The sequence below is a fragment of the Sphingomonas sp. 7/4-4 genome, assembly GCF_027941955.1.
GTDB lineage: Bacteria > Pseudomonadota > Alphaproteobacteria > Sphingomonadales > Sphingomonadaceae > Sphingomonas.
Window position 1 is genome coordinate 1545542 of sequence record NZ_CP115960.1, and the last position, 57047, is coordinate 1602588.

Here is a 57047-nt window from a genome sequence, read left to right on the forward strand (position 1 = left end):
ACCGGCACGAGCAATGGCGCCACCGGCACGCCTTCCTCGGCCAGTTCCTGCGCCTGTTCAGGCGTGGCCTGGCCATGGATCTGCGCCGCCGGCTCATCGCCGAGATGCATCGCACGCGCCTTGTCGGTGAAGGCAGTGCCCACCCATTGCGAGGTTTCGAGCATCTTCGCCTGTGCGGAGGCGATCATCTCCATCGCCGCCTTCACCACCTCGGGAGGTGGAGCCTCGCCCGACGGGGCTGTGGTGGGAACAGTCGTCCGGCTATTGCCCTTGACGCCGACATTGGGCGCCATCACGGCCTTGGCGACTTCGCCGTTGCCGCAGATCGGGCACGCGACCAGCCCGGCCGCGCGCTGCTCTTCCCACGCCACGCTCGATCCGAACCACGCCTCGAAGACGTGCCCGCCACTGCATTTGAGATCGAAGACGATCACAGCGATTCGACGGGGGATTGCGCGGCGGTGCTTGAGCACCGGCACGCGGGCGCGCGCCGCCTCGGTGCGCGCCGGATCGACCTCGGCAAAGCCCAGGCCCGCCGGCTCGCCCATGTCGAGCAGCAATTCGCCCCACGGATCGGCGACCAGCGAATGGCCATAAGTCGCGCGTCCGTCGGCGTGGATGCCGGTCTGCGCCGCCGCGATCACGAACGCCGCCGCCTCGATCGCGCGGGCGCGCATCAGGACGTGCCAATGCGCCGCACCGGTCGGGCGAGTGAACGCCGCCGGCACCGCGAGCAAGGTCGCGCCCGCGTCGCTCAATGCGCGGAACAGGTCCGGGAAGCGCAGATCGTAGCAGATCGCCAGCCCCAGCACGCCCAGCGGCGTGGCCACCGTCACCGCGCGCTCGCCCGGCGCGTAGCTGTTCGATTCGCGCCAGCTCTCGCCGCTCGGCAGATCGACGTCGAACAGATGCATCTTGTCGTAGCGCGCGCGAATCGCGCCCGTATCGTCGATCACGAAGCCGCGATTGGCGAGCTTGCCGTCCTCGCGCAGCACCGCGAGGCTACCCAGATGCACCCACAGCCTATGCTTCGCCGCCGCATCGCGCACCGCCGCGAGCACCCGATCCTCCTCCTCGCGCACCAGTGATCCCGAAGCACGGTCCCGATCGCGATCGAGCAGCCCCGACATCTCGGGCGTGAACAGCATCGCCGCCCCGCCGGCTTTCGCCTGCTCGACACCCTCGACGAGGGTGCGCGCATTGTCGGCGGGATCGATCCCGCTGGTCATCTGGAGCAGGGCTGCTTTCATGCGGCCAAAAGCGGGTCCAGTCCGCCCTGACGGTCGAGCGCGGCGAGATCGTCCGATCCGCCGATATGCTTGCCCTGGATAAATATCTGCGGAACGCTGGTGCGACCATCGGCGCGCTGGATCATCTCAGCGCGCCGCGGCCCGCCCATGCTGATGTCGATCTCTTCATACTCGACTCCTTGGAATCGAGCAGCGCCTTGGCGCGATAGCAATATCCGCAGAACGCGGTGGTGTAGATTTCGATCTTGGCCATGTCTCTCTCGAGTTGTGATCGGCGACCGCGCTTGTCAATCCAGCGCTTCCCCCAGAACGCGCGCCCAGCAAAGAAGGATCACTTTGTCGGCGCCGCTGCGCTTGAGCGCGCGTGCGCAGGCCGCCGCGGTCGCGCCGCTGGTATGCACGTCGTCGATCAGCACCACCGTCCTGCCCGCCAGCCGCGCCTTGGCATCCCCGGATAACGCGAACGCCCCCGCCACCGCCCTGGCGCGTCCCCGCGCTCCCAGCCCGCGGAGCACCGGCGTTGCCTTCACCCGCCGCAGTGTCGCGGCATCCATGGGCACTCCGCTCGTCCTGGAAAGCGCTGCGGCGATCAGCGCCGCCTGGTTGAATCCGCGCGACCAGATCCGCCAGCGGTGGAGCGGCACCGGCACCAGCAGATCGGCACCCTCGGGCATCAGCCGCGCCATCGCCCGCGCCATCGTCTGCGCACAGGCCAGCCGCCCCGAATATTTGAGCTTGAGCGCCACCTCGCGCGCGATATCGCCATAGGCTACCGCCGCGCGCACCCCGTCATGCGACGGCGGCTCGGTCATGCATTCGGCACATTGCGCGCCCTCGCCGCGATCGAACGCGAACGGCAATTGGCATGTCGCGCACCACGGTGGCCCGAGGAAGCGCAGGCTCCCCCAACACGGGGCGCAGAAGCGGTGGTCGGCGGCAGTCACTTCGCCGCAGCCCGGGCAGCGCGGCGGCAGCGCGAGGTCGGCGAGCCGTGCAAGGAAGCGAGCGCAGCCATGCCGCTCCTTGTCGCGGGCGCCGCGCCGCTGCACAAGCCGCACGTGTCCGATTCTCAAGCCTCCGAAATCTTCTCGCGCGCCACGCGCCGCCGTCGCCGCGATCGCGCCGCTCCGGGCTATGCCGGCTTCGCCTTTCTGCGCGAGCACATGCTCGAAGGGCTGCTCGAGCGGCTCGACGCGGTGCGGCGCGAGTTCCGCGACGTGCTCGATCTCGGCAGCTTTGCCGGCGATCTCGCCATTCCCGGCGCGCGGATCGCGCACGTTGATGCCGGCTTCGGCTTTGCCAAGGCGTCCGGCGGGGTACAGGCAGACGAGGACCGCCTGCCCTTCGCCGATGCCTCGTTCGACCTGGTGGTGTCGGTCGGCGTGCTCGATCAGGTCAACGACGTGCCCGGCGCGCTCACGCTCGCCCGCCGCGTGCTGCGCCCCGACGGGCTGTTTCTCGGCGCCTTCGCCGGTGCCGGCACGCTGTCGACGCTGCGCGGCTGCATCAAGGAGGCCGAAGCCGATCGTCCCGCGGCGCGCTTCCATCCGCAGATCGACGTCCGTTCGGCCGGTGATCTACTCGCCCGCGCAGGTTTCGCGCTGCCCGTCGCCGATGTCGAGACCTTGGTGGTGCGCTATGCCGGCCTGCCCAATTTGCTGCGCGACCTGCGCGGCATGGCAGCGACCAACCTGCTGCCCAATCCGGCACCGCTCACCCGCGACACCCTGGTCCGCGCCTCAGCCGCCTTCGCCGACCGCGCCGAGCCCGACGGCCGCACCCCGGAGCGCTTCGAGATCGTCTACCTGACCGGCTGGGCCCTGATCCTTCGCAGCCCAAGCCCGCCCGCCGCGGCAGCGCCACGGCATCGCTGGCCGACGCGCTCAAGCCGAAACGTCCGGACTAGAGCAACCGCTCCAGCGCATCGACCAAAGGCACGTCCGCCGGCGGCATCGCGAGCGCGCGCATCTCGGCCGGACGCACCCATTGCAACGCGCTGGCATGCCGCGGCTCGGGCGTACCCTGCCAAGCGTGCGCCACGTACAACAGCAATAGCAGATGCCGCTCGCCCAGCGCTTCGCTGGCGAAGGTGATCGGGGCCAGCGCCTCGATCGCGACTTCGATCCCCAATTCCTCGGCCAGTTCGCGCACCAGCGCCGCTTCCGGCACTTCGCCGGACTCGACCTTGCCGCCCGGAAACTCCCACAAACCCGCCATCGGCTTGCCCGGCGGGCGCTGCTGCACCAGTACGTAGCCGTCGCCGTCTACCAGCGCCACCGCCACGACCAGCAACAGTCCGGCAACTTCTCTCGACACTTCGTTAATTCTCTTTCGCTAGTTTTCGCCGATCCTCTGGGGGAGAAGTGGGCAATATGCGAGCCCTTACGAAGTCGATCCATCGCCTGGTCCGCGATTCCAAGGCGGCCACGGCAATCGAATACGGCCTGATCTGTGCGCTGATCGTGCTCGCCATCATGGCGGCCCTGGTCGCGCTCGGGACAGTCACCGGCGAAATGTGGAACGATGTCAGCACCAAGGTCCAGACCGCGCACTGAACGTGGTTAACAGCCGGGAAACGGCCCGATTTAGCCGTTTCTTTACTTCCTCCCCTAGATCGGATGTTGCCGTACCGGATTTCCGGGCCGGCCGGGTGAATGAAGTAGTTCTAGAACGTTGGAGACCGGTTATGCAGAAGATTCGCAACTTCGTTAAGAATTCCAAGGGCGCCACCGCGATCGAGTACGGCCTGATCGCCGCTCTCATCGCCGTCGCCGCCATCGCCGCGATGTCGGGCCTGGGCAATCAGCTCAAGACGACCTTCGGCAACGTCACGTCGAACATGAAGACTGGCTAAGTCTCGTTCGATTAGTAAACGAGAAGGGCGGCGGAACGCAGGTTCCGCCGCCCTTTCTTGTTGCAGTTCCCGCAGCGCGTAGCTCAGACGCGGCCCATCGCGAGGAACTTGGCGCGTCGCGCTTGGCGCAGGCTCTCGGGCGACATGCCGTCCAGCCCGTCCAGCGCCGCTTCTACGGCATCGCCGAGCGCCCGCACCGCCACGCCCGGATCGCGATGCGCGCCGCCCAGCGGCTCGCCGATGATCCCGTCGATCACCTTGAGTTCCTTTAAATGTTGCGCGGTCACCTTCATCGCCTCGGCGGCGTCGGGGGCCTTGTCCGCGGTGCGCCACAGGATCGAGGCGCAGCCCTCGGGCGAGATCACCGAATAGACTGCGTGCTCCATCATCAGCACAATATTGCCCGCCGCCAGCGCCACCGCGCCGCCCGAGCCGCCCTCGCCAAGAATCGTCGCGACGAGCGGCACCCCGAGATTGAGGCACTGCTCGGTCGAGCGCGCGATCGCTTCAGCCTGGCCGCGCTCCTCGGCCTGCACCCCGGGAACGCGCCCGAAGTGTCAACCAGGGTGAGGACCGGGAGCCGGAACTTGTCGGCCAGCTGCATCAGCCGGATCGCCTTGCGGTAGCCCTCGGGCTTGCCCATCCCGAAATTGTGCTTGAGCCGGCTCGCGGTGTCGTCGCCCTTCTCGTGGCCGATCACCATCACCCGACGACCGCGGAAGCGGCCCAGCCCGCCGATGATCGCATTGTCGTCGGCAAAGGCGCGGTCGCCGCCCAACGGCATGAAGTCCTCGATCAGCCCTGCGACGTAGTGCTTGAAGTGCGGCCGCTCGGGGTGCCGCGCGACCTGCGTCTTCTGCCATGGCGTCAGCCTGGCATAAGTATCGTGGAGCAGCCGCTCGGCCTTGGCCTGGAGCGGCGTGATTTCCGCCTGGATATCCACCGATCCGCCTTCGGCGGTACGGCGCAGCTCGTCGATCCGGCTCTGCAGCTCGGCGATCGGTTTCTCGAAGTCGAGGAAGGTTGCCATCGCTGCGCGGTTAGGACGGGCCGGGCTTTGCGTCAACGCGCGCCGCACCCGCGGCCTTGCCCAGCGCCTCGCCCAGCGGGTGCCGCTGATTGACCAATTCGACCAGCCTTTTGCTGTCGACATGCGTATAGATCTCGGTCGTCGCGATATCCGCGTGCCCCAGCATCGCCTGCAACGCGCGCAGGTCCGCCCCGCCCTCGAGCAAATGCGTCGCGAAGGCGTGGCGCAGCACGTGCGGGCTCACGCGATCGGGCGGGATCCCCGCTTCCGCCGCCAGCGCGCGGACGAGCTGATAGAGCCGCACACGCGAGAGATGCGCCTTGCCCGAGGGAACAGCCACGGCCGACCGACGGCGACGTGCTCGCGCCACGCAGCCACTGCCGCCCGCGCCCGATCGGAGATCGGCACCAGCCGCTCGCGCCCACCCTTGCCCTTGAGGATCAGATACGGCCGGTCCGGCGCCACTGCGTTGCGCGGCAGCGACACCAATTCGGTCGCGCGCAGCCCGATCCGTAGAGCAACTCGATCAGGGCCGAGAGCCGCAGATCGAGCGGATCCGGCGGCACCCGCGCCTGCCGTGCCGCGATCACTGCGAACATCGCATCGACATCCTCGATACTCAGCACCTTCGGGAGCGCCCGCGCCGTCCCCGGCCGCGGCAGCGCCGCGCTCGGGTCATCCCCGCGCAGTCCCTCGTCCGCCAGAAAAGCGTAAAAGCGCCGGAGCGCCGCCGCCTTGCGCGCCACCGTCGATCGCGCAAGCGCCTGCCATTCGCCTGCCAATCGTTCGATTTCGGCCGCGCCGGCTTCGCCCAACCTCCTTCCAGCACTTCGGAGGCCAACCGCAGATCGGTGCCATAGGCCGCGATCGTATTCCCTGCCGCGCCCGCCTCCGCCCGCATCATCTCGAGGAAGCGCTCGATCAGCGCGTGATCGGCATGCCCGGTCAAGCCGACCGCGTTACCGCCTCGACGGCGATCATCCGCGCATAATTGACCATCCCCGCGGCGCGCATCGCCGCGACGATGTGGAACAGGGCCTCGGGCGCGACATGGTCCCAGTTCACCGATTGCATGCCCACGCCGGCGAGCAGCGCCACCGTCGCCGCGTCGCCGCGTTGCCCGGCGGCATCGATCGCCTGGGTCCAGGCATTGACCCCGCCGATCGGCACGTCGAGCGTCGCCGCCACGTTCTGTGCATCGCCCGCGTTCAATCGGCCGAGGCCGGCAAGCCCCGCCGCAAGCATCTGCGCCTTGCGCCGCGATCCGCTGTCGGCAAAGCCCGTGACATCGCCCGCAACCACGCGCGACAAGCCCGGATCGGCCAGCGCGAGCAATGCCCAGCCTTCGCTGCGAGGCTTGACCGCTGCCCGCCATTCGAGCGCCGCGGCCTCGTATCCCGAGGACAGCATCGCCGCGATCAGCCGGTCGGAATCCTCCAGTTTGTCGCTCGCCGGGATCCACGAAGCCGCGCGTGCGGTCAGGATCAGCCGGGCATAGCGCGTGCGCGGGCTGTTCGCGCCGTCCCACAGGGTGCGCAATGCCTTGACGCGATTGTTCACGTCGCCGTCGGTATAAGCGGTGCGCAGATCACGGGCGATCGTCTGGCCGGGACCCGAATCGCCGCTTTGCTCGATCTCCGAATAGAGATCGACCAGCCCCGCGTTGGAGAACACGCCTGCCGTTGCCGCCAGTTCGGCCGCGGCCGCGCGTGCGGCCGGATCGATATTGGGTGCCAGTGCCTGCCAGTAACGGACCTGCGGCCCGGCGGTCTGATAAAGCTCCGCCGGCACCTCCACTCCGGTCGCGGTCGCCAGCCCCCAGCGCCACGCGGTGAGCTGGGGCACAGAATTCCACTCGATCGTCACTGCCCGGCGGCCCTGCGCGCCGGTGCCGAGCACCTTCTCGGCGAGCAGATTGTCGATGTCCGACGGGCTCGTCCCCGAACGCGCCTGGGTGAGCCGCTGCCCCGCTTCATTGGGCTTGCCGGCGAGCCCGAGGCACATCGCCTGCGCCAGCGCCCAGCCGCGTTGCTGGATGGCCGCCGCGCCCTTCTCGGCGAGCGGGCACAAAGCCGCCGGATCCCCGGTCGCCAGTGCGGTCTGCATCGCCACCTGATAGAGCCAAATCGTGTAGTTATCGGCGTCTACATCGTCGATCACCGCGCGTGCGGCATTGGCCTCGCCCATCCGCAGCAATGCCCAGGCGCGGTCTGCGGCGAAGTCGGCGCCGTTGACGTTGGCCGGGGTGTCGAGCGGCGACATCAGCGCACGGCGGAGCACGATCGACGCCCAGCGCGACGCGATCGGCGCGTTCATCCGCCGCATCAGCACCTGCAGGAAGCGCCCGTCGCTCCGTCCGAACGAATTGGCGGGGAATGCCGTATTGCCCGCGGCGAGCACGCCCACCCGATCGAGCGAATGCCGCGCGAATTCGGGAAGCTCGTATCGCGACAGATCGACCGTGGCCGCTTGCGGCACCTCGACCTCGGCCACGTTCCCCAACACATTGTCGAGCGGCAGCGCCACGCCGTCCGTTGGTGCGATCGGCTCGGCGGCGCGCGTCGGCGCGGGGGCCGGCCTGGGCGCGGGCACAGGCGTCGGCGCGGGATCGTCGAACCCCGGCGGCAGCAGCGATTCGGGCGTGTCCTGCCCCAGCGCGGGCACCCCCACGCCGGCGAGCAGCAGCGCCGCAAACCCGATCCGCGAAAACTTATTTCGTGAGGTTTTCAAGCGGGACCACCTTCTCCATGCGAACCGGCTCCTTCTCGGTGCTCCGCGTCGAGAGAAAGACGATTCCTCCCACCAGCACGAGGACGATTACAATGAGCACGACTAGGAAACGGGACATGGAAAGGTCCGTGATTTGAGAAACGCGAGGGCCTTTTGCCCGAGACCGTCCCCCGCTGTATAGCCCCCGACGATGTTGCAAGCGCATGCCCCTGACTGGCCCTGGAAGGGCAAGCCGATCGTGCTGGTCGGATTGATGGGCGCCGGCAAGACCACGGTCGGCCGGCGCCTCGCGCAGCGCATGCGCCTACCCTTTGTCGACGCCGATCACGAGATCGAGGCGGCGGCCGACATGACGATCTCGGATATTTTCGAGCGCTTCGGCGAACCCTATTTCCGCGACGGGGAACGTCGCGTCATCGCCCGGCTGATCGACGGCACCCCCAAGGTGATCGCCACCGGCGGCGGCGCGTTCCTCAACGAAGCGACGCGGGCGCTGATCCTCGACCAGGCGATCGCAATATGGCTCGATGCCGAGCCCGCGGTGCTCGCCGATCGCGTCCGCCGCCGCGACACCCGCCCCTTGCTGCGCGGCCGCGATCCCGAGGAAATCCTCACCGAGTTGGCGACGCTAAGAAATCCTTTCTATGCGCTCGCCCCGATCCGGGTTCAGAGCGTGGCGGCTCCGCACGACACCACCGTCGATGAAATCCTGAAGGCGATCCGCACTTGAATACCGTTCCCGTCGCACTGGGCGACCGCAGCTACACCGTCCGCATCGAAGCCGGCCTGCTCAGCCGCGCCGGCGAGGCGCTCGCGCCCTTCGCCAGGGGCCGCCGCTTCGTCATCGTCACCGACGCCAATGTGAGCGCACACTTGGCCACGCTCCAGGCCAGCCTCGGCACGCCCAGCGAGGCGATCGTCCTCCCGCCGGGCGAATCGACCAAGAGCTGGGACCAGCTCGAGGCACTCACCGACAAGCTGCTCGATCTCGGCGTCGAGCGCAGCGATCATGTCATTGCGTTGGGCGGCGGCGTGATCGGCGACCTTGTCGGCTTCGCGACCTCGATCCTCAAGCGCGGCTGCAACTTCGTCCAGATTCCCACCACCTTGCTCGCGCAGGTCGACAGTTCGGTCGGCGGCAAGACCGCGATCAACAGCCGCGCCGGCAAGAATCTGATCGGCGCTTTCCACCAGCCGAGCATCGTCCTGATCGATCCGCAGGTACTCGACACGCTTCCGCCGCGCGAGCTTCGCGCCGGCTATGCCGAAGTCGTCAAATACGGCTTGATCGACGATTTCGCCTTCTTCGAATATTGCGAGGCCAATGCCGCGGCCTTGCTCTCCGGCGATTCCGCCGCGCGCGAATATGCGATCTCCCACTCGGTCGCCGCCAAGGCGCGCATCGTCGGCGAGGACGAGCGCGAGACCACCGGCAAGCGCGCATTGCTCAACCTTGGCCACACCTTCGGCCATGCGCTCGAGGCCGAGGCCGGCTTTTCCGACAAGCTGCTCCACGGCGAGGGCGTCGCAGCGGGCATGGCGCTTGCCTTCGCTTATTCGGCGCGACTTGGACTCTGCTCCGGACAGGAAGCCGAACGCGTCGCCGCCCACCTCCGCACGATCGGCCTGCCGGACGGTCTCGCCGCCGCCGGTGTCTCGGCCTCGGGCGCCCGCCTCGTCGAGCACATGCTCCACGACAAGAAGATGGCCGCCGGCACCCTGCCCTTCCTCCTCGCCCGCGGGATCGGCCAGACCTTCCTCGACAAGACGGTGGATTTGAGCGACGTCGCGGCGTTTCTGGACGAAGCGCGCTAATAAGATCCTCCCCGGCACGGGGAGGGGACCAGCCGCAGGCTGGTGGAGGGGCTCTCCACCGGCGACACTGTTTGGGGCACGCCCCTCCACCACCGCCTTCGGCGGCGGTCCCCCTCCCCGTGCCGGGGAGGATCACTCAGTTGCCGTTCAGCCGCGATCGGCATAGCAGCGCTGCATGCGCATCCTCACCACTGCTCTCGCCGCCGTCTCGCTGACCGCTCTCACTGCACCCGCCATGGCCCAGCAAGCCAGGCCCGCGCCGATCCTCACCACGCCCGAGGCGAAGGACGTGTGGACCCATGCCGAGCCGCAGGTCGCCCGCGTCACGCATGTCGATCTCGATCTCGAAGTGAGTTTCGAGAGCAAGACGCTCTCCGGCCGCGCCTTGCTCGACATCCTGCCGTCGCCGGGCGCGAAGCAGATCGTGCTGGACGTCGATGATCTCGACATCACCGAAGTCACTACCGCCGACCGCAAGCCGCTGCACTACACCGTCGGGCCGCGCGACAAGGAGCTCGGCTCGGCGCTGACCATCGATCTCCCCGCAGCCGGCAACCAGATCGCGATCCGCTACCGGACCAAAGCCGGCGCCAGCGCGCTGCAATGGCTCCCGCCCGAGCTCACCGCGGGCAAGAAGCTGCCCTACCTCTTCAGCCAGGGCCAGCCGATCAACAATCGCAGCTGGATCCCGACGCAGGACAGCCCGGGCATCCGCCAGACCTGGTCGGCGACGCTCACCGTGCCCGACGGCTTCGTCGCGGTGATGAGCGGCGAGCGGCTCGACGGCGCGAAGGGCGAGCTGGTCCCCCACCAGAAGCGCCGCTTCCGCTTCAAGATGGACAAGCCGGTCCCACCCTATCTTATCGCGATGGCGGTCGGCGATCTCGCCTTCAAGGCCACCGGCCCGCGTTCCGGCGTGTGGAGCGAGCCCTCGATGGTCGACGGCGCCGCGTATGAAGTCGGCGACGTCGAGAAGATGATCGATGCCGCCGAGGCGCTCTACGGCCCCTATCGCTGGGGCCGCTACGACATGCTCGTATTGCCGCCGAGCTTCCCGTTCGGCGGGATGGAGAACCCCACGCTCACCTTCCTCACCCCGACCATCGTCACCGGCGACCGCTCGAACACCGACGTCGTCGCGCACGAGCTCGCGCATAGCTGGTCGGGCAATCTCGTCACCAACGCGACCTGGTCGGATTCGTGGCTCAACGAGGGTTTCACCACCTATTTCGAGAACCGCATCATGGAGGCGGTCTATGGCAAGGAGCGCGCCGCGATGTACGCCGATCTCGACTGGGACGGCCTGCAGAGCGACATCACCGATGCCGGCGGCCAGGCTGCGCCGACCACGCGCCTCCACGGCGATCCCGGCGCCACGGCCGGCCAGCTCGATTATTTCAAGGGCTCGACTTTCCTGCGCACGATCGAGCGCGCGGTCGGCCGCGAGCGCTTCGATGCGTACCTTCGCTCCTATTTCGACCGCCATGCCTTCCAGCCGCAGACCACCGCGGGCTTCCTCGCCGATATCCGCAAGAACCTGATCAGGGGCGATGGGGCGCTCGAGGACAAGCTCCAGCTCGATCGCTGGGCCTATCAGCCCGGCCTCCCCGAGAATGCGGTCCATATCCAGTCGGCGACGCTTGCGAAGGTCGATGCCCAGCTCGCCGCGGTCAAGGCGGGCGGCCCGGTCTCGGCGGTCGATCCCAAGGGCTGGGCGACTCAGCAATGGCTGCGCTTCCTGAACGGCCTGCCGCGCCAGCAGAGCCCGGCACGCCTCAAGGAACTCGACGAGACGCTCCTCCTGTCGGGCTCGACCAACGCCTATGTCCGCTCGGCCTGGGCCGAACTGGCGATCGCCAACCGCTATGATCCCGCGCTTCCTTCGATCCAGGCGTTCGTGAAAAGCGTCGGCCGCGGGCTGCTGATCCGCCCGATCTACGAAGGGCTGATGAAGCAAGGCGAATGGGGCCAGCCGATCGCAAAGCGCTTCTTCGAAGGGGCTCGATCGACCTATCACCCGGTCACCGCCGCGCAGATCGAGAAGATCGTCAGCAACTAAGCGTCGGGCTTGCCCCGCCCGCAAAGCGGCTTAGGCTGGCCTCCTCACAGATCGGGGGATCCCAGCATGAGCGGCCTGCAACTCAACCGACGCCAGGCGCTCGCGCTGTCGCTGACGAGCCTCGGCGCCGCGGCGCTGCCGAGCTTGGCCTTCGCCAAGGAGGCGGCCGACCCCGCGATCGACGGCGTCGTCGCGCGCTTCATGGCGGCGTTCGAGACCCCGGGCATCGCCGTCGCGGTGATCCGCCCCGGTTTGCCCGTCTATCTCAAGGGCTATGGCGTCCGCACGCTCGGCAAACCCGCGCCCGTCGGCGTCCACACCCGCTTCGGCATCGCCTCCAACTCGAAGTCGTTCACCGCCGCGTCGCTCGCGATGCTGGTCGACGAAGGCAAGGTCGCATGGGACAAGCCGGTCAAGGACTACCTTCCCGATTTCCGCATGCACGATCCGCGCGTGACCGAATTGATGACCGTCCGCGACCTGCTCGTCCATAATAGCGGGCTCGCGCTCGGCGCCGGCGACCTGATGCAGTTCCCCGCCACCGAGCGTCCCGCGAGCGATGCGATTCGGGCCTTGCCCTTTCTCGCTGCCGAGCGCGGTTTCCGCACCGGCTATGCCTATGACAACATCCTCTACGTCATCGCCGGCCTGCTGATCGAGAAGCTTTCGGGCAAGCCGTGGCACGCCTTCGTCTCCGAACGGCTGCTCGGGCCCATCGGCATGACCGACTCAGTGCCCGCGCTTCGCTTCCTCAACACGCCCGACGTCGCCGGCCGCCACGCCCGGCTCGGCCCGCCGGTGCGCGGCATGGGGCCGATCGAAGTCATCGCGCCCGACGAGGGGATCATGACCGACGCTGCCGGTGGCATCAACGCCAGCGTCAGCGACGTCGCCAAATGGCTCCAGCTTCAGCTCGCCGGCGGCAAGCTCCCCGACGGCCGCGCATTGTGGAGCCCGACGCAGCAGGCCGAATTGTGGAAGCCCCAGACGATCGTCGCCTCTTCGGATGGCCCGAGCGACATCTGGCCCGCACGCGGCGTCACCCAGACCTACGCGCTCGGCTGGTTCATCCAGGATTATCGCGGCGAACGGCTGATCCACCATTCGGGCGGCCTCTCGGGACAGGTCACCCAGACCGCGATGCTTCCGGGCCGCAAGGCCGCGGTGGTCGTGCTGTCGAACACCGAGGACGCGGTCTCGGGCGCCATCCGCAATGCGCTGCTCGACCAGATCGTGGGCGCCCCCGCCTTCGATTGGGTCGCGGCAACACAGGCGCGGGTGAAGAAGCAGGAAGCCGAGGGTCTCGCCGAGCTCGGCAGCGGCGGCGTCGACAAGGCGCCCGCTGGCGGTCCCAGCCTGCCGCTCTCGGCTTATGCCGGGCGCTATCGCGATCCCTGGTACGGCGACATCCTCGTCGCCACGCGCGGCAAGGGGCTCCACATCGACTTCCTGCCCACCCCGGTGTTCAAGAGCGCGCTCGAGCCCTGGGGTCCGGATACCTTCCGCACGCGCTTCCCCAAGGGCGCGGGCGAAGACGCGACAGTCACTTTCGTCGTTGTGAACGGCAAGGTCACGGGCGTCACGATGAAGCCGCTCTCACCGCTCGCCGATTTCAGCTACGACTTCCAGCACCTCGCCTTCGTGCCGATAGGCTGAGGCACATCGGAGCGGCTGCACAGTGGCGATCCTTCGAACAACGAGCAGGTCGCGCACGATCGCGGTGGTCCTCCTCGTCGGCGGGCTTTCCGCCCTGCTGGGCTGGACTTTCGCAACATGGCAAGCGCATCGAGCTGCTGCGGAACAGGCCAGCCTCGTACATCAATTGCAAGCCAGGTTGCGCTGCGCCGATTACTGGAACGCCCGGTACGGCGCTGCCGATGCCCGGTTCGAGTTTGAACGGGGACGCGCCGCCTTGCTCGAAGTCGTGACGGCGGATCATTTCTCGATCGACTATGGAACACCAGGGCTGCGCAAGGGCGTGTCGATCGCCGTCCGCCGTGACCATCCCTTCCGCGGCCCGAACCTGGCCGATCTAGATATTGCCCGACGCAACCTGCCGGCCGCCCTCCGATGCTACGGGCTGATATCCTACGCCTATGATTACAATGTTGCGATGCTGGCGCTGCTCAATCGCTCGGGCGATGCCTATAATCAACCGGTGAGCCCCGAGTTCAGAGCAGCGGAGAGATCGGTCGGCGGCCGCTAATCATGCGGAGCCATATCGATCGGGGATCGCGTTGGGCTAGCGCCGTGCCGCCCCGACGGCCAGGCAGATCCACCCCGCGATCAGCGCCGCGCCGCCGATCGGAGTTATCGCACCGAGCCAGCGCGGCATTCCCAGCGCCATCAGGTATAGCGTTCCCGCGAACACGCCTGACCCGCCGACGAACAGCCACGGCGAAATGCGCGCGCCCATCCGCACCGCCACCAACGCCGCCACGGCGTGGATCAGCTGATATTGTCCGCCGGTCCGCAGCCATTCCGCAGGCTGGCCCGTGACGCCGTGCGCCCCGAACGCCCCGGCCGCCACGGCGAGCGCGCCCGAAAGCGCCGCGAGCACCGTAACCAGCCTCACCAGCCGAGCTCCGCGAGGAACTTCGGAGCCGTCGCCCCCACCATCGCCACGCCGACCACCAAGGCCGCGATGCTTGTCGCCAGCACCGCCCCAGCCAGCATGTCCTTTGCCACCTTGATCGACGGGTGGACGCCCGGGTGGAGCAAGTCGATCACTGCCTCCATCGCCGAGTTGAGCAGTTCGAGTGCGAGCACAAGCGCGCAGGTCACCGCCACCAGCCCCCACCAGATCGGCGCCGGCCGCAGCACGATCAACGCGAGCGATGCGACGCCCGCCAGCGCGGTCTGCGTGCGAAAGCTCGCCTCGCGTGCCCAGCCCGTGCGAATGCCCTCCAGCGCGAAGCCCATGCGTTCGCGGAAGGGCCGGTTCTTCACTTTTGCTCGAGGTCCGCTTCGGCGGCCGCCGCCTGACCGGCCTGGCTGAACATCGAATCGCGCGCGGCATAGATGTCGCCGGTCTCGCGCTGGAGCTTGAGTCGCTCGTAATCGCGGCGGCGATATTCGGCCTCGGTCTTTTCGATCTCGGCGGCGTCGACCCCCACTGCGTCCATCGCGCGCCGGGCCATCACGATCGCGCTCTCCAGCATCTCGCGCACCGCGCCCGCGATCGGCGCGCCCTTCATCTTCATCACCGACCGCCGATCATAAGCGCGCACGAAGATCGTCGCCTTGGGGAAGGCATGATGGATCCCCTCCAGCGCCTCGGTATCGAGCCCGTCGCCGTCCTGGCAGAAGAGCAGCAACTCGGCGTCGGCGGCACCGGCCTGCCGGAGAATATCGGTCCGCGTGCCGTCGCCATAATAGACCTTCATCCCGAAGGTGCCCGCAGTCTCGATCATCTCGACGTCGGTATCGACCAGAGTCACCGGAATGCCCTGACCGATCAGCATCTGCGCAACGGTCTGGCCGAAGCGGCCATAGCCCACCACCACGGCGTTCGACCCGTCATGCTGCGGCGTTTCCATGCCGTCGGCGCTCCGTTCGGGCTCGGTGCGCAGCTTCTTCGTCGCCATCATCAGGAACGGCGTGGTGGCCATCGACAGCGTCACGATCGCCCCGAAGATGCTCGCCGCCTCGCCGGTGATCAGCATCGCGGACTGCGCCTGCGCGAACAGCACGAATCCGAACTCGCCGCCCTGGCTCAGCAATATGCCCAGCGCGAAAGCCGGCCGTCGCTTCATCCCGAACAGCAGGCCCAGCCCCATGATCAGCACCGCCTTGGTCGCGATCAGCGCCAGCGCCATGCCCGCGACGAAGAGCGGCCGCTCTGCGATCGCGTGCAGGTTGAGCGTCATACCCACGGCGAGGAAGAACAGGCCGAGCAGGATCGCGCGGAACGGCTCGACATCGGCTTCCAGCTCGTGGCGATAGGGCGAATCCGCCAGCATCACGCCCGCGATGAACGCCCCCAATGCCGCCGAAAGCCCCAGCATCTCCATGATCGCCGCGCTCGCGATCACGGTGAACAGCCCCGCGAACACGAACATCTCGCGCTCGCCGAGATTGCCGATGAGCCGGAAGGCGGGGCGCAGCACATAGCGCCCGGCGAGGATCAGCCCCACGATGGCGAGCACGGTATAGATCCCGAGCAGCCAGCCCGGGGGCCGTGCAGGTCCGCGGGATTGCGCGACATCGCCGCGACGATCGTGATCAGCGGCACGATCGACAGGTCCTGGAACAGCAGGATCGCGAAGGCACGCTCGCCCAAGGGCGTCCGCAGCCGGCCCGCCGATTGCAGCAGCGGCAGCACCTGCGCGGTCGACGAGAGCGCAAGCGGCAGGCCCAACGCGAGTGCCGCGGCCAAGGTCGATTCGGCGGCAAGCCAGACGATCCCGGCCACCGCGAGCCCGCACAGGGTCACCTGCATCAGGCCGAGCCCGAAGATATCGCGCCGCATCCGCCATAGCCGCGACGGGCTCAGCTCGAGCCCGACGAGGAACAGCAGCAATGCGATGCCCAGTTCGGCGATGCCCAATTTGCTCTCGGCGTCGCCCACCAGCCCCAGCACTTGCGGCCCGACCACCGCGCCGGCGACGAGGAAACCCAGGGTCGCGCCCAGCCCCAGCCGGCGGAAGATCAGGACGAAGACGAGCGCGAAGCCGAGCAGCGGCACGCCGTCATGCAGCAGCGAAAGGCCGGAATGATCCTCCATCAGCCGCGCGCCTGAAGCGCAGCCTCGGCCGCGGCTTCGAACGCTAGCCGGATCGAGGCGTGGCGTCCGCGATGCGCGATCGCCGGGGCGAGGATGTCTAGCCCGGGCCATCCCGGGGATCGCTCCGCTCACCTGCCAGCCACGCAGTCAGTTCGTCGCGTGCCCCGGCGATTTCCTCAGGCGTCCGTCCGACGACATGCGCGCCCATCAACGCCGCGGATGCCTGTCCCAGCGCACAGGCCCGCACCAGCATTCCCACCGCGCCGACCCGCCCCTCGGCGTCGAGATCCACATCGACCGTCACTCGGCTCCCGCACACCGGCGAGCGCTTCTCGACGCTGCCGGCGGGGTCCACCAGCCGCTCGTGAAAGGGATCTCGGCGGCGAGCCGAAGGATCTGCGTGTTGTAGAGTGGGGCGTTCACATCTTGCCATGTAAGCGGCAAAGCGCCGCACGCCCAGCCCCTTCGACCGCCCCTGAAACGAGATTGACGGCCCGGCACGCCTTGTAGATCGTGCGGTCGCGATGCCCGTCAGGCGCCTCGCCGTACGAACGATCGAGCCGAGGAACTCAATGATCATCAAACCGGAACTGGCGCTTGCCGCACTGCTGCTGTGCGAGCCACTTTCCGCCCGCGCCCAACTCGTCGGCGTCGGCCTCGACGGTGAGGCGAGGATGGTTGACGGAGAAGTGACGCCCCCGCCGGCGCTGGTGCCGGATCGCCTCGTCTTCCTCGAATTCCGCGACGGCAAGGTGACGGGCCGGCGCGAGGTCGAGGCCCCGGTGAGTTTCCAGGGCCCGCCTTCGGCGATCGCTTTCTCCCCGACCGGCGGACCGCCTTCGCCACCGCCGCCACCGGCCGGGCACCGGGCGAGCCGGGCAAGATGGCTCCCATCGATACCTTGACCCTCGTCGATCTCGCGGGCGAAAGGCCGCGCGTCGTCCAGAGTCTCGCGCTCGGTGCCGCGCCCGTCTCGCTTGCGCTCAGCCCGGACGGCACGATGCTGATCGTACCGCATGCCGATGACGACAGCGCCACGATCCTGCACGTCGCGAACGGTCACGCGGCGATCGTCGAGCGCGTTCGCTTCGCCAAGGGTTCTCGGCCACTGGCGGCGGTGTTTCTTCCCTCCGGGAAGGGGGCGTTGCTGACCTTCGCGGGGCAGAACGCGGTGCGGTTGTTCGCGATCGAGGCTGGTCGCCTCAAGTCGGAACCGCGCGCCGAGTTGAGCGCCGGCGTCTACCCCGCCGCGCTCGCGATATGTGGCGCCAGCGGTCTCGCGGTCGTCGCCAATTATGGCGTGGTGAGCGGCGACGCCGACACGATCAGCCTCATCGATCTTGCCGGCGATCGGCCGCGCGTGATCGACACGGCAAGCGTCGGCCCGGCGCCCGAGGGCGTTGCCTGCTCTGGCGACGGCCGCTGGGCGGCGGCCGCGATTCAGAACAGGAGTACCGTCCCCGCGGCCGATCCCCGCCACGCGCCGGGCAGCAAGGTGGTGCTGCTCGCGATCGAGAACCGGCGCCTGAAACGTCGCGCCGAGGCCGATATCGGCGCATGGTCGCAGGGCGTGGCCTTTATCGACGGCACCGCGACGCTCGTCGCCGAAAGCATCGTCGACAAGGCACTGCACGTTCTCCGCCTCACCGGCGATCGGCTCGAGCCGGTTGGCGCTCCGATCCGGTTCGAGACCGCCGGCCCCGCGTCGCTCGGCATTGCGCGGGATTGATCGCCGGCCCGGCTCAATTGTCGTTGGCGATCGCGGCCGTATTATCTTCTTCGTCCCCGCCGAACACCGGCTCGCCCTTGCGCCGCCGATCGACGAAATCCGCCACCGTCGCGCTCGATTTGTCGAGCAAGGGATAGGTGGTCGAGTGCGTGATCCAGTCCGGCCGTCCCGTCGGTCCGCCGCCGACGGTATCGAAGACGAGAACCAGCAGCAGGAAGCCGATGCTCACCAGCACCAGTCCCTTGAGCGCTCCGAAGCCGAACCCCAGCGCCCGGTCGATCGGTCCGAGGATGCTCTGGCGCATCCGCGAGCCGATGGTGTTGGCGATCAGCCGTCCGCCGAGATAGGTCACGCCGGCGAGGATCGCGAAGGCGAGCACCGCCCCGCCCTGCGCGGTGCCCACCGCACCCGACATCAATTCGGCGAACGGCGCGTGGAACAGCTTGAGCACCAGCACCACCGCCAGCCACGCGCCCAGCGCCAGCACCTCGGTCACGAATCCGCGGAGGAAGCCCAGCACCGCCGCCCCGCCGATCGCGAGCAGCACGACTATATCTAGTCCGGTCAAAGCCATGAAACGCGTCCCTCCCGCCGCCCTGATAATCGGCTGCCGGGCACCGCGATAGGCGTCATATTCGCTTTCGATCGCTCTACTTCTTCGTCACCCCGGCCTTGTGCCGGGGTCCACTGTGCGGCACGCGAGCGCCTCGAGGATCTTGCTGCTCTCCCGCGGCCTGGTGGACCCCGGCACAAGGCCGGGGTGACGAATGAAGACGTGTTGATTGCCTCCACTACTGGATCGACACCGCACGTCCCCCGCTCAGCCCTGTCGCGTCACGCGCAGTGCCCAGCGGTCATAGCCGAGCGCCTCGACGCGCTTGAGCAAAGCTTCGGCCACGGCCGGAGCGGGTTTCGCCTCGCGGCTCAACAGCCAGAGATAGCGCCCGCTCGGCTCACCGACGATCGACCATTCATACGCGTCGCCATGATCGAGCACCCAATAATCGCCGGTGTAAAGCGGGCCGAAGAACGACACCTTGAGCTTGGCATTGGTCGTATCGTCGGCGACGATCGCGTGGCCTTCGACATAGCTGCGCTCGCCCCGCGGCCCGCCCTGGACGCCGCTGTTGACGATGCCGATCCGGCCGTCCTCGTCCAGCGTATATTCGGCCGTCACGGCATCGAGCCCCTTCTGGAAGCGGTTCTCGTGCCGGGCGAGTTCGAACCATTTGCCGAGATAGCGCGCCAGCTCGACCGGCTTTGCCGGCTCGGGCACCTGCGGGTTGATCACCGGCGGCCGCGTCGCGCGCGAATAGAGGAAGAGGCCGCCAATGGCGGCGGCGGCGACGCCGGTGGCGATCTTGATCGCAGTCGATTGCTTCATGGCGCCATAGTGCGATGCGGCACGGCGGATTGATAGTCCCTCCGGACCGCCGCGCCGTGAAATCGCCTCTCCGCGCCGCCTTCACGTGCCGGCGCAAAACCGACGCCGCTTTGTCCCCGGTCAGGCGGCGATCGGCGTCGTCACCGGGAGGAACGGCGCCACGGCGGCCATCGCCTGTGCGACATAGGCCCGTTTCTCGCCCACCGGCGCGACGTAATCGATCGCTTCCTCGGCATCACGGACGCTTGCGAGACGGGCGATGATCCACGCGGCGAGATATTGCGACGACAGGCATCCGCCCGCGGTCGCGACATTGCCGTGCGCGACGAACGGCGTGTCGAGCACGGTCACGCCGGCCTCGATCACCCAGGGCTTGGTCGTCAGATCGGTGCAGGCGGGAAGATCCCCACCAGCCCGAGCTTGGCGAGCAGCAACGTGCCCGAGCATTGCGCGCCGATCAGCTGGCGCGCGGGATCGAGTGTCAATTGCGCCAGCAGCGCCTGATCGGCGGCGATCTCGCGCGTCCTGATGCCGCTGCCGATGATCACCGCATCGGCCTCCGCCGCGAATTCCAGCGGTTTCTGCCGCTGGACGGTGACGCCGTTCATCGAAGTGACTTCAGGCGTCGGCGACGTGATATGCGCCCGCCAGCCTTTCGGCTTCATCCGATTGAGGATCGCGGCGGCGATGAATGAGTCCAGCTCGTTGAACCCGTCGAACGTCAGAACGGCAATCTGCACGGCAACCTCCCGTCCGGGCCTCCCTGGCAGCGCGCCCGTCCGGCACAAATGGTCGCGCGGGCCCCGGATTGCCAGCTTCTTCACGCGCCTCGCACTGGTGATTATGGTGGGCCGTCCCTTCTCCGGAGTTCGTGTATGCGCCCTGCCCTCTTCGCCTGCCTCGCTCTGGTCACGACCGCGAGTCCGGCACTTGCCCAACAAGCGGCGCTCGATCCGCAGACCGCCGTCTATGAATTGCGCATCTATTATCCCGCGCCCGGCAAGCTCGCCGCGCTCAACGCCCGGTTCCGCGAGCATACGCTCAAGCTTTTCGAGAAGCACGGCATGCGCAACGTCGCCTATTGGAACGAGCAGCCGACCAAGGATGCCCCCGAGGGACGCGTGGTCTATGTGCTCGCTTATCCCAGCCGCGAGGCACGCGAGGCGGACTGGAAGGCGTTCGGCGCGGATCCCGAGTGGCGCGCCGTGGTCGCTGCGTCCGAGGCGGACGGCAAGCTGGTGACGAAAGTCGACAGCATATTCATGACGATGGCCGATTATTCGCCGCCGATCACGTTACCGCGCTGAGGGGCTGGAGGGTCTCGTGATCCTCACCGCCCCAGCAAATGATCCACGAACGCCCCGAGCGACTTGAACCCCGCCATTTCCAGCCCGCCGGTATCGGCTTGCGCCGCCGGGGCCATCGCGCGGCCGAAGCCGAGCTTGGCCGCCTCGCGACAGCGGAGTGCACCATGCGCCACCGGCCGCACTTCGCCCGATAGGGCGACTTCGCCGAACGCGATCGCGTCGGCCGGCACCGGCCGCTCGGCCAGCGCCGACACCAGGGCCGCCGCCACCGCGAGGTCCGCGGCGGGATCCTGCACCCGATAGCCGCCCGAGATGTTGAGATAGACCTCGCAGGACGAGAAGCTCAGCCCGCAGCGCGCCTCGAGCACTGCGAGGATCATCGCCAGCCGGCCGCTGTCCCAGCCGACCACCGCACGCCGCGGCGTGGCGCCGCTCGCCAGCCGCACGGTCAGCGCCTGCACTTCGACCAAAACCGGGCGCGTGCCCTCCAGCGCGGGAAAGACGATCGTTCCCGTCACGCTCTCGTCGCGATGCGTGAGGAAGAGCGACGAAGGATTGCCGACCTCGGCCAGCCCTTCGCTCTGCATCGCGAACACGCCGATCTCGTCGGTGCCGCCGAAGCGGTTCTTGACCGCGCGCAGGATGCGATATTGGTGGCTGCGCTCGCCCTCGAAGGCGAGCACGGTATCGACCATGTGCTCGAGCACGCGCGGCCCGGCGATGCTGCCGTCCTTGGTGACGTGGCCGACCAGCACCAAAGCCGTGCCGCGTTCCTTGGCGAAGCGGATCAGCTCGCCCGCACTCGCGCGCACCTGGCTCACCGTCCCCGGCGCGCCTTCGATCAGGTCCGAATGCATCGTCTGGATCGAGATCGATCACCACCAGCGCCGGTGCCGGGCCCTGCCCTAGCGTGGTCAGGATATCGCGCACCGATGTCGCCGCGGCGAGCTGCACCGGCGCGTTGCCCAGCCCCAGCCGCCGCGCACGCAGCCGCACCTGGTCCGCCGCCTCCTCGCCCGAGACATAAGCGACACTCAGCCCGCGGCTGGCGATCTTGGCCGCCGCCTGGAGCAGCAGAGTCGATTTGCCGATCCCCGGATCGCCGCCGATCAGCGTCGCGCTGCCCTCGACGAAACCGCCGCCCAGCGCGCGGTCGAGCTCGGCGATTCCCGTGCTCGTCCGCTCGGGCAGCGCGATCTCGGAGTTGAGACCGACAAGCTGGATCGCCCGCCCGCCCGACTGGAGATTATGCTTCGCCTGGAACGGCGTGACGACGCCGCCGCCATCCTCCACCAGCGTATTCCAGTCGCCGCAATCGGCGCATTGCCCCGCCCATTGCGAGGATACCGACCCGCAGGCCTGGCACACATATCGCTTCTTCGGCTTTGCCATGCCGTCACGCTAGCGCAGGAACAGGAAGGGAACAACTGGATTTCGCTGGGCGATGGGCTTGCGCCCTTCGGGTTATCGACTACAGATGTAATCGTTCAAGGGAGGGCCGAAGTGATCAGGTTGTTCATTGTCGTGGCGTTCGCACTTGCCGCCCCGATCGCCGCGCGGGCGCAGACCGGCCAATGGGTCGTTGTCACAGATCGCTGGGGCAACAAGGAATATTCGACGCTCAACCTCGCCGCGGACGGCAAGATTGTCACCGGCGACTGGGACGGCGATGCACTCACGGGCACGGTTCGCGGAACACGCTTCCAGCTTACCGTGAAGGACGCGCGCGGCACCTCCTACGGGTTCGAGGGCGAGGCGGGTCGCGACGGCCTCAGCGGCACCGCCGACTTCCCCGACGGCAACAATCCCGTGGCGCGGGTCCGGCACGCGTTCACTGCCCGGCGCGTTCCCGACCGCCCGCCCGGCGGGCCGCGCGTCCATGATTTCCGCCCGACCGACTATGCGAACAGCTTCACGCCCGATCGCCCGCCCGTCCTGACGATCTGGCCCGGCGATACGGTGCGCACCACGACGATCGACTCCGGCGGCATGGACGCGCAGGGCGTCACCCGCGCATTGTTCGGCAATCCCCAGACCGGCCCCTTCTTCATCGCCGGCGCGGCGCAGGGCGACACGGTGATCGTGCATATCAAGCGGCTGCGGCTGAACCGCGACTGGGCCGACAGCCTCGACACGATCGTCGGCCGCGCGCTGGGTTCGTCGCTCGTCCCCGAGGCCGGGAAGCTCGGCAAGCCGGTCCGCTGGCGGCTGGACCGTAGCGCCGGTTACGCCACGCCCGAAGGCGCCACCGGCGCATTGCGAAACTTCCGGGTGCCCGTCCGCCCGATGCTCGGAGGGCTGGCGCTGGCGAACGGCTTCGGCGCACCGCCTTTGTCGACCGGCGATACCGGCCGCGCCGGAGGCAATATGGACTTTCCGGAGGTCGTCGAGGGCAACAGCGTCTGGCTGCCCGTGCAGCAGCCCGGCGGGCTGCTCTATCTGGGCGACGCGCATGCCCGCCAGGGCGACGGCGAGACTTCGCAATATGCGCTGGAGACGTCGATGGACGTCGAGTTCACCGTCGAGCTGATCAAGCGCAAGACAGTGCCGATGCCGCGGGTCGAGATCCCCCACCGAGCTGATGGTGCTCGGCCAGGCCGGCTCGCTCGACGAGGCGCTCAAACAGGCGAGCACCGGGCTGATCCAGTGGCTCCGCCAGGATTATGGGCTGAGCCTCTCCGAAGCGGCGCAAGTGATGGGAGCCGCGGTGCGCTTCACCGTCCCCAATCTCGCTGGGCGGAGCGTCGGCGTGGCGGCGCGGATCGACAAGGTATTGCTGCCGGCTCGGGCCGCGCAATAGGGAGCGACTTCTTCTCTCTTCCGTCACCCCGGACTTGTTCCGGGGTCCACTAAGCCTCACCGGCTGATCTCCAACCTATTTCTTCGGACTTGCCTCCCGGTGGACCCCGGAACAAGTCCGGGGTGACGGTGGTAAGGTGGAGCGGCCCAAACTTGCCCCTCACCCCTGCCCCGGCTATCGCCCGCGCGATGCAAGCGTCCGACCTCCGCGTCGCCCTGTTCAGCGGCAATTACAATTATGTCCGCGACGGTGCGAACCAGGCGCTCAACAAGCTCGCCGATCATCTGCTGCGCCAGGGTGTGACGCTGCGGGTCTATTCGCCGACCACGGACACGCCGGCATTCCCGCCCACGGGCGACCTCGTCAGCGTTCCGGCGCTCCCCGTTCCGGGTGGCCGCGCCGAATACAAGTTCGCCTGGCATCTGCCGCGTACGACGCGCGAGGACCTCGCCGCGTTCAAGCCCAATCTCGTCCATGTCTCGGCGCCCGAGATCCTCGGCCACCGCGCGGTGAGCTGGGCGCGTGATCGCGGCATCGCCACCGTCGCCTCGCTCCATACCCGCTTCGAGACCTACCCGGCTTATTACGGCATCGGCTTCCTTGCCCCGTTGATGATCAAGGGCCTGACGCGCTTCTACAACCGCGTCGATCAGGTCGTGACGCCCGGCGAATCCACGGCCGAGATGATCCGCTCCTGGGGCGTCGCTACACCGGTCCGCATCTGGTCGCGCGGCGTCGATCACGCCCGCTTCACGCCCACCCGCCGCGACATGGAATGGCGCCGCGGCCTCGGCATCGCCGACGACGAATTCGCGATCGGCTTTCTCGGCCGGCTGGTGCTGGAGAAGGGCCTCGACATCTTCGCTGACGTCTGCCGCGTCCTGCGCGAGCGCGACGTGCCGCACCGCGTGCTCGTCATCGGCGACGGCCCCGCGCGCGACTGGTTCGCCGAACGCGTCCCCGAGGCTGCGTTCGCCGGCTTCCAGCGCGGCGACGATCTCGGCCGCGCGGTCGCCTCGATGGACGTACTGTTCAATCCTTCGGTCACCGAGACCTTCGGCAACGTCACACTCGAGGCGATGGCCTGCGGCGTCCCCGTCGTCGCCGCGCGCGCGACCGGTGCGGTCGATCTGATCGACGACGGCATCGACGGCTATCTCGTCCCCCGCGCGACGTGAATGCCTATGCCGATGCGATCGCGAGGCTTGTGGCCGATCCCGCGCTCCACAAGGCGCAAGGTGCTGCCGGCCATGCGAAGGCGCAGACCTATCAATGGGATGCGATCAACCAGAAGGTGATCGACACCTATCTCGAAGTGATGGATCGCCGCGCGAAAGCCTGAGCCTTAGAGCGTGGCGAGATGGCTCACGACCGAGGGATGGAGCCGCGTCCCGAACTTGACGCCCGCCGCGCCGTCGCGCACCCAGCAGATCCGCCCCGCGATCGGCGCGAGATGTGCCAGCGCGATGAGCACTTCGTCGCCGGTGGAATAGTCGGTGGCCATGATCCGGCATCCGTCGGTGGAGATGTCGACGACCTCGGCGCGGACCCGGAGCTTGCTTCCCCGCGCACGCACGCTCGCCTGGATATCGGCCGATGTGCGGTCGCTCGCGCGGCGCTCGCCCCGCGTTGGCAATGAGCCGCCCCCTGCTCCCGGTACCAACTCGACGACTGCCTGGAACATGCTGCCCACCTCTGCCGGCCAAGGGCTACGCATCACAGGTTAAAAAACTGCGATTATCCTCGTACAAATAGACTGCGTAGCCAGAGCGGCCCGTTGCGCGCCGCCGCCCGCCAATCGCCATCCTCATCGACGCTATCGGGCTGATAGCCATTGGGATCGAACAGCTTGAGCCGCGCGCCCTTGAACGCGGCGGACTTGCGCGTGACGAGGGTCAGGCCATGCTGCAGCGCAGTGGCGGCGAACAATGCGTCGCGCGTATCGGCGAGCGGGATTTGTCCGCGCCGCCGCGCCACCGCCGCATCGAGCGGCAGGAAATGGCCCTCGAACGCCGGCAGCACCTGCCGGTCGATCCAGCCGCGCAGTGCGGCGCCCGCCGCTTTGTCTCCCCGCGCAACGCGCGCGGCTTCCGCCTCCAGCTCGACGAGACTGATCGCAGAGAGGAACAGCCGTTCGCGCGCCACGTCCGCGGCCCAAGCGGCGAGGCCCGCCTCCGCCTGCCCCGCCCGGGCGTTGCGCAGCTCGAAGACGATCCCAGTATCGAGCAGGTACATTTACCGGTCCCAGCGTTCGGCGGGGCCAAGCTCGACATCGTCCGCGCCGGGCATCGCCAGCAGGTCGACGATGCTCTCGCGCTGGCCGCTCAACTGGCGGAAGGTCTGGATGCTCATCAGCACGTGGGTCGGCCGTCCGCGATCGGTGACGAATACGGGTTCGAGCCGCGCGAGTCGCTTCGCGGCGCTCACGTCCTGATTGAAATCGCGGCTGCTGATCACCTTCACTTCGTGCCTATGTGCCTATATTGTCTGCGTTGTCATGTAGGTACGTTACTACTGTGTGCACGACACGCAACAGAAACATCCGCCCGGCCGGAAAAATGCATGGTCCTGCATAGATTGCAGTTGCGCCGGTCTCCCACGCTGCGCTCCTTGGGCCCACGCGACAGGCACAGAAGCTGCCGTCCGAGGGGAGGCCATATGCTCGATATACTGCACAACGCCTGGTTCACGCTGACCGACGTGCTCAGTCCGCACGGTCCGGCCGTCAATGCCGCGAAGACCTATTCGCCGGCGGACTTCAGCGTCCATTTCTTCCTGCAGCTCGCAGTGATCATCCTCGCCTGCCGCGTCGTCGGCTGGCTGGGCCAGAAATTCCTGCACCAGCCGCAGGTCGTCGGCGAGATGATCGCGGGCGTCGTCCTCGGGCCGTCGCTGCTCGGGCTGCTCTTCCCCGATCTCCAGCTCGCGATCTTCCCCAAGGAGACGCGCAACGTCCTCTATGTCGGCGCGCAATTGGGCGTCGGCCTCTACATGTTCATGGTCGGCCTCACGCTGCGCCTCGACCATTTCCAGTCCAAGGCGAAGAGCGCCGCGAGCGTCTCGGCCGCCGGCATCGCCGCGCCGTTCCTGCTCGCCGGGCTGATCACGCCGTTCCTGCTCACCGTGCCGGGTCTCTTCACGCCGGGGATCAGCCAGTTCAACGCGACCCTGTTCATGGGTGCCTGCATTGCGCTGACCGCCTTCCCGATGCTCGCACGGATCATCAACGAACGCGGCCTCGCCAATTCGTCGCTCGGTACGCTGTCGCTCACTGCAGGCGCATTCGACGACGCAGCATCGTGGTGCGTGCTCGCCGTTGTGCTCGCCACCTTCGGCGCGGGCCCGGGCGTCGCGGTGATCGCGATCGGCGGCGCCGTCCTCTACGCCGGCTTCATGATCCTCTACGGTCGCAAACTGCTCGCGCCGCTGGGCCGCGCAGTCGAGAAGCGTGGCGAGATGAGCAGCCAGGTGCTCGCGATCACCATGCTGCTCTTCTGCCTCTCCGCCTTCCTGATGGACGCGATCGGCATCCACGCGATCTTCGGCGGCTTCCTGATCGGCGCATGCATGCCGCGCGGCCTGTTCGTCGAGGAACTGAAGCGCAAGGTCGAGCCGCTCGCGGTGGTCCTGCTGCTGCCGATGTTCTTCACGTATTCAGGGCTCAACACCCGCATGGACATGGTCAATTCGATATCGCTGCTGCTGATCGCCCTGGGCATCCTCGCAGTCTCGGTGCTCGCCAAGTTCGGCGCCTGCTATGCCGCGGCGCGCCTCTCGGGCGAAGACAACCGCACTGCGCTCGGCATCGGCGCGCTGATGAACTCGCGCGGGCTGATGGAGCTGATCATCATCAATATCGGCCTGCAAAAGGGCATCATCGGCCCGACCCTGTTCTCGATGCTGGTGCTGATGGCGATCGTCACCACCGTGATGGCCACCCCGGTGTTCGAGGCGGTCTATGGCAAGAAGGCCCGCGAGACCGGCGAGCTCGACCAGATCGACGGCCGCCTCGCCACCGCCTGAAGTTCCTCCCTGTGCCCGCCCCGCGCGCATCGCGGGGCGGGTATTTTTCGGGAAGAACCTCACGATCAGAGTTTGCCCTCCGCGAGCAGCTCGCGGGTGCGCTTCAGTGTCGAAAGCAGGGCAGCCTTATACCCGTTGGCGCCGTCGAGTTGGGCCTGATCCGCTTGCTCCTCGGGGCTGTTCGGCGCCTTGTCGCGCAACCCGAGATAGCAATAGAAACGCAGCTGAAGCGCGCCGTCCTCGTCCTCGTAGAGCGCGTTGACGATCACGCCTTCGCGCGGGCCGGCGGCCTGGAAGAAGGTGACCTTGCGCTCCTGCTCCAGCACGACGATCTCGCGCAGATCGGCTCCGCCGATCGTGGCCTCGCGGACGAAATGCGTCGCGCTTTCCTCCACGACGTCGCACCGGGTGCAGAGGCCGGGAGGAAGGAACAAGCGCGCGTCGCGGGCCTTGAGCTCGAGGCCCGCCCAAGCCTGCGCACGGGTCAGCCTGGTTTCGCCCTCGGGGTTCACCGGAACGGTGGCGGTCGAATAGATCATGACGGATCTCCTTATGCGTTGGTTCAAGCTGCGATTTCGGCGGCGAATTCGCGATAGGTGCGCAAGGGGCGGCCCAGCAGCTGAGTGAGGCGGTCGACATCGCCGGCGGCGGGGATCATTCCCTCGGTCTGGAAGCGCTCGGCCATCAGGCGCATGTCGTACGCCGTCCAGCTCGGCATGAACTGCCGCAGATTCTGCTCGAACCCGGCGGTATCGTCGCCCGGATAAGCGATGGGGCGGCCAAGAACGTCAGTCCAGATCGCCGCGACGTCCGCACCCGTCAGGGTTTCGGGACCGACGATCGTGATCCGCTCGAGCGGAAGCGGCGTGCTCGCCTGCTCGCGGCGGACCAGTTCGATCGCCGCGATCTCGCCCAGGTCGCGTGCGTCGATCATCGCGAGCCCCTTGCCGCCGATCGGCATCGGATACACGCCGTACCCGGTCACCACGTCCTTGATGGTGGCGTCGTTCTGGATGAAATAGGCAGGGCGCAGGATCGTGGCGTTGAAGCCCATCTGCTCGATCATCCGCTCGACGCCGAACTTGCCCGCGAAGTGGGGCACGTTGACGTACAGATCGCTGTGGATCACCGAGAGATAGACGATCCGCTCGATGCCGGCTTCGCGCGCGAGATTGAGCGCGATCAGCGCCTGCGTGAATTCGTCGGCCGCCACTGCGTTGAGCAGGAACAGCGTCGAGACACCCGAGAAAGCACTGCGCAGGGAATCGATGTCGAGCAGGTCGCCCTGAACCACGGCGACACCCGCCGGGAGGTTCGCTTTGGCGGGATCGCGGACGAGTGCGCGCACATCGGTGCCGCGATGGATGAGCTGATCGACGACGTGGCGTCCGACCTGGCCGGTAGCGCCGGTAACGAGGATGGTCATGGGGGTCACTCCTGGTTGATGCCAAATGGCATTCCCGGAAATTAGTGATCCACAGGCGCGCCAATAGACGCTATATCTGGACATACCGTCTCACTGGTGGAACACATGGACCTACTCGCCCTCGCCGATTTCAATCTCGTCGCCCGGCACGGCGGATTTGGACGCGCCGCGCGCGCCGCCGGGCGGCCCAAGGCCACCTTGTCCCGCCGGGTTGCGGAGCTGGAGGCAAGCATGGACGTGCGGCTGTTCGAGCGCGGCGCGCGCATGCTCAAGCTGACCGAGGAGGGACGCGCGCTCCATCAGCGGACGGGCGCATTGCTCACCGAGCTCAACGAGACGGCGGCCGCCATCGCTTCCGGCGGGCACACGCCGCGCGGGCGATTGCGGATCAGCGCGCCCCTGCTGTTCTCGCAGATTGCGATGGGAAAGCTCGCCGCCGGCTTCGCCGCCCGCTTCCCCGAGATCCGGCTCGAAGTGACCACCGAGGATCGGCCGGTCGACATGATCGAGGAAGGCTATGACCTCGTGATCCGAGTCAATCCGGCCCCGGACGAGAGCCTTGTCGGGCGCGCCTTTCTGCGCGATCGGCTGGTGGTGGTGGCGAGCCCGTCCGTCGCCCGGCCGGCAGACGGCATTGCAGCACCCGCGGTCGTACGCGGATCGTTCGATCAGGTGGGGGACTGGAACGTGAAGACCCCGGACGGGGAATTGCGCATCGCAGTCGAGCCGGTCCTCAGCGTGTCATCGATGGTCATGAACCGCGACGCGGTCCGCGCCGGGGCCGGCGTCGGGCGCCTTCCCGTCTCGCTCGTCAGCCACGACCTCGCTGCCGGGACGCTGGTGCATTGGGGCGACATCGACGGACCGGAAATCGCCTTATGGGCGCTCTATCCCTCGCGCCGCCTGCTCAGCGCCCGCGTATCGGCGTTCCTCGACTATCTCAAATCGGCCTTCCCGACCGGAGAGCCCGACGAACTGGCCGCCTTCCTCGCCGGGTGAGCCAGGTCAAGCCCCCGGCGACGCCCCTGCGTTGATCTCGCGGATCAGCGCGCGGTGCCCCGGCAGATCCTCGGTCGCGCGTTCGCTGAACGTCCGGATCCGCGCGAACAGTTTCTCCGCCGCCTCGACATTCGGGAAATCCCCCGCCCCGAGGACAGGTCCGTCCGGAATTCCATCCCGTAGAGGACATATTGGTAATTGAAGAAGGCGAAGCTCTCGAGATCGAGGAGGAAGTCGAAGCGGCTCGGCGGGCGCCAGCGCCACTGATCGAGCAACTCCCGCAATGCCTCCGGGATCGATGCCGGATCGGCATTGTCGCGCCAGAACGGCTCCTGACGCCGGCTCAGGCAATAATGGAGCTTGAGGAAGTTGACGATGTTCGCATAGCGCCCGGCGATCAGCCGGTTGAACCGTGCCGCCGGCGCATCGGCGGGACCGTTGTGCGGATAGAGCTCCGCGATCATCGCCACCGCCGCCTCGATCAGCACCACCCCGGTCGATTCCAGCGGCTCGAGGAACCCGCCCGACAGGCCGACCGCGACGCAGTTCTTCACCCATTGCGCCTCGCGATAGCCGGGCTCGAACGGAATGATCCGCGCCTTGTAATCATCATGGCCGATATAACCGCGCAGCACGGCGGCCGCCTCCTCGTCCGACATATGCGCCGACGAATAGACGCAGCCGATGCCGCGCGCGCCTTCGAGCCCGATGTCCCAGGTCCAGCCCGCTTCGTGCGCGGTGGCGATCGTGAAGCTCTCCAGCGGCGCGTCGGGCCGGTCGTACGGGATCTTGCAGGCCAGCGCGCGATCGGTGAACAACTGGTGCTTCACCGATTTGAACGGCGATCCCAGCGCCTTGCCGATCAATTCGGCGCGGAAGCCCGAGCAATCCACATAGAGATCCGCTTCCAGCGCTCCGTGCGCATCGGTGCGGATGCAGGCGATGCTGCCGTCCTCCGCCAGCTCGACGCCGGTCAGCAGCCCGCGGAGATGGCGCACGCCCAGTTCGACCGCGCGCGCCTCGAGCACTTCGGCGAGCCGCCGCGCGTCGAAATGATAGGCATAGTTCAGCGGCCCGGCATAATCGCCCTCGCCCGCTTTCTTGGGCGCGCGGCGTGCCTCGGCGACGCGGTTCTGGATCGTCATCGCCTCGGCGAAAGGCGGTCGCGTCGCTTCGTCCTGGAGCAGCCAATACGGCACCAGGCTCCCGCCCTCGGTATAGAAGGGCGCCTCGAACGGATGGAGATAATGGTGCCGCGCACCGTCCGGCCCGGGCGCGTGCAGCCAGTCGTCGAAGCGGATGCCCTGCTTGAACGTCGCCGATGCCGCGCGGATGAAATGCGTCTCGTCGATGCCGAGGAACTGGAGCGTCGAGCGGATCGTCGGAAACGCGCCCTCGCCCACGCCGATGATCCCGATCTCGGGCGATTCGAGCAATGTGATCGCGATCCGCCCCTCGAAGAAGCGCGCGAGATAGGCCGCGGTCAGCCAGCCCGCAGTGCCTCCCCCGACAACGATGATTCCCCGCTTATCCGGCATTCCCGCCTTGCTAGCAGCGGGTGGCGGGCGTGAACAGGCGGGCCTTACATTCGTCCCTCGTGAAGCGGGGGAGATGGCGTGCGCAGCATAGCCGGCATTATGTAGCAAATGCATCAAGGCGGTTACGGGTGTCATCACCCGCGAGGCAACCGTCTGCCTTTGTGACGTGCCGCCGCAAATAGGGAGCTGGAGCGTGTCTAAAAATTCTCTACGCGGGTGGCTGAAGTCCGGCAGCTAGTCCGGCTTGTTTAATATCCTCAGGCATGGCGGCCCATCGCGCCAAATCTTCTCGGCGGCAGTCCTCGTCGGCGCAGTTGTAGCTCTTCCAATGTCGATAGTTGACGCTAGGTGGTCCGACGGGGTCAGCGGGGTCGCCACTAAAGTTGGTCAGCTCAATACAAAATCTGGTTTCGTGTGATCGCCCGAAAACATCTTTATACCGGGCGCGTCCGAAGAAGAATAGGAGCGACCTCCCGGAGAATACCTGTTCCAAGTGGTCAATTGGCACAATGGCTGGGCCAGCGCGTCGAGTGGAGCCCGGCCCCAAATAAAATTCACCGCGGATAATTTCCTTATCTTCAAAGGGAAACCAATCTGGGATGTTTTGATGAGGTCCGGCAGGTTCATCAGAGACATTCTGAAGCAGGAGGGTGTTGGTTGTAACGACGCAGCTAGTCGCCGGACTCTGGCCGGTATTTTTCCAAGGTATGTAGAACTGCCAAACATTCACGCTACCATCCTGAGCTTTCATCGCATAATGCTCGACGGTATCAGTAGAAACAAAGGCTCGTTGAACATCTTTCAAGCCTTGTTCGGCGATTCGATTACCTTTCCGAGTTTGCCCCAACGCGACGAGTACCAGAACAATTCCGATGAAGGAGAGAGCGGCGCCGGAAGCACTGACGTAGTTGGCAAAAATCGCGGCGTTTGCGGCCTTTTCCGTAGCGATAGTGGCGCGCCATTGAACACAAAGACCGGCTTTATCGTGATCAGATGCCTGATAGCAGTCTGTGGCTTCTTCTATGGGATGCGCTACGTAGTTTCCTAGCGCCGTCTCCGCCTTGTATCTCTCTTGGGAGGTGATAGGGTAATCACGGTGTTGGCCTGGTTGACTAGCCCATGTTCCTGCTAGTACTCCGTATCCGAACGCTAGGCATCCGATAACCGCAGCGATTGTTCCCCAATTGCTTCGAGACATTGAATCAAGAACACCGCTGTGAATTTGCCCCGGCTAATCTTGTTCCTGATATTCGGCTCGGAGTCTATAACGCTAATGTCAGCAAGCTTCCCGACCAGCTATGCGTAGGTAATGTTTCCGCGCTAGCTCCGCTTCCAGGAGGCGCGTCACAGTATCCACCCGGTCCCTTTCTGCACAAGCATTGTCGGTCGCTGCGCGAGCGGTCCCCGCTTCGCGAGGGAGGAATTGGTTCGTCGCTATTGCCAGTCGAACGCCAGCGGCGCTTCGCGGAACGCGAAGCGGTCGAGGTGGCGGGCCACTGCGCCTTTCAGCCCTTCGAGCTGCTCCTCGGACGACGCATCGATGCGCACCTCCAGCCCCGTCTCGGCGACGTTGAACGTCGCGACGGCGTCGCCCGGATGGTTCGCCCCGCGCGCGTCCCGGGGAAGATCACCGTCCCGTTCTCGGGGTGAACTCCACCTGGAGGTTGTGCGCCCAATGCTTGCACAATTGCTGGAGATATTTGCTCGGGCTCTCGGTCGGCACCAGTGCGGTTGCGCTCGAAGTCGTGATCGTCATGTCCCGTTCCTTCCTGGCGGCGCCAGCCCCAGCCGGCGCCGCAGCATCTCCAGTCACGGCATTTTCAGAGCCGCTCGATCTTCCGGGCCGCCTCGTCGAGAATGTCGGCGACCTGGTGCAAGGTCTCGGGATCAACTTCCGAACCGCCAAGTCGCTCCTGCAACACGGCGCGCAAATTGCCCATCGCACGGCGAATCGGGCCGCCGCTGGTGCGGGCATGGTGTTCGCCGAGCTCGGCGAGCCGCTGGAACAGCGCCTCGACCTCTTCGGCCTTCTCCTTGAGCTCGGCGCTGCCGGCCTCGGTGATCGCGAACGCCTTGCGGGTGCCGTCGGCCTTGGCCTCGACCTGGCCCATGTCGTCGAGCAAAGTCAGCGTCGGGTAGATCACGCCCGGGCTCGGGGCATAGGCGCCGCCCGAACGCTCCTCGATCTCGCGGATCAGGTCATAGCCGTGGCGCGGCTGCTCCTCGATCAGCTTGAGCAGGATCAGCCGCAGCTCGCTCCCGTCGAACATCCGCCGCCCGCGGCCGCCTTCGCGGCCTGGGTGCATGCCCCAGACGCCGAACGCCCAGGGGCCGCCGCGTCCCCAGCCGCCGCCGCGCGGTCCGCCATGCCGGCCGCCGCAATCCTGGCCGCGCTCGCGGCGGCCGTGGTGAAATCCAAATCGCATCTCAAATCCTTTTAGTAGCGAGTCGTGATGCGTCTAAGATATATCTTGAATGCATTTACGCAAGCCTCTTGCGGGTAATGTTCGTCACTTTTGTATCCGGGGGCCCGCGCGCCTATCTTGGCGGCGATGCCCGACCTCTTCGCCACCGACGAACAAACCGCTCCCGCCGAAGCTCCCACCACGGGCCCGCTCGCCGATCGCCTGCGCCCCCAGCAGCTCGATCAGGTCGTCGGCCAGGAACATCTCACCGGCCCGGAAGGCGCGATCGGCCGCATGGTCGCCGCGGGCAAGCTCAGCTCGATCATCCTCTGGGGGCCGCCCGGCACCGGCAAGACCACGATCGCCCGCCTCCTCGCCGACGCGGTGGGCCTGCGCTTCGTCGCGATCTCGGCGGTGTTCTCGGGGGTAGCCGACCTCAAGAAGGTCTTCGCCGAAGCCCGCGAATATGCCCGCATGAGCCGCAAGACCTTGCTCTTCGTGGACGAGATCCACCGCTTCAATCGCGCCCAGCAGGACGGCTTCCTGCCTTATGTCGAGGACGGCACCGTCACGCTCGTCGGCGCCACCACCGAGAACCCGTCGTTCGAACTCAACGCCGCGTTGCTCAGCCGCGCGCAGGTCCTGATCCTCCACCGGCTCGACCACAAGGCGCTCTGCAAGCTGCTCGATCGCGCCGAGGAGATCGAGGAACGCCCCTCCCCTCACGCCCGAGGCCCGCGACGCGCTGGTCGCCAGCGCCGATGGCGACGGCCGCTTCCTGCTCAACCAGGCCGAGACGCTCTTTTCGGTCAGCTTCGAGGCGCCGCTCGATCCCGGCGCACTGGGCGATTTCCTCCAGCGCCGCGTCGCGGTCTACGACAAGGACCGCGAGGGGCATTACAACCTCATCTCGGCGCTCCACAAATCGATCCGCGGCAGCGATCCGCAGGCCGCGCTTTACTATCTCGCGCGCATGCTCACCGCCGGCGAGGAACCGCTCTACGTGCTGCGCCGCCTCACCCGCGCCGCGGTCGAGGATATCGGCCTGGCCGACCCCAATGCGCTGGTCCAGTGCATCGCCGCGAAGGATACCTACGACTTTCTCGGCTCGCCGGAGGGCGAGCTGGCGATCGCGCAAGCGTGCCTCTATCTCGCCACCGCGCCCAAATCGAACGCAGCCTATGCCGCGCAAAAGGCGGCGTGGCGCTCGGCGAAGGAGACGGGCTCGCTGATGCCGCCGCAGAACATCCTCAACGCGCCCACCAAGCTGATGAAACAGATCGGCTACGGCAAGGGTTACACCTACGATCACGATGCCGAGGGCGGCTTTTCGGGCGACAATTACTGGCCCGACGAAATGGCGCCCCAGACCTTCTATAGCCCCACTGATCGCGGCATGGAAAAGCGCATCGCCGAGCGCATGGCGTGGTGGAGCGAGATGCGCGAGAAGCGGCGTGATTCCGGCGAATGAAGACGGTCTTTCTGCTTTGGCATTCGCGGGAGCTCGGCGATGGCGAGACGGACGATAAACTGGTTGGCGTCTATGGCAGCCAAGCCGAGGCTGAGGCGGCAGCCACGCGCAAGCTCGCGTTTCCCGGCTTTCGAGAGCATCCTGATGGGTTCGTCATAGACCGATACGAGCTGAACAAGGATGCCTGGAGCGAAGGATTCGGCGTCGAGCAGGAGCAGCGCGATGGATGATTGGGAAGGCGCCTGCGCCTTCGCCCGCACGCTGCCCGATGTCGAAATGGCGTCGTGGTGGGGCACGCTTTGCCCCAAGATCAACGGCAAGGGCTTCCTGTCGCCCGGCCGTGAGAAAGGCAGCTTCGCGCTGATGGTCGCGACGCCGGAAAAGGAGATCCTGTTCGAAACCGATCCGGACACCTTCTGGCAGACCGATCACTATGCCAATTACCCCATGCTCCTCGTCCGCTACGGCACCGACAGCCGCGAACGCGTCGAGCTCTACATCCAGCGCGCCTGGTGGGATCGCGCGAAGAAACCGCAGCGGATCGCCGCGGGAATGGCGGAGCGACCGTGAGCTTCGGCTGGGAAGAAGCGGTCGCCTATGCGCTCGGCTTTCCGGGCGTGACGATGGGCGCCGGCGCCAAAGGTTCAGTCTCGCCGCAAATCCGCGGCCGTCAGATCGTCTCGCAGGGGCGTGCAACCGGCACCTACGTCCTTCGCGCACCCGTGAGGAGATCGAGATACTCAAGGAGACCGATCCGGGAACCTTCTGGCAGACGCCGCAATATCAGGGCTGGCCGACCGTGCTGGTCAACGCCGCAAGCGCGGAGCCCGATCGAATGAAGCTGCTGATCGCGCGGGCATGGTGGGATCGGGCGAGCGGAGCGCAGCGCACCGCGGCGGGAATGGAAGCGCGCCCCTGAACTTCACCGATTTCATCGCGATCGACTGGTCAGGGCAAGCGGTCGAGCACCCCAAGGGGCTGGCCGTCGCACATGCCCGCGCGGGCACCGCAGCGCCCCAGCTGATCGACCGGCGCTGGTCGCGGCAGGACATCCTCGAATGGCTCGAACAGCTCGCCGCCGCCGGCACCCGGGCGTTGATCGGCCTCGATCTCTCCCCGCTTTCCCCTTCCAGGACGAAGGCGCCTATTTCCCCGGCTGGGATGCGTCGCCGCCGGACGGTCCCGCGCTCTGGAAGCTGGTCGACGATCTGAGCGCCGGCGATCCGCATCTCGCTGCGACCAGCTTCGTCGGCCACGCGCCCGCGCGCCGCCATTTCCGCCAGCGCGGCGACTGCGGGGACCTGTTTCCGCCCGGCCGCGGGCGCTTCCGGGTGTGCGAGCATGGGCAGGAAGCGATGCGGCTCTCGCCTTATAGCTGCTTCAACCTCGTCGGGGCGAGCCAGGTCGGCAAATCGAGCCTGACGGGCATGCGCGTGCTCCACCGTCTGCGCGGCAAGCTCGGTCTATGGCCGTTCGTGCCCCTGCCCGAAAGCGGCCCGGTGCTCGTCGAAATCTACACCTCCCTAGCCGCCCGTCTCGCCGGAATGCGCAAGGGCATTTCCAAGATCCGCGACGCCGAAACGCTCGACGCGATGCTCGCCGCGTTCGGATCCCAGCCGCACGCCCCGCTTGCCCGTTATGACGACCACGCCACCGACGCGATCCTCTCCGCCGCATGGCTTCGCGTCGCCGCGTCGCAGCCCGAACTTTGGGCCCCGACAGGCCTGACGCCCGATCTGGCACGAACGGAGGGCTGGACCTTCGGCGTTCCCTGACGCATGGAAACGCACGCGCCGGGTTAGCTCAGCTGGTAGAGCAGCGGTTTTGTAAACCGAAGGTCGCGGGTTCGATTCCTGCACTCGGCACCATCTTTCCGCGCAGGCCTGACCGCCTCGGTCGCCCGGCCTAGAACCGGGCGCGCACTCCCGCATAGAAACGGCGCCCATAGGTTTCGATGATCGTGCGGCGGTAGATGCTGTTCGCATTCTCCGCGCGCACTGCGTTGGTCAGGTTCACGCCCTCGAAGAACAGCGAGAAATTCTGGTTGAGGTTCACCCCTGCCGATGCGTCCACCTGGCCGAAAGCCTCGCCGAATTCGGGATTGTTGCCCCGCCCGCGCGAGGTGATCAGATATTTCGAGCGCCAGTTGTACGAGACGCGGGCGCTGAACACGCTGTCCTCGTAAAAGCCCGACAGATTGTAGCTGTGCCGCGAAAGCCCCGGGAAGGTCAGCGCCGAGCCGGTAAAGACGTCGCGATCGGCGTAGCCCGAGTCCTTCGAATAGGTGTAGTTCGCGATCACGCCGAGATTGCCGAGCGCGCCGGGCAGGAAATCTAGGACATATTGCCCGCCGACCTCGGCGCCGTTGATCGTCACCTTGCTCGTGCCGTTGACCGGGACCGTCACCGTATAGGTCACGCCGGTGGTCGGCTCGACATAGGCCTCGCTGCCGTTCTGGATGAACGAGCCGATCTCCTTGCGGAACAGGGTCGCCGAGATATAGCCGGTGCGATTGGGATAATATTCGATCCCGAAGTCATATTGCCGCGCGCGATAGGGCTCGAGGCCCGGATTGCCGCGCGAGCCGGTGAGGCCCACGGCGTCGAGCGCGAAGCGCGGCGCGAGCTGCGCCGGCGACGGGCGGGCGAGCACCTCGGTCGCCGTCGCGCGCAGCTGGAGCCGGCCGGGGATCAGCTCGGCCTTGAGGTTCAGCGAGGGCAGGAATTCGGTGTAATGCCCCTCGAACGACACCGGCGTCACGGTCCCGGCGCGGACCTGGAAGCCGTCCGAGGTGGTCCGCGTGTCGACCACGCGCAGGCCCGCCACGCCGGTCACCCGGATATCGCCGCCGAACGCGAACGCGGCCTGGCCGTAGCCGGCGAGATTGTCGTCCTTCACTTCCCAGGTGTCGAGCGGCACCGGATTGCCGAAGGGATCGGGGATGCCGACTGCATCGGCGACGTCCATGCCGAGATTGAGCCAGCGCCGGATGCCGCCGTCATAACCAAGATTGCCGTTACCGAAGAAGTCGTGGTCGCCCAGCGTCGCATTGGCGTCGATCAGATCGCGGATCTGCTGGGTGAGCTGCGCCGCGGGAACCGTCGAGACGGTGACGTTCGAGCTGACGCCGGTGGCATAGCTGTTGGTGATCGTGGTCCCGTTATACCCGTTCAGCGTGACTGAGCGGTCGAAATAACGGCTGTCCGCCGTCAGCACGCGCTTCTGGATGCCGGCCTTGAGCGACGTGAAGAACCCGCCATCGGGCTTGAACTCTGCGTCCAGCCGGCCGTCATATTCCTCCTGATCGTTGTAGCGCGGCCGGCGCAGCACGATCAGCTGGTTGAGGCCCTGCGACGTGGTCTGGTCGATCGGCAAAGTGATGTTGGGCGCCTGCTGGTCGTTGTCATAGTCGATCGTCAGCGACGAAATGCCGAGCGCCGCGGCGGTCGCGTTGATCTCGTTGTTATACGCACGCGACTTGGCATAGCCGCCGCGCGCCTGCAGCGTCAGCCGGCCGATCGTCCAGTCGAACCCGGCCTGGCCGTTGAAGGTGTTGCGATCCTGCGTGCCGAGGATGTTGCGGTAGCTGACAGCGAGCCCGTTCGGCGCCGCGAGCGCGCCGATGAAGCTTACGCTGGTCGCCGTGTCGTCGGGCCCGATCGTTGTGCGCGTCCGGTCGACGCCGCCATCGACGACATTCTGCACCGTGTTGAGCTGCAGGAACTGACTGTCGAGCGTCATCCGCGACTTGGTGTAGGTGCCCTCGATGAAGGCGCGGAAGTCGGTGTCGGGGCGCCATTCGAAGACACCGCTGATCGCGCCGCGCTTGGTCGACTCCCGGTTGATCACCGGGCGCGGAATGTCCGGATAAAAGTCGCCGCTGCCGTCGCCGTTGAGGTCGAGCGCCTGCACGCCTGCGGTCGCGGGATCGCGGTCGATCTGGCGCCAGCCGGTGGTGCGCATCTGATCGTACCACAGGCTGCGCTGCTCGTAGGTTGCCGAGACAAGGATGCCCATCGTGTCGTTGTTGAACAGCGTGCTGCCGATCAGCGCAAACTTGGGATCGATCTTGTCGGCGAGCGTGCTGTAAATGCCCTGCACCGATCCGGCGATGAACGGCTTCTTGCTGTCGAACGGACGACGCGTGATGACGCGGACCGTGCCGCCCAGCCCGCCTTCGGTCATGTCCGGCGTGGCGGATTTCACCACCTCGACGCGCGACACGAACTCGACCGGCAAGTCGCGGAACTCGACTGCGCGCCCGCTGCCGACCACCGTCGAGAGCGCGGTCTGGCCGTTGATCTCGACCCGGTTGAGCGACGGATCCGCGCCGCGGATCGACACGCTCTGCCCTTCGCCCGCCGCGCGCGTGATCTGCACGCCGGTCACGCGCTGGAGCGCCTCGCCGATATTCTTGTCCGGGAACTTGCCGATGTCCTCGGCCGAGATCGCATCGACCACCTGCGCCGAGTTGCGCTTGACGCTCTGCGCGTCGGCAAGGCTCTGGCGGATGCCGGTGACGACGATTTCGGCGCCCTCGTCCTGCGCCGCGGGTTCAGGGTCGGGTGCCGGCGTCTGCTCCGCGGTCTGGCCGTAAACCGTTGTCGAGAAAGCCAATGCCCAGGTCAGCGCGGCAGTGCCCGCCATAGAGCGAGTCGAACAACGAAACCTCATCACCTCTCCTCCCGCGCGCCTGCATGTAAGCAGTGTCGTCAGACAACGGCACTCGCCGTCGGGAGGCAGAACTACATCATATGGGACGCATAGACAATATTTGGCACCGTACTTACGTGTCCGGCCACCGCGAAATAGCGGCGCATCGGCTCGATTCCTGTGGGGTTACGCTCGTCCTGCCCGACTTGCGGCGGTACGCCGGACGACAGCTAATGGGCGCGGCGCGTCACCGCAGCTGGCATATGTCGAGAACGTCCATGTCGTTATAGTCGAGGTTCTCGCCGGCCATCGCCCAGATGAAGGCGTAGTTGCTGGTTCCCGCGCCCATATGGATCGACCAGGGCGGCGAGATGACGACCTCTTCGTTCTTCATCACGATGTGCCGCAGATCGTCCGGCTGCCCCATATAGTGGAAGACGCAATTGTCCCCATCGAGGTCGAAATACAGATAGATCTCGGAGCGTCGCTCATGAACGTGCGGGGGCATGGTGTTCCAGACGCTGCCGGGCTCGAGCCGGGTCAGGCCCAGGCACAGCGAGGCGCTCTGGCAGGTGTGCGGCAGGATCAGCTGATAGATGGTCCGCTCGTTGGATGCCTCGAGACTGCCCCGCTGCAGCGGCTCGATATCGGCGGCAGTGATCTTGCGGAGCGGAAAGGCGGCGTGCGCCGGCACCGACAGGAGATAGAAGCGCGCGCCATCGCCGGAGAAGGTGACGTCACGCGATCCCATCGGCACATACAACGCTTCGTACTTCGCCAGGCGAACGGGCTCGCCGTCGACTTCGACCAGGCCGTCGCCATTGCCGATATTGACCACGCCCAGCTCCCGCCGTTCCAGCAATGGGTGTCCGGCGGCGCTCTCAGGCTCGCTCTGGTCCGGAAGACGAAGCACGCCCCCGGCCGGAACGGCACTCCCGATCACGAACCGCTCACCGTGCGAATAGGTCAGCACGATCTCGCCTGCGCGGAAGAGACCGGTCACCAGATGGCGATCGCGCAGATCCTCGTTCGAAGCGCCATGCATCATGTGCGGATGGGCGGCGTAGAAGGTCTTCTCGTACAGGGTCGCTTCTCCGGCCGTCACTGCGGACGCCTGTCGAGAGCGGCGACTTGCGTGGCCGCGAGCAGGAAGGCGCCGACGCCGTAATATTGCGTGTCGCTGGCTTCGACCTTTTCGGGCCGATCGCTCACCTGCTGGACGAAGCCGAGCCTCCCATCCGGCTGGATCGCGCGATTGAGAGCGGACCAGCCACGCCGCACGGCCGGCTCATACTCGCGGCGCGACAGGAGCCCGGCCTGGATGCCCCAGGCAAGTCCATAGGTGTAGAAGGCGGTGCCGCTGGTCTCCGGCGGCGACTGCTCGGGCGCCAGCAAGGAGGGCGCCCAATAGCCGTCGGGTTTCTGCAGCGTCCTGATGCGGGCGGCCATGTCCTTGAACAAAGCCTCCATGCGGCGGCGGTCCGCGGACCCTTTCGCCAGCATCGGGATGACGCGTGCCATCCCGCCGAATACCCAGCCGTTCCCGCGGCTCCAGAACTCCTTGCGGCCTTTGGCGTCGCGGCGCTCGAAAAAGCGGCTGTCGCGATAGTAGAGCCGCTCGGCGGGATCGTAGAGGAAGTCCGTGGTCGCCCAGAATTCGCGCATCGCGAAGTCGAGATAGCGCCGGTCCCCGGTCTGCCGCGAAAGCTCGATAAAGGCGGCGGGCGCCATGAAGAGCGCATCGCACCAGCACCAGCGCTTCAGGCATTCAGCCGCGCCATAGCCTTCGGGCGGCACGTAGAATGCGAGCGAAACCATGGCGGGCTCGGCGAGAACCTGATCGAACAAGCGCTTCGTCGGCGCCCGGGCACCGGCGCCCGCGCCGTTGCGGGCCGCCCAGAGATAGGCCTGGGTGATGGCGTGGTCGTCGGCGAAATAGGGCTTCTCGCCCGGCAGCCATTCATTCGCCCGCCCCATGTCGAGGATCGCCTTGCGGATCCGCGGCGGCGCGCCGGCATCGGCCAGGGCGGTCATGCCCACCCAGAAAACGGCCTGCTCCCACGCCCTCGGCTTGCGCGTCTCGGATGTCGCGCGAGAAATTCCGGTGCCTCCCATGCGGCCGAGCTGCCAGTCGGCCAGCCGGACGGCAGTGTCGAGAGCCGACGCCTGCGTCACGGCAGGCGCGTTTTGGGCAACCGCGGCTACCGGGCTTGCCAGCAGCAGCGCTGCTGCGAGGGCGGATCGCTTCATGGGGTTTCCTTCAAATCGGCGGAGGAGTCCGGCCTCCATCCACCCGCCTCGAAAAATAGGGCGCCCGGTCGGTGCCGGGCGCCCTTAGGGAGATCAGAAACGACCGCGGATGCCGAACGAGATCGTCGTTCCGTTGAAGTACGAATTATCGCGTCGGCTCTGGCCGTTGCCGTCCGGCTGGGTCGGGTTCTCGTAGTAGAAATAGACATTCTCGTTCGTGATGTTCAGCGCGTCGATGCGCAGCTCGAAGAGATCGTTGAGCTTGTAGCTGATCGTCCCATCGAGGAACCCCTGCGGGGCGAGATAGGGGACCTGGTCGTTGCCGGTATTTTGCGAGTTCTGGCCGGTCTTCGCGCGGTAATTATACGAGCCGCGGATCGATAGCGGGCCCTTCTCGTAGAACGCCGTCACGCTGTACGCATAGTCAGGAACGCCCTGCATCGAGATGCGATCGCCATTCCTCAGAACGAAATCGTCACCCTGCTGGTCGATCAGCGTGAAGCTGCTGGTGATGCCCAGACCGTCGAAGGGCTTCGGCAGGAACGTGAAGTTCTGCTGATAGGCCAGCTCGAGGCCCTTAAGCTTCAACTCGCTTTGGTTCACCGTGATCGTACGGTCGAACAGGAAGTTGGGATCGATGGTGCTGCCGCCGAGGGCGGGAGGACAAGCTCCGGCGCCCAGCGAAGCGCAGCTGAACAGGTTCGAGGGTATGCCCAGCGTGCCGAACGGCACACGTTCGATGATCGAGAAGGGACGATCGACGATGTTCTTCTGGAAAACACCGGCGCTGAGCAGCCCTCCGGTCGAGAAATACCATTCGAGCGCCGCGTCGTAGGTCGTCGCGAGCTGCGGTCGCAGGTCGGGATTGCCGACGGTCACGGCGGGATTGAAAATGTTCGGCACCCGGGTGCCGGCCGCGATGGTCGCCAGCGAACCGCGCGTGAGCGTCTGGCCGGCGGCCCCCGCAGTACGAGCTTCGGGGTGATATCGAAGGTCAAATTCGCGGACGGGAGGAAGTTCTGATACCCGCCTTCGCGCTCTGCGGGGACGAATCCGACGCCGCCGGGGCCCGTCTGATAGTTGTTGATCAGCGTTCGGGTATCCGAAAAGCGAAGGCCCCAGTTGATGCGCAACGGGTGACCGGCGATCGGGATCTTGAAGCTGGTCTCGAAGAACGCAGACTTGACGATCTCCTCGGCCGTGAACGCCTGATTGAGCGCGGGTGTCGCCGCACGATTGGCGGCATTCGCGTCGAGGACGTTCATCACGAAATCGCGCGAAAAGGTCGCGAATTGCGACGGGTATCCCGAGTTGCCGCCATTGGCCAATTCACCGAACTGGACGAAGGGATCCATGTTCGCGAACACGCCGGTCGGATTGGTCGCGAACGTGCCCCTTGCGGAATCGGGCGGGTACTGGCGATGCTGCTGCCGTCCTGCCGCTGGACCCGCTTGGTGGTCGACACATAGCTGCCGCCCAGCTTGAGCGAAAGCAGCTGGTCTCCGCTATCGATCGGGGTCCAGTCCAGCACTGCCCGGGCAGTCTTTTCCTTGTCGAGCTCGTCGTTGATCGCGAAGCCGAGTGAGGGTGACCGATAGTTTGCGGTATTGGTGAAGTCGACGGGCGAGCTGATCGTCGGATAGGTCACGTTTCCGGTCGGATCGAAGGTCGTCGTGATGCCGAAGATGTTCGAGACGATCCGGTTCTCGGAATAGACCGCCTTGCTTTCGCTCAAGTTTGCTTGCGCCGAGAGCTTCATCGTGTCGGTGACGTCATAGGCCGCCCGGACGATGCCGTATTTGAACTTGGTCTTCGTGTCGCGGTAGAAGCTCTCGGTGAGGATGCTCGAGTTCCCGAAAGTGCCGTACAAATTGTTGTACTCATCGAGGTGCACGTCGAGCGGGATCAGGCCGGAATTGGTTCCCGTGCCGGGGGCACTGGTGGTGCCCGCAACCGTCCGCGAGTTGCGCACGGGCACGCCGAAAGTGAACTCGTCGGTCTGATCGGTCAGTTCGGAGAAGATGCCGTCGATGCTCGCTTCGAAACGGTCGCTCTTGTACTGAAGCGACCCGACGAAACCAAGGCGCTCGCGTTCCGTGTTGGAAGCGTAGATGCGATAGAAGCGCGGAAGATAGCCGTTTTCCACCTGCGAGCGCGTGAGACCGCCCAGATTGGCCAGCGGGCTGTCGAGGTTGAGCTCGAAATTAAACGGTCCGCTGGTATTCGGGAGCACCGGATTTGCCGGAGTCGCGTAATAGGGCCGACGACCGAGCGCCGACGAGTTGTAACCGCTGGTGCCGCCGCCGGTCGACTGGAAGCCGGAACGCTGGTTGACGTTCTTGGCATAGGCCACGCCGAACAACGCGCCGAAATTGCCCCACGTATCGCTGAGCAGCAGCGAGCCGCGCGGACGCCACTCCTTGGACTGTGTGTTGTAATTGGCCTGCGCCGTATAGCGGATCACCCGCTCGTTGTTGTCGAAAGGGCGCGGCGTCTGCAGGTCGATAACGCCGCCGATGCCGCCTTCCTCGAGATTGGCGAGCGGCGATTTGTACACGTCCACCCGGCCGAACAGTTCGGACGGGAATACGTCATAGTTGAAGTCGCGGCTCGAACTGCCGACGTTCTGCGCTGAAGTCGTGCGGACGGGCGCACCGTTGATCGTCGTGACGGTGAAGTCGGAACCGAGGCCGCGGATACTGATGCGCTGGCCTTCGTTCGACGCCCCGTCGCGCGACAGGATCACACCCGGAATACGCTGCAGCGAGTCGGCGACGTTCGCCTCGGGAAACTTGCCGATATCCTCGGCGACGATCGAGATCGCGGAAGCTGATCGATTCACGCTTCAGCTCGACGGCCTTGTTGAGGCTGCCGCGAAAGCCAGTGACGACGATGTCATCCGCGGTGCCCGCTTCGTCCTGGGGATCGGCTGCGGGCGCATCCTGCGTCGTGGCGGGAGCCGGCTCCACGGCCTGCGCGAAAGCCGGTGCGCCGGCGAGCATGATAGCGAGAGCGCCGGCCGAGGCGGCGCATGTAAGAGCGTATTTTCCCATTTAGCCTCTCCCAATCACGTTCACGGGTCAGCCGCGCGTGTCGGACTTATATGACAAGTCGCGAGAGATGCGTCAATTGCCAGACAATTATTAGGCAGGCCGCTGCTTACGCTCAATGTAAGCAATATATTACAGGTACTTATACTTGTCATCTGGAGCGTCTGCGATCAGTCAGCTCAAACCGATAGTATGATAACATTCCCTATCGGCGCCCGCTTGCGCCCCATATTGGACCTCCGCCGACTTCGTCAGTCGTGCGCCTGATGGCCGAGCGCGGATCCCTTCATCCGCAACGCCGCGCTGAGCGTGGAGTGCCGCGTAAGGCTCTCGTGCATGTGCTGCCGTGCGGCCTCGCGTGCCCGGGCCGAGTCCATCCTGACGATCGCATCGACGATCGCCTCGTGCTCGGCGAGCACCTTTGCCGCATAGGACTGGTGCACTTCATCCGGTTTGTCGCCGAGGTAGAGGGTGCGCGACGGCACGAGGCGCAAGCCGAGGAACTCCACGAAGCGGACATAATATTCATTCTGCGTGGCATGGGCGATCGCGAGGTGGAATGCGCTGTCCGCCTCGGCCGACGCCATCGGGTCGTCGCCGACCGCGATCATGCGCTCGAGTGCCTCGCGGATCGTCCCGATGTCGGAAGTTGTACGACGAGCTGCCGCCAGACCTGCCATTTCCGTTTCCACGGCAAGGCGCATCTCGAGCAGCTTGATGACGTCGGAGAGCTCGTTGAGCTCGTCGCGGGTGATCTGGAAGGCGCGATATTCGGCCGTTTCGGCGACGAAGACGCCGGCGCCCTGGCGCGATACCGTCAGTCCATGCGCCGAAAGCCGCGCAACGGCTTCGCGAACCACCGTCCGGCTGACATTTTCGGAAAGCGCGATCTCCTTCTGCGAGGGCAGACGAGAGCCGGCGCCCCATTCCCCCGAACGGATACGGCCTTCAAGCTTTTCGAACAGGTCATCGGTGAGCGATCCCGTCCTGCCGGTTTCCTCAGTCACGTTACCACCGTCGGGTTTGTCCATGGCTCCAGCTTGACTTGTCATACTAATCTCCGGAAGCTACGCGTCCGTATCACCATTGAACACGCTAGTCGATCCGGCTTCAGACCGGGCAGGGAAGAGGATTTATGCGCTCAATCCGGGGACTTGCGGCTATCCTCCTGGCAGGCGCCCCCTGCCCGCTCTTTGCCCAGGCCCCGGCTCCGCCCGTTCAACCGCAGGTCTCGCCGGATCGCCCGGACTGGGAGAACCCGGCGGTCTACGCCATCGACAAGGAGCCTGCGCGCGCGACCGGATTCCCGTTCGAGACCCGGGAGAAGGCGCTTGCCGGCCATCGCACCAAATCCGCCCGGTTCCTGCCGCTGAACGGGCAGTGGAAATTCTCCTTCTCGGCCGATGCGGACAAGCTGCCCTCCGGTTTCGAGAAGCCGTCCTTCGACGTATCGGGATGGAAGGAGATCAAGGTGCCGGCGGATTGGCAGACCGAGGGATACGACCAGCCGCGCTACAACAATATCACCTATCCCTTTCCGGCGAACCGGCCGCTCATCCCGCACGCCTCGAACCCTGTCGGGTCCTATCGTCGGGATGTGGATGTTCCGGCCGACTGGGACGGTTCCGACGTCATTCTGCACATCGGGGCCGCAGGATCGGCTTACTATGTCTGGGTCAATGGCGAGAAGGTCGGCTATTCGGAGGATTCCAAGCTTCCTTCCGAATTCGACGTCACCCGTTTCGTACGCCCCGGCAGGAACGTCGTGGCGATCCAGATCTTCCGCTGGTCCGACGGATCATACCTCGAAGATCAGGACTTCTGGCGCGTTTCGGGCATCGAGCGTGAAGTCTTCCTGATGGCCGCGCCCAAGACGCGGGTTCGCGACTTCTTCGTCCACGCCGGGCTCGACGAAGCGTACAAAGACGGGCGGCTGGCGGTCGATATGGCCGTGACGCCCGGGTCCGCCGCGACGACGGCGCGAGCGATCCTTCTCGACGGCGATCGGCGCGTGCTCGAGCTTTCGCAGCCCGTCGTCGCCGGGCAGGCGGAGCGGACGGTCACGCTTCGCGGCGAAGTCGAGAATGTCCGGCCGTGGACCGCCGAGACGCCCAACCTCTACATGCTGCTGGTCGAGCTCTACGATGCCAAAGGGCGGATCATCCAGTCGACCTATAGCCGCATCGGCTTCCGCACGGTCGAGATGAAGAACGGGCTCGTCACGGTCAACGGCAAGCCGATCACCATTCGCGGAGTCAATCGGCACGAGCACGATCCGGAGACGTTCCACGTCATCTCGCTCGAGTCGATGGAGCGCGACATCCAGCTGATGAAGCGCAACAACATCAACGCGCTCCGGACCTCGCATTACCCGAACGACCCGCGCCTTTACGAGCTTGCGGACCGATACGGCCTCTACGTCATGGACGAGGCCAATATCGAGAGCCACGGCTACATGGACTGGGCGAACAAGCATCCGGAGCTGCGCGGCAAATACCAGATCGGCTTCGATCCCGCCTGGGAGGGCGCGCATGTGAGCCGCGTCACCAACATGGTCGAGCGCGACAAGAACCATCCTTCGATCATCTTCTGGTCGCTCGGCAACGAGGCGGGGATCGGCCCCAACTTCAACAAGGCGGCCGCCGCAGTGAAGCGGCGCGATCCGAACCGGCTGGTGAGCTATCTCGGCTGGGGCACCTTCCCCGACGTTCCGGACCACCGGCCCAACGACTATGCCGACATCTACGCGCCGATGTACGACAGCGTCGAGCGTATGGTGGACTATGCCGAGAACTGGTCGTTCCGGCAGCCGCTCATCCAATGTGAATACGCCCATATGCAGGGCAATTCGGGCGGCAACCTCAAGGAATATTGGGACGCGATCTATGCGCACCCGAACAAGCTCCAGGGCGGGTTCATCTGGGATTGGGTGGACCAGTCGATGTACCGCTACACCGCGGACGGCCGCCGCTATTGGGGGACCGGTGGTGAATATGGCCCGAACCCCGGCGGCGACATCGAGTTCGGCGACGGGCTGATACAGCCGGACCGCACGCCCAATCCGCATTTGTTCGAGCTTCGCAAGGTATATGCGCCGATCCAGTTCGCCGATTTCGACGCCGCAAGCGGTTCGCTGACCGTCCTGAATCGTCACGACTTCGCCGACCTCTCCGGATATGACTTCGGCTTCGAGTTGCTCGAGGACGGCGTCCCGATAGCAACAGGCAGCCTGCCCGGGTTGCACACAGCACCACGGGGACGCGAGTCCGTGAAGCTTTCCGTCCCGACGGTCTCACGTAAACCTGGCGCGGAATATGTGCTGACCGTCACCGCACGGGCGAAAACCGGGGTGATACCGGGCGTCGAGGCCGGGACGGTAGTCGGCTGGGAACAGTTCGAGCTCGGGCGCCAACCGGCCGCCGATCAAGCGCCCCTGGGTGACGTTGCGCTTTCGAGCAGCGCGGGGAAGATCCGCCTCGCCGCCAGCGGCGCCGATCTGGTGCTCGACCGCAAGACCGGACTCGTCGATCGCTACGTCGTGGGCGGACGCGTGCTGCTGCAGGGCGGCGCACCGAATTTCTACCGCGCATTGACCGACAACGACATCGGCACCGGGGTAGAAAAGTCCCACGGCATCTGGAAGCGCGCTTCGGAGGCCCGCGTCGTGAAGGCTATCGAGACGCGCGACCTCGGCTCCAGTGGGGCCGAGGTGACCGTGCGCTACACCGTCGGTGGCGACGCGGCGACGTTCGTATCGCGCTACCGGATGGCCGGAGACGGTTCCGTCGAGGTGGAAGGAGCCTTCACTCCGTCGCGGCCCGACCTTCCCGATCCGCTGCGGGTCGGCATGTTCTTCACCATGCCTTCGAGCACCGACATGATGGAATGGTATGGCCGCGGACCGCATGAGAGCTATCAGGATCGCAAGACGGGCGCGCCGCTCGGCCTCTGGCGTGGCCGGATCTCCGACCAGAACCATGATTATATGCGCCCCCAGGAGACCGGCAACAAAACCGACGTCCGATGGATGGAGCTCATCCAGTCGGGAGGCGGTGGCCTGCGCGTACTGGGCGATGCCCCGCTGTCGATGAACGCGCTGGCCTTTCCCTATGACGATCTCTCGCGCCGTCCGCCGGGAACCCGCCGCTCGACGGATATCGTACCGCGGAAGGAAGTCTCGTTGATGGTCGACGCGGTCCAGTCCGGAGTCGGCGGTGACAATGCGTGGGACAAGGGTGGCCGTCCGCTGCGGCAATATCGCGTGCCCTTGAAGCCGCTGCTTTATTCGTACCGCCTTTCGCCCTTCACCGGCCAGGGGACCACGCCGGACAAGGCAAAGCCCGCATCGGCCGATCCGCAATGATCGGCCGCGATCGGACGACGCGGGACCGGCTCCGAGCCGGTTGACGCCACCCTGCCCGATCAGTCCTGACCCTCCAGTTTCGGAACAGACCCATGGAACGTCGCAACTTCCTCGCATCCGCGCTCGGCGCCGGCGCCTTCGCGGCCGTCAACGCCCCTTCGCATGCGGCCGTCGGCCGCGGAGCTGCTGCGCCGGACAGAGGCAGCGATCGGCGCTACATGGTGGATCTGCTCGCGAAGATGGCGAGCCCCATCCTCGCGCCGATGTCGCAGGGCAGGCTTCAGGCGACGTGGAAGCCGGAACTCAGCCCCACCTGGGACGGCCGCAATCCCAAGGTCGGCTATCTCGAGGCGTTCGGGCGCCTGATCTCCGGTATCGCCCCTGGCTCACGCTGCCCGACGACATTACTCCGGAAGGCAGGCTGCGCGTGACGCTGCGCCAGCAGGCGCTGGCGAGCTTCGCGCACTCCGTCGATCCCAGCAGTCCCGATTATCTGCTGTGGCGCAGCGAGGGTCAGCCGCTCGTCGATTCCGCTTATTACACCAACGCCTTCCTCCGCGCGCCCAAGCAGCTCTGGGAACCGCTGGACGCGGCCACGAAGCGCAGGGTGGTCACCGAGATCAAGGGACTGCGCCGCGTGTCGCCGCCCTACACCAACTGGCTGCTCTTCGCGGCGATGAACGAGGCGTTCCTGCTTTCCATCGGTGAGGAATGGGACCCGATGCGGATCGATCTGGCGGTCCGCAAGATCAACGAATGGTATGCCGGCGACGGCTGGTATTCCGATGGGCCGCGGTTCCACTTCGACCATTACGGCTCGTACGTCATCCATCCCATGCTGGTGGAGATCCTCGAAGTGCTGGTCGCCACGGGGGCGAAGTTCAACAGCCTTCGGGCCGGGGAGCTGCTCGAACAAGCGTATAAACGCATGCAGCGCTATGGCGAGCATCTGGAGCGGCTGATCGGCCCCGACGGGAGCTATGCGCCCATCGGCCGATCCTTGACGTATCGAACCGCCGTGTTTCAGCCGCTGGGCTTGCTCGGCTGGCGCAAGCGGCTTCCCAAATCGCTTCCGGAAGGACAGGTCCGCGCGGCGACACTCGCCGCGCAACGCGCGATTTTCGGCAATCCGTCGAATTTCGACAAGGACGGGTATCTGACGATCGGGTTCGCCGGCCATCAACCTGCTCTCGGCGACATCTATTCAAATGCCGGCAGCATGTACATTGTGTCCGAAAGCCTGATCGCTTTGGGATTGTCGCCTGACGACGGCTATTGGAAGGCACCAGCCCTTCCCTGGACGTCTAAAAAGCCTTCTCCGGACAGCAATTTCCCAAGGACTATTATGTCGATTACTGATCGACCTCACGGGATGCTTCTCACCGTGCGGTGGGTCGGCTCAGCACGAATGCAGCACACCCTGCCAATGCGAACGCCACGATGACGTCCACGGTCAATCCCGGACGCGCCGTGAACCAGAAGATGGCGTAGCCCAGCGCCATCCCCGTGCAAGCGAGAAGCTTCCCTTCCTCGGGATCGCGCCATTCTCCCGCCACGCGCGGAGCGACGGTCCGAACCGCCGATGGTCGAGCAGCCACGCCTCGAGCCGCGGCGACGACCGCGCGAAGCAGCCGACCGCGAGGATCAGGAAGATCGTCGTCGGCATCAACGGCAAAAGCGCGCCGACAAAGCCCAGCAGGACGAAGAACCAGCCCAGCGCCAGCCAGAGCGCGCGGGACGGGCTCGCCCCGCGATCAGGCTTGTTGTCTCGCCGCCACGTCATCGCGAGCGTCGGTACCATCACCGCCGCATCGGGAACACTATTTCCGCGCGACCGGCCCGTGGAAATCGACCTCGACCACGCCCAGCCGCCAGCCCGGCGGCACGGCGTCGGCGCCGGTGTCTCCCGCCTTGCGCGAGGTATCGAGTTCGATGACCTTGCCGAAGGCGTCGCGATCGGCGACCGGACCGATCTGGGTGATGCGGAGCACGCTGCCTGTGGCCGGGGCGAACGTCACATTGGCATAGCCGAGCTGGCGCTCGGTCTCGCCTTCCCACACCGTCTTGCCGTCGAGCGTGATCCGCAATTTGTAGCTGCGCGAGCGCCAGCCGACGAGCTTCAGGTCGATCTCGCTCAGCGTCGCGGGGGCGGCGAAGCGATATTCGATCCACGCCGAGCCGGGCTGGCCGTCGCTGGTCCAGCGAGAGAGCTCGTTGTCGTCGGTGCTGTTCACCGCCTCGCTTTGGTTCGATCCCGCGACGATCGATGCGGGCATGACGGTGGTGCGGCTGAAGGTGAACGAGGGGCGCGCGGGTGTCGGCCCCCGGGTGAGCAGGCCGAGCTGGTGATCCTCGGGGAAGTCGACCGATAGCCCGCCGGTTGCGGGCTTCACTGCCCTGGTCGGGATCGTCAGCGTCGCGCGCTTGAGCCCCGGCGCGGTTGCGGTGACACGCACCACCCCGCGGCCGGTCCCCGCGCGGAGCAGCACGCGGTTGACCCCGGCCTCGACCGGCAGGTTGGGCGAGAGGATGTAATTGTCCTCGCCTCGCGCCGTGCCCGCATATTGCGTGGTCTGGTCGGCGCCCGCGGGCTTGGTCGGCTCGGCCGGACCCGCCGCCACTACCGCGCGCGACTTGCCGGAGGAATCGCCCTGCGCGATCCCGCCGCGCCATTCGGCGGGGCCGTCGAGCGTGAACTTCACCATGTCGTGCGCGGTCGGCACGCGCCGCCCCTTGGCGTCGATCACTTCGACATCGACCAGCGCGATATCCGCGCCGTCCATCACAAAGCCGCGCGGCGATACATGCGGCGTAAGGCGCAGCGCGACCGGGGCGCCGACCGTCTCGACGGCGCTCTCGGACTTGCGGCCATCGGCATAGGTCGCCACCGCGCGGAGCGTACCCGGCGCCCATTGGACCTGCTTCCAGCCGAACAGGAAGCCGTTGCTGCGCTCGCCTCTGCCCAGCGAGCGGCCGTTCAGGAACAGCTCGACGCTGTCGCCATTCGAGATGACGGTTAGGTCCTTGCTCGTGCCGGGCGCGTAGTTCCAATGACCGATGATGTGCGTGCGCGGGGTGACGCTGTCGACCCAGTCGCTCCACATCACCTGGTGCGCATAGAACCCCTCCTTGGGCAGCCGCACTGCGTCGACTTCGCCCGAGCGGCGGTAATTATTGTCGCCGCGATAATGGGTGTTCGAGTCCGACCAGATGATGTTGACACCGCCCGAACTGACGCGCTTTCCGGTGCCCGGGCGGACGCGGTAGTAATCCCACCAGCGCTTGACGTCCTCGATCGCGTGGCTGTCCTGGTTGCGGTTATAGTCGGGCGAGTCCTTGTGGAACGGCGGGGTGAGCTCGTCCTGGTAGAGCCGGGCGCCCTCGTCGCGCGAATATTCCATCGCCCAGACCGGCTTGATGGCGCTCTTGTTGATGTAGAGCATCTCGCCGCCATATTCCGCGACCCTGCTGTCGAGCATCTCGCGCGATCCGATCGCGCGGCCGCCATGCGGGTCGTACTGGTCGCGGATCGCCTTCAATTCGGCCATGTGCGCGTCGCTGATATTTTCGTTGCCGCCCTCGTAGAACAGGATCGAGGGGTTGTTGCGATTGTAGACGATCGCGTCGCGCATCACTTCCTGCGCTGGTCCCAGCGGCGGCCGGTGACGTCGCTTTCGGCATCGCCCGCGGGCATCGCCTGGATCAGGCCGACGCGATCGGCGGATTCGACGTCCTGCTTCGACGGCGCGATGTGCATCCAGCGGACGAGGTTGCCGCCGCTCTCGACCATCAGCCCGTTGGAAAAGTCGCTGAGCCAGGGCGGAATCGACACGCCGACCGCGGGCCATTCGTTCGAGGTGCGCTGGGCATAGCCGTGCATCTGGATCACGCGGCCGTTGAGGCTGACCATGCCGTCGGCGAACTTCGTCTGGCGGAAACCGGTGCGGATATCGACGCTGTCGATGGCCTTGCCGTTCTCGGTCAGGATCGTGGTTACGATGTAGAGATAGCCATAGCCCCAGCTCCAGAAATGGAGGTTTTCTGCAGTGCCGGCGGCCGTGAGCAGGCGCGTCTCGCCGGGCGCCAGCGTCGCGTCGCCGCCGTCGAGCCGGCGGACGACGCGGCCATCACGGTCGCGGATTTCGGCGCGGTAGCCGATCTTGCGCGAAGTCGCGCCGGCGTTGCGGATCTGGGTCTGCGCATGGATCGTCGCGGTGCGGGCCTTCACGTCGAATGCGTCGGCCCAGACATATTGGCCAATAGTGCCCAGGCCGGAGAAGAGCGGCAGCGTCTGATAGACCGGGCCGGTCAGGTGCAGCCGGACATTCTTGGTAATGCCGCCATAATTGACGTCGAAATTGTTGTTGTTCCACTGGAAGCCGCTGCCGGTCGCGCGCTCCTTGTACTTCCAGTCATTATCGACGCGGACCGCGATGAGGTTCTCGCCGGGCCTGAGCGCCGCGGTGATGTCGGCGCCGAATGCCATCGAGCCGTTCTCGGAAAGCGCGACCGACTGGCCGTTGACCCAGACCTCCGCCGCCTGACGCACGCCTTCGAACTCGAGGAAAGCGCGGCCGCCGGGACCCTGCGCGGGCAGGACGATCCGCTTGCGGTACCAGATGATGCCGGTCGAGAGCTCCTTGATGTCGCGCGCGAACGCTTCCTTCTCGTTGAAGGCATTCGGTAGCGTGACGTCGTGCCATTGGCGATCGTCGAAGCCGGGCTGCTCGGCGCCCGCCTGCTCGCCGGTCGTCGATCGCCAGCCGGGATTGAGATTGTACGTCGCGCGCGGCGAGGCGACTGCAGTCGACGCGTCGTGTGCGATCGCCGGGACTGCAACGGTCGCGAGGAGCATGCCAAGCACGGCACAGATAGGCTTCAACAAGACACCCTCCCAATTGGTCAGGCCAACTTGTCTTATCGGCGCGACACCTGTCAAGCCAATGTGGAAACCCGTCTCACAAATTGGGAAGCCAGCCGTGGCGGCCGGCAAAGAGGCGGAAGAGATCGAACCAGATGTACGGCTTGCCGTCGGCGTCGAAGAGCGGAATGCCGTGCCCGCCCTTCTCGGCGATCATCAGCTCGGACGGGATACTCGCCGCCTGCAGCCCCGCGAACATCGCAAGGCTGTTCGCCGGCTTGACGGTCTTGTCGTCGGCGGCGTGGCAGACGAGGGTCGGCGGCGTCGCGGCGGGCACGTCGAGCTCGAGCGACCATGATCGGGCCAACGCCTCGGAAGGATTGACGCCGAGCAACTCGCGACGCGACTGGTCATGCGCAATCGGCGGCAGCATCGACACCACCGGGAAGAACATCGCGACCGCGATCGGCCGCGCGGGCAGCCGATCGGCGGCATCGATCGAATCATAGGTGACCTTGTCGGCGCGGGTGCCGAGCGAGCCCACTACGTGCCCGCCCGCCGAAAAACCCATAGCGGCGACGCGCGCGGGATCGATCCCCCATTTCGCGGCGCCCGCACGGATCAGCCGCATCGCGCGCTGCGCGTCCTGCAGCGATGTCGCCGGGCCGGCACGCCAGCCGTCGTGCGGCAGGCGGTAAAGCAATTCGAACGCCGTGATTCCCTGTGCGGCGAACATCTGCGCGATCCTGCCCGGCCCACGACCCACCGCGACCCGGGCATAGCCCCCGCCCGGAATGAGCAGCACCGCCGCGCCACTGGGCTTGGCGGCGCGCGCGACGGTCATCGCCGGCGTGCCGATATGCGTCCAGGCGATGTCGTCCGGCTTCGGCGAGCGTGGAACGGTCACGTCCGCGATCCCCAGCCCCTCTCCGCCCGGCGGCGTGCCCGGCCACAGCGGCACCCGCTCGATCTCGGCCGGCGCCGATGCACGCGCGGCACCGGCAATCCCCAATGCAAGCCCGGAAGCGAGGACGGTACGACGATCCATAATGTTCTTCTCTAGAGTCTGATGACTTCACTCTGATCCGTTCGTTTCGAGCGAAGTCGAGAAACATGGTTTCGCATCTGGCTCCGTTTCTCGACTGCGCTCGAAACGAACGGAGAATGTGAGCGATTCAAGCACAAGTCATCCCTGCTCTAACGCGACACTTCGGTCATGAACTGGCCGACGGTCTCCTCGACCCGGCGGAGCGCGTCCCCCGCCTGTGCCGCCTGCCGCCCGGCATCCTGCGCAGCGGCGGCGAGCTCCGAGACGCGCCCGCTGATCTGCGCGATCAGAACCGCGATCTCGCGCGACGACATCGCGGTCTCGTCGATCGAGGCGAGGATCGCGCCGACCGTGCCCACCTGCGCCTCCATCTCGGACGAGAGGCTGCGCACCCGCTCCATCAGTTCGGTCACGATCGCGAGGATCGCCTGGTTGGTGTGTGCCATGACTTCGCTGGCATTTTGCGCCTGGCGGATCGTGACGGTGACGCCGCCGGTGGCGTCGGCCGCCTGATCGGCGAGGCTGCGCACCTCCTGCGCGACCACGGCGAAGCCATGCCCGCTCTCGCCTGCGCGCGCCGCCTCGATGCTGGCATTGAGCGCGAGCAGCTTGGTCTGCTGGGCGATCCCCGCGATCAGTGTCAGCACCGATTCGATTTGCGCAGTGTGCGAGGCGAGATTCGCTGCGTTCTCGGCACCCTGCACCGCGATGGCATCGGCGCGCCCGGCGACTTCGGTCGCGATCAACGCCTCCTCGCGTGCACGATCGAAGGCCGAGATCAGCACCGCCGCGCTTTCCGCCGATTGCCCCATCGCCGTCGCCGACTGATCGGCGGCGGTCGCGACTTCGGCGGCGGGCTTGCTCAGCGACTGCATTTCGGCCGCAGTACGTTCGGTGAAGCCGGCGACGTCGCGGCTGGCGCGGGCGCTGGTAGTGATCGCCTCGCCCAATTGTTGCCGCACCGCCGCTGCCTCCGCGCGCACTGCAGTCTGGTTGCGTGCCCGGGCAATCGCCCGCAACCGGCTGGCGATGATCTCGAACTCGATTCCGGCAAGCTTCTGGGTCGCGCGGGTGAGCCGTTCGAGCTGGTCGGAATCCCGGGTGAGTTCGAAGAACAAGGCGTGGATCCGCATCTGCGCGACGAGCATCGATGCCGCCACGACCGAGAAATCGAGATCGCGCTGCGCGATCCGGTCCGCCTCGGCAATGACTGCGTCGAGCCAGCGCTGATCGATCGGCCGCGACAGCTTCTCGCGGGCATATTCGACTCGGGACG

The 57047-nt window shown here is 66.3% G+C and carries 45 protein-coding genes, 1 tRNA gene and 14 pseudogenes (2 of these 60 running past the window's edge); 23 read left to right on the forward strand and 37 right to left on the reverse strand.

Annotation, left to right across the window (positions count from 1 at the left end; all coding sequences use genetic code 11):
• The 4 genes and pseudogenes from PIB19_RS07790 to PIB19_RS07805 form a co-directional block, all read right to left on the reverse strand.
• A protein-coding gene (locus PIB19_RS07790) for a DUF1178 family protein (RefSeq protein ID WP_271240942.1) crosses the window boundary here: on the reverse strand, positions 1-434 show its 5' portion. The gene continues 25 nt to the left of window position 1, outside the view; 434 of the gene's 459 nt are visible here — the first part of the coding sequence; its start codon is at positions 432-434; the stop codon falls past the left edge of the window.
• Between the two features lie 12 nt (positions 435-446).
• A pseudogene (locus tag PIB19_RS07795) lies at positions 447-1250 on the reverse strand (carbon-nitrogen hydrolase family protein); the annotation flags it as partial.
• Positions 1247-1503 (reverse strand): annotated as a pseudogene (grxC, locus tag PIB19_RS07800) (glutaredoxin 3). The pseudogenes grxC and PIB19_RS07795, both read right to left, overlap by 4 nt.
• Positions 1504-1537: 34 nt before the next feature.
• Entirely contained in the window at positions 1538-2299 is a 762-nt protein-coding gene (locus PIB19_RS07805; RefSeq protein ID WP_271240943.1) for a ComF family protein, read from the reverse strand.
• Here PIB19_RS07805 and PIB19_RS07810 point away from each other — a divergent pair.
• Positions 2264-3156, forward strand: a pseudogene (locus PIB19_RS07810) (class I SAM-dependent methyltransferase). The gene PIB19_RS07805 and the pseudogene PIB19_RS07810 sit on opposite strands and share 36 nt — an antisense overlap.
• Here the strand turns inward: PIB19_RS07810 and PIB19_RS07815 are convergent.
• A complete protein-coding gene (locus PIB19_RS07815) occupies positions 3153-3575 on the reverse strand; it encodes a (deoxy)nucleoside triphosphate pyrophosphohydrolase (protein WP_443018741.1) in 423 nt (140 codons plus the stop codon). The pseudogene PIB19_RS07810 and the gene PIB19_RS07815 sit on opposite strands and share 4 nt — an antisense overlap.
• A 47-nt stretch (positions 3576-3622) precedes the next feature.
• Between PIB19_RS07815 and PIB19_RS07820 the strand changes: the two genes are divergently transcribed.
• Together PIB19_RS07820 and PIB19_RS07825 are read left to right on the forward strand one after the other, a co-directional pair.
• On the forward strand, positions 3623-3805 hold the full coding sequence (locus PIB19_RS07820; RefSeq protein WP_271240338.1) for a Flp family type IVb pilin: 183 nt from the start codon (positions 3623-3625) through the stop codon (positions 3803-3805).
• 131 nt (positions 3806-3936) lie between these two features.
• The gene (locus tag PIB19_RS07825; RefSeq protein ID WP_271240339.1) at positions 3937-4104 is read left to right on the forward strand and encodes a Flp family type IVb pilin; all 168 of its coding nucleotides are present in this window, start codon (positions 3937-3939) and stop codon (positions 4102-4104) included.
• A gap of 83 nt (positions 4105-4187) precedes the next feature.
• On the opposite strand, the pseudogene PIB19_RS07830 reads toward PIB19_RS07825, so the two are convergent.
• The 3 genes and pseudogenes from PIB19_RS07830 to PIB19_RS07840 all read right to left on the reverse strand — a co-directional run bounded on the left by PIB19_RS07830 (position 4188) and on the right by PIB19_RS07840 (position 7864).
• Positions 4188-5134, reverse strand: a pseudogene (locus tag PIB19_RS07830) (acetyl-CoA carboxylase carboxyltransferase subunit alpha).
• Positions 5135-5144: 10 nt separating this feature from the next.
• Positions 5145-6038 (reverse strand): annotated as a pseudogene (locus tag PIB19_RS07835) (tyrosine-type recombinase/integrase).
• A 41-nt stretch (positions 6039-6079) separates the two neighbouring features.
• Complete coding sequence (locus tag PIB19_RS07840; RefSeq protein WP_271240340.1) at positions 6080-7864, reverse strand: hypothetical protein; 1785 nt, start codon at positions 7862-7864, stop codon at positions 6080-6082.
• Between the two features lie 190 nt (positions 7865-8054).
• Between PIB19_RS07840 and PIB19_RS07845 the strand changes: the two genes are divergently transcribed.
• The 5 genes from PIB19_RS07845 (at position 8055) to PIB19_RS07865 (ending at position 13944) form a co-directional block, all read left to right on the forward strand.
• A complete protein-coding gene (locus PIB19_RS07845) occupies positions 8055-8594 on the forward strand; it encodes a shikimate kinase (protein ID WP_271240341.1) in 540 nt (179 codons plus the stop codon).
• On the forward strand, positions 8591-9679 hold the full coding sequence (gene aroB, locus PIB19_RS07850) for a 3-dehydroquinate synthase (RefSeq protein WP_271240342.1): 1089 nt from the start codon (positions 8591-8593) through the stop codon (positions 9677-9679). The genes PIB19_RS07845 and aroB overlap by 4 nt, the downstream gene beginning before the upstream one ends.
• A 175-nt stretch (positions 9680-9854) precedes the next feature.
• The gene (locus PIB19_RS07855) at positions 9855-11738 is read left to right on the forward strand and encodes a M1 family metallopeptidase (protein WP_271240343.1); all 1884 of its coding nucleotides are present in this window, start codon (positions 9855-9857) and stop codon (positions 11736-11738) included.
• Between the two features lie 66 nt (positions 11739-11804).
• Positions 11805-13394, forward strand: a complete 1590-nt coding sequence (locus PIB19_RS07860) for a serine hydrolase (RefSeq protein WP_271240344.1) — start codon at positions 11805-11807, stop codon at positions 13392-13394.
• A 64-nt stretch (positions 13395-13458) separates the two neighbouring features.
• Complete coding sequence (locus tag PIB19_RS07865; RefSeq protein ID WP_271240345.1) at positions 13459-13944, forward strand: hypothetical protein; 486 nt, start codon at positions 13459-13461, stop codon at positions 13942-13944.
• A gap of 36 nt (positions 13945-13980) precedes the next feature.
• Here PIB19_RS07865 and PIB19_RS07870 read toward each other — a convergent pair whose 3' ends face one another.
• The 4 genes and pseudogenes from PIB19_RS07870 to PIB19_RS07885 all read right to left on the reverse strand — a co-directional run bounded on the left by PIB19_RS07870 (position 13981) and on the right by PIB19_RS07885 (position 16887).
• Entirely contained in the window at positions 13981-14313 is a 333-nt protein-coding gene (locus tag PIB19_RS07870) for a DUF423 domain-containing protein (RefSeq protein WP_271240346.1), read from the reverse strand.
• Positions 14310-14687, reverse strand: coding sequence for a diacylglycerol kinase (locus tag PIB19_RS07875; RefSeq protein WP_271240347.1), 378 nt, complete (start codon positions 14685-14687; stop codon positions 14310-14312). The genes PIB19_RS07870 and PIB19_RS07875 overlap by 4 nt, the downstream gene beginning before the upstream one ends.
• Positions 14684-16464, reverse strand: a pseudogene (locus PIB19_RS07880) (cation:proton antiporter domain-containing protein). The gene PIB19_RS07875 and the pseudogene PIB19_RS07880 overlap by 4 nt, the downstream one beginning before the upstream one ends.
• Positions 16464-16887 (reverse strand): annotated as a pseudogene (locus tag PIB19_RS07885) (iron-sulfur cluster assembly scaffold protein). The pseudogenes PIB19_RS07880 and PIB19_RS07885 overlap by 1 nt, the downstream one beginning before the upstream one ends.
• A gap of 149 nt (positions 16888-17036) precedes the next feature.
• Here PIB19_RS07885 and PIB19_RS07890 point away from each other — a divergent pair.
• Both PIB19_RS07890 and PIB19_RS07895 read left to right on the forward strand, forming a co-directional pair.
• Complete coding sequence (locus PIB19_RS07890) at positions 17037-17369, forward strand: hypothetical protein (RefSeq protein WP_271240348.1); 333 nt, start codon at positions 17037-17039, stop codon at positions 17367-17369.
• On the forward strand, positions 17348-18193 hold the full coding sequence (locus PIB19_RS07895) for a YncE family protein (protein WP_271240349.1): 846 nt from the start codon (positions 17348-17350) through the stop codon (positions 18191-18193). The genes PIB19_RS07890 and PIB19_RS07895 overlap by 22 nt, the downstream gene beginning before the upstream one ends.
• A gap of 13 nt (positions 18194-18206) precedes the next feature.
• Here PIB19_RS07895 and PIB19_RS07900 read toward each other — a convergent pair whose 3' ends face one another.
• The 3 genes and pseudogenes from PIB19_RS07900 to PIB19_RS07910 all read right to left on the reverse strand — a co-directional run bounded on the left by PIB19_RS07900 (position 18207) and on the right by PIB19_RS07910 (position 20317).
• On the reverse strand, positions 18207-18767 hold the full coding sequence (locus PIB19_RS07900) for a CvpA family protein (protein WP_271240350.1): 561 nt from the start codon (positions 18765-18767) through the stop codon (positions 18207-18209).
• Positions 18768-19013: 246 nt separating this feature from the next.
• Complete coding sequence (locus PIB19_RS07905; protein WP_271240351.1) at positions 19014-19577, reverse strand: lipocalin family protein; 564 nt, start codon at positions 19575-19577, stop codon at positions 19014-19016.
• Between the two features lie 120 nt (positions 19578-19697).
• Positions 19698-20317 (reverse strand): annotated as a pseudogene (locus PIB19_RS07910) (DJ-1/PfpI family protein).
• Positions 20318-20452: 135 nt separating this feature from the next.
• Between PIB19_RS07910 and PIB19_RS07915 the strand changes: the two are divergent.
• Positions 20453-20884, forward strand: coding sequence for an NIPSNAP family protein (locus tag PIB19_RS07915; RefSeq protein WP_271240352.1), 432 nt, complete (start codon positions 20453-20455; stop codon positions 20882-20884).
• A 23-nt stretch (positions 20885-20907) separates the two neighbouring features.
• On the opposite strand, the pseudogene radA reads toward PIB19_RS07915, so the two are convergent.
• Positions 20908-22276: pseudogene (radA, locus tag PIB19_RS07920) on the reverse strand (DNA repair protein RadA).
• Between the two features lie 111 nt (positions 22277-22387).
• Here radA and PIB19_RS07925 point away from each other — a divergent pair.
• Entirely contained in the window at positions 22388-23737 is a 1350-nt protein-coding gene (locus PIB19_RS07925) for an acetamidase/formamidase family protein (protein ID WP_271240353.1), read from the forward strand.
• 135 nt (positions 23738-23872) lie between these two features.
• Positions 23873-25026 (forward strand): annotated as a pseudogene (locus tag PIB19_RS07930) (glycosyltransferase family 4 protein).
• 3 nt (positions 25027-25029) lie between these two features.
• Here PIB19_RS07930 and PIB19_RS07935 read toward each other — a convergent pair.
• From PIB19_RS07935 to PIB19_RS07945, 3 genes are all read right to left on the reverse strand, one after another.
• Positions 25030-25320 (reverse strand): PilZ domain-containing protein, encoded by a 291-nt coding sequence (locus PIB19_RS07935; protein ID WP_271240354.1) that lies wholly within the window; start codon positions 25318-25320, stop codon positions 25030-25032.
• Positions 25321-25421: 101 nt separating this feature from the next.
• Complete coding sequence (locus tag PIB19_RS07940; RefSeq protein ID WP_271240355.1) at positions 25422-25919, reverse strand: PIN domain-containing protein; 498 nt, start codon at positions 25917-25919, stop codon at positions 25422-25424.
• Complete coding sequence (locus tag PIB19_RS07945) at positions 25920-26147, reverse strand: type II toxin-antitoxin system Phd/YefM family antitoxin (protein ID WP_271240356.1); 228 nt, start codon at positions 26145-26147, stop codon at positions 25920-25922.
• Positions 26148-26342: 195 nt separating this feature from the next.
• Here PIB19_RS07945 and PIB19_RS07950 point away from each other — a divergent pair, with 195 nt between their 5' ends.
• A complete protein-coding gene (locus PIB19_RS07950) occupies positions 26343-27707 on the forward strand; it encodes a cation:proton antiporter (protein WP_271240357.1) in 1365 nt (454 codons plus the stop codon).
• Between the two features lie 65 nt (positions 27708-27772).
• Here PIB19_RS07950 and PIB19_RS07955 read toward each other — a convergent pair whose 3' ends face one another.
• Entirely contained in the window at positions 27773-28246 is a 474-nt protein-coding gene (locus PIB19_RS07955; RefSeq protein ID WP_271240358.1) for an AtaL-like protein, read from the reverse strand.
• Positions 28247-28269: 23 nt separating this feature from the next.
• The gene (locus PIB19_RS07960; RefSeq protein ID WP_271240359.1) at positions 28270-29133 is read right to left on the reverse strand and encodes an NmrA/HSCARG family protein; all 864 of its coding nucleotides are present in this window, start codon (positions 29131-29133) and stop codon (positions 28270-28272) included.
• Between the two features lie 105 nt (positions 29134-29238).
• Here PIB19_RS07960 and PIB19_RS07965 point away from each other — a divergent pair, with 105 nt between their 5' ends.
• Complete coding sequence (locus PIB19_RS07965) at positions 29239-30132, forward strand: LysR family transcriptional regulator (RefSeq protein WP_271240360.1); 894 nt, start codon at positions 29239-29241, stop codon at positions 30130-30132.
• Between the two features lie 44 nt (positions 30133-30176).
• On the opposite strand, the gene PIB19_RS07970 is transcribed toward PIB19_RS07965, so the two are convergent.
• The 5 genes and pseudogenes from PIB19_RS07970 to PIB19_RS07985 form a co-directional block, all read right to left on the reverse strand.
• Positions 30177-31670, reverse strand: a complete 1494-nt coding sequence (locus tag PIB19_RS07970; protein ID WP_271240361.1) for a tryptophan halogenase family protein — start codon at positions 31668-31670, stop codon at positions 30177-30179.
• A 208-nt stretch (positions 31671-31878) separates the two neighbouring features.
• Positions 31879-32868 carry a hypothetical protein gene (locus PIB19_RS07975; RefSeq protein ID WP_271240362.1) on the reverse strand — a complete coding sequence of 330 codons (990 nt, stop codon included), beginning with the start codon at positions 32866-32868 and terminating at the stop codon, positions 31879-31881.
• Positions 32820-32966 (reverse strand): DUF6471 domain-containing protein, encoded by a 147-nt coding sequence (locus PIB19_RS23575; protein ID WP_443018742.1) that lies wholly within the window; start codon positions 32964-32966, stop codon positions 32820-32822. Before PIB19_RS23575 ends, PIB19_RS07975 begins: the two co-directional genes overlap by 49 nt.
• A gap of 138 nt (positions 32967-33104) precedes the next feature.
• Positions 33105-33426 (reverse strand): annotated as a pseudogene (locus PIB19_RS07980) (DUF2218 domain-containing protein).
• Positions 33427-33490: 64 nt separating this feature from the next.
• Positions 33491-34096 carry a PadR family transcriptional regulator gene (locus tag PIB19_RS07985; protein ID WP_271240363.1) on the reverse strand — a complete coding sequence of 202 codons (606 nt, stop codon included), beginning with the start codon at positions 34094-34096 and terminating at the stop codon, positions 33491-33493.
• Positions 34097-34222: 126 nt separating this feature from the next.
• Here PIB19_RS07985 and PIB19_RS07990 point away from each other — a divergent pair.
• From PIB19_RS07990 to PIB19_RS08010, 5 genes and pseudogenes are all read left to right on the forward strand, one after another.
• A pseudogene (locus PIB19_RS07990) lies at positions 34223-35546 on the forward strand (replication-associated recombination protein A).
• The gene (locus PIB19_RS07995; protein ID WP_271240364.1) at positions 35543-35776 is read left to right on the forward strand and encodes a DUF7336 domain-containing protein; all 234 of its coding nucleotides are present in this window, start codon (positions 35543-35545) and stop codon (positions 35774-35776) included. The pseudogene PIB19_RS07990 and the gene PIB19_RS07995 overlap by 4 nt, the downstream one beginning before the upstream one ends.
• Entirely contained in the window at positions 35769-36116 is a 348-nt protein-coding gene (locus tag PIB19_RS08000; RefSeq protein WP_271240365.1) for a hypothetical protein, read from the forward strand. The genes PIB19_RS07995 and PIB19_RS08000 overlap by 8 nt, the downstream gene beginning before the upstream one ends.
• 288 nt (positions 36117-36404) lie before the next feature.
• Positions 36405-37321: pseudogene (locus tag PIB19_RS08005) on the forward strand (hypothetical protein).
• A gap of 17 nt (positions 37322-37338) precedes the next feature.
• Positions 37339-37414 (forward strand) — tRNA-Thr (locus tag PIB19_RS08010).
• Between the two features lie 37 nt (positions 37415-37451).
• Here the strand turns inward: PIB19_RS08010 and PIB19_RS08015 are convergent.
• From PIB19_RS08015 to PIB19_RS08045, 6 genes and pseudogenes are all read right to left on the reverse strand, one after another.
• Positions 37452-40220 carry a TonB-dependent receptor gene (locus PIB19_RS08015; RefSeq protein ID WP_271240366.1) on the reverse strand — a complete coding sequence of 923 codons (2769 nt, stop codon included), beginning with the start codon at positions 40218-40220 and terminating at the stop codon, positions 37452-37454.
• A gap of 226 nt (positions 40221-40446) precedes the next feature.
• Complete coding sequence (kduI, locus tag PIB19_RS08020; protein ID WP_271240944.1) at positions 40447-41283, reverse strand: 5-dehydro-4-deoxy-D-glucuronate isomerase; 837 nt, start codon at positions 41281-41283, stop codon at positions 40447-40449.
• A 17-nt stretch (positions 41284-41300) separates the two neighbouring features.
• A complete protein-coding gene (locus tag PIB19_RS08025; protein ID WP_271240367.1) occupies positions 41301-42449 on the reverse strand; it encodes a glycoside hydrolase family 88/105 protein in 1149 nt (382 codons plus the stop codon).
• Positions 42450-42542: 93 nt separating this feature from the next.
• Positions 42543-43804: pseudogene (locus tag PIB19_RS23580) on the reverse strand (TonB-dependent receptor domain-containing protein).
• Positions 43714-45291, reverse strand: a complete 1578-nt coding sequence (locus PIB19_RS08040) for a TonB-dependent receptor plug domain-containing protein (RefSeq protein WP_271240370.1) — start codon at positions 45289-45291, stop codon at positions 43714-43716. Before PIB19_RS08040 ends, PIB19_RS23580 begins: the two are co-directional and overlap by 91 nt.
• Before the next feature lie 459 nt (positions 45292-45750).
• The gene (locus PIB19_RS08045) at positions 45751-46506 is read right to left on the reverse strand and encodes a FadR/GntR family transcriptional regulator (RefSeq protein WP_336297288.1); all 756 of its coding nucleotides are present in this window, start codon (positions 46504-46506) and stop codon (positions 45751-45753) included.
• Between the two features lie 128 nt (positions 46507-46634).
• On the opposite strand from PIB19_RS08045, the gene PIB19_RS08050 reads away from it, so the two are divergent.
• From PIB19_RS08050 to PIB19_RS08060, 3 genes are all read left to right on the forward strand, one after another.
• Positions 46635-49862, forward strand: a complete 3228-nt coding sequence (locus tag PIB19_RS08050; protein ID WP_271240372.1) for a glycoside hydrolase family 2 TIM barrel-domain containing protein — start codon at positions 46635-46637, stop codon at positions 49860-49862.
• A 92-nt stretch (positions 49863-49954) separates the two neighbouring features.
• Positions 49955-50293, forward strand: a complete 339-nt coding sequence (locus tag PIB19_RS08055) for a hypothetical protein (protein ID WP_271240373.1) — start codon at positions 49955-49957, stop codon at positions 50291-50293.
• Positions 50290-51306 (forward strand): DUF2264 domain-containing protein, encoded by a 1017-nt coding sequence (locus tag PIB19_RS08060; protein WP_271240374.1) that lies wholly within the window; start codon positions 50290-50292, stop codon positions 51304-51306. Before PIB19_RS08055 ends, PIB19_RS08060 begins: the two co-directional genes overlap by 4 nt.
• 9 nt (positions 51307-51315) lie before the next feature.
• On the opposite strand, the gene PIB19_RS08065 is transcribed toward PIB19_RS08060, so the two are convergent.
• From PIB19_RS08065 to PIB19_RS08085, 5 genes are all read right to left on the reverse strand, one after another.
• Positions 51316-51663: a YbaN family protein gene (locus PIB19_RS08065; protein WP_336297289.1), complete on the reverse strand. Its 348-nt coding sequence runs from the start codon at positions 51661-51663 to the stop codon at positions 51316-51318.
• A gap of 19 nt (positions 51664-51682) precedes the next feature.
• Positions 51683-53494 carry a DUF4982 domain-containing protein gene (locus tag PIB19_RS08070; RefSeq protein ID WP_271240375.1) on the reverse strand — a complete coding sequence of 604 codons (1812 nt, stop codon included), beginning with the start codon at positions 53492-53494 and terminating at the stop codon, positions 51683-51685.
• Complete coding sequence (locus tag PIB19_RS08075) at positions 53494-54717, reverse strand: glycoside hydrolase family 2 protein (protein ID WP_271240376.1); 1224 nt, start codon at positions 54715-54717, stop codon at positions 53494-53496. Before PIB19_RS08075 ends, PIB19_RS08070 begins: the two co-directional genes overlap by 1 nt.
• Before the next feature lie 103 nt (positions 54718-54820).
• Positions 54821-55771 carry an alpha/beta hydrolase gene (locus PIB19_RS08080; protein WP_271240377.1) on the reverse strand — a complete coding sequence of 317 codons (951 nt, stop codon included), beginning with the start codon at positions 55769-55771 and terminating at the stop codon, positions 54821-54823.
• Positions 55772-55920: 149 nt separating this feature from the next.
• Positions 55921-57047, reverse strand: partial view of a methyl-accepting chemotaxis protein gene (locus tag PIB19_RS08085; RefSeq protein WP_271240378.1) — the 3' portion only. It continues 202 nt past the right edge of the window; the window shows 1127 of its 1329 coding nt (coding positions 203-1329); its start codon lies beyond the right edge, outside the window — the gene reads right to left on this strand; it ends in the stop codon at positions 55921-55923.

What these genes read in the sequence shown, in the direction of transcription:
- PIB19_RS07940 (WP_271240355.1), bottom strand. Translation starts at nt 25,919, where the DNA reads ATGTACCTGCTCGATACTGGGATCGTCTTCGAGCTGCGCAACGCCCGG.
- PIB19_RS08055 (WP_271240373.1), top strand. Translation starts at nt 49,955, where the DNA reads ATGGAACGTCGCAACTTCCTCGCATCCGCGCTCGGCGCCGGCGCCTTC.
- PIB19_RS07855 (WP_271240343.1), top strand. Translation starts at nt 9,855, where the DNA reads ATGCGCATCCTCACCACTGCTCTCGCCGCCGTCTCGCTGACCGCTCTC.
- PIB19_RS08015 (WP_271240366.1), bottom strand. Translation starts at nt 40,220, where the DNA reads ATGAGGTTTCGTTGTTCGACTCGCTCTATGGCGGGCACTGCCGCGCTG.
- PIB19_RS08080 (WP_271240377.1), bottom strand. Translation starts at nt 55,771, where the DNA reads ATGGATCGTCGTACCGTCCTCGCTTCCGGGCTTGCATTGGGGATTGCC.
- PIB19_RS07995 (WP_271240364.1), top strand. Translation starts at nt 35,543, where the DNA reads ATGAAGACGGTCTTTCTGCTTTGGCATTCGCGGGAGCTCGGCGATGGC.
- PIB19_RS08065 (WP_336297289.1), bottom strand. Translation starts at nt 51,663, where the DNA reads ATGGTACCGACGCTCGCGATGACGTGGCGGCGAGACAACAAGCCTGAT.
- PIB19_RS08025 (WP_271240367.1), bottom strand. Translation starts at nt 42,449, where the DNA reads ATGAAGCGATCCGCCCTCGCAGCAGCGCTGCTGCTGGCAAGCCCGGTA.
- PIB19_RS07985 (WP_271240363.1), bottom strand. Translation starts at nt 34,096, where the DNA reads ATGCGATTTGGATTTCACCACGGCCGCCGCGAGCGCGGCCAGGATTGC.
- PIB19_RS08075 (WP_271240376.1), bottom strand. Translation starts at nt 54,717, where the DNA reads ATGCTCCTCGCGACCGTTGCAGTCCCGGCGATCGCACACGACGCGTCG.
- PIB19_RS08000 (WP_271240365.1), top strand. Translation starts at nt 35,769, where the DNA reads ATGGATGATTGGGAAGGCGCCTGCGCCTTCGCCCGCACGCTGCCCGAT.
- PIB19_RS07890 (WP_271240348.1), top strand. Translation starts at nt 17,037, where the DNA reads ATGATCATCAAACCGGAACTGGCGCTTGCCGCACTGCTGCTGTGCGAG.
- PIB19_RS07960 (WP_271240359.1), bottom strand. Translation starts at nt 29,133, where the DNA reads ATGACCATCCTCGTTACCGGCGCTACCGGCCAGGTCGGACGCCACGTC.
- PIB19_RS07975 (WP_271240362.1), bottom strand. Translation starts at nt 32,868, where the DNA reads ATGTCTCGAAGCAATTGGGGAACAATCGCTGCGGTTATCGGATGCCTA.
- PIB19_RS07905 (WP_271240351.1), bottom strand. Translation starts at nt 19,577, where the DNA reads ATGAAGCAATCGACTGCGATCAAGATCGCCACCGGCGTCGCCGCCGCC.
- PIB19_RS07860 (WP_271240344.1), top strand. Translation starts at nt 11,805, where the DNA reads ATGAGCGGCCTGCAACTCAACCGACGCCAGGCGCTCGCGCTGTCGCTG.
- PIB19_RS07820 (WP_271240338.1), top strand. Translation starts at nt 3,623, where the DNA reads ATGCGAGCCCTTACGAAGTCGATCCATCGCCTGGTCCGCGATTCCAAG.
- PIB19_RS07915 (WP_271240352.1), top strand. Translation starts at nt 20,453, where the DNA reads ATGCGCCCTGCCCTCTTCGCCTGCCTCGCTCTGGTCACGACCGCGAGT.
- PIB19_RS08070 (WP_271240375.1), bottom strand. Translation starts at nt 53,494, where the DNA reads ATGCGCGACGCGATCGTCTACAATCGCAACAACCCCTCGATCCTGTTC.
- PIB19_RS07955 (WP_271240358.1), bottom strand. Translation starts at nt 28,246, where the DNA reads ATGATCTATTCGACCGCCACCGTTCCGGTGAACCCCGAGGGCGAAACC.
- PIB19_RS07845 (WP_271240341.1), top strand. Translation starts at nt 8,055, where the DNA reads ATGTTGCAAGCGCATGCCCCTGACTGGCCCTGGAAGGGCAAGCCGATC.
- PIB19_RS07895 (WP_271240349.1), top strand. Translation starts at nt 17,348, where the DNA reads ATGGCTCCCATCGATACCTTGACCCTCGTCGATCTCGCGGGCGAAAGG.
- PIB19_RS07900 (WP_271240350.1), bottom strand. Translation starts at nt 18,767, where the DNA reads ATGGCTTTGACCGGACTAGATATAGTCGTGCTGCTCGCGATCGGCGGG.
- PIB19_RS07825 (WP_271240339.1), top strand. Translation starts at nt 3,937, where the DNA reads ATGCAGAAGATTCGCAACTTCGTTAAGAATTCCAAGGGCGCCACCGCG.
- PIB19_RS07965 (WP_271240360.1), top strand. Translation starts at nt 29,239, where the DNA reads ATGGACCTACTCGCCCTCGCCGATTTCAATCTCGTCGCCCGGCACGGC.
- PIB19_RS07950 (WP_271240357.1), top strand. Translation starts at nt 26,343, where the DNA reads ATGCTCGATATACTGCACAACGCCTGGTTCACGCTGACCGACGTGCTC.
- PIB19_RS07970 (WP_271240361.1), bottom strand. Translation starts at nt 31,670, where the DNA reads ATGCCGGATAAGCGGGGAATCATCGTTGTCGGGGGAGGCACTGCGGGC.
- PIB19_RS08050 (WP_271240372.1), top strand. Translation starts at nt 46,635, where the DNA reads ATGCGCTCAATCCGGGGACTTGCGGCTATCCTCCTGGCAGGCGCCCCC.